54 protein-coding genes, 2 tRNA genes and 1 pseudogene (1 of these 57 only partly in view) are annotated in these 55,699 nt (G+C 65.0%); 25 read left to right on the forward strand and 32 right to left on the reverse strand.

The features are described 5' to 3' along the window. Positions 1-1,035 carry the 5' portion of an MFS transporter gene (locus HAP40_RS24835; protein WP_414645339.1) on the reverse strand. It extends 204 nt beyond the left edge of the window, so the window shows 1,035 of its 1,239 coding nt (coding positions 1-1,035); the start codon lies at positions 1,033-1,035; its stop codon lies beyond the left edge, outside the window. Between the two features lie 173 nt (positions 1,036-1,208). Between HAP40_RS24835 and HAP40_RS24840 the strand changes: the two genes are divergently transcribed. After that, entirely contained in the window at positions 1,209-2,459 is a 1,251-nt protein-coding gene (locus HAP40_RS24840; RefSeq protein WP_166815267.1) for a NupC/NupG family nucleoside CNT transporter, read from the forward strand. A gap of 138 nt (positions 2,460-2,597) precedes the next feature. Here HAP40_RS24840 and HAP40_RS24845 read toward each other — a convergent pair whose 3' ends face one another. Beyond that, positions 2,598-3,143: a cupin domain-containing protein gene (locus tag HAP40_RS24845; protein ID WP_166815266.1), complete on the reverse strand. Its 546-nt coding sequence runs from the start codon at positions 3,141-3,143 to the stop codon at positions 2,598-2,600. A gap of 218 nt (positions 3,144-3,361) precedes the next feature. Here HAP40_RS24845 and HAP40_RS24850 point away from each other — a divergent pair, with 218 nt between their 5' ends. Beyond that, the gene (locus tag HAP40_RS24850; protein ID WP_166815265.1) at positions 3,362-5,491 is read left to right on the forward strand and encodes a tetratricopeptide repeat protein; all 2,130 of its coding nucleotides are present in this window, start codon (positions 3,362-3,364) and stop codon (positions 5,489-5,491) included. Between the two features lie 7 nt (positions 5,492-5,498). On the opposite strand, the gene HAP40_RS24855 is transcribed toward HAP40_RS24850, so the two are convergent. Then, a complete protein-coding gene (locus tag HAP40_RS24855; protein WP_166815264.1) occupies positions 5,499-5,786 on the reverse strand; it encodes an usg protein in 288 nt (95 codons plus the stop codon). Positions 5,787-6,161: 375 nt separating this feature from the next. On the opposite strand from HAP40_RS24855, the gene HAP40_RS24860 reads away from it, so the two are divergent. The 3 genes from HAP40_RS24860 (at position 6,162) to HAP40_RS24870 (ending at position 10,238) form a co-directional block, all read left to right on the forward strand. Further along, positions 6,162-6,476, forward strand: coding sequence for a co-chaperone GroES (locus HAP40_RS24860; protein WP_014494241.1), 315 nt, complete (start codon positions 6,162-6,164; stop codon positions 6,474-6,476). A gap of 45 nt (positions 6,477-6,521) precedes the next feature. Beyond that, positions 6,522-8,162 (forward strand): chaperonin GroEL, encoded by a 1,641-nt coding sequence (gene groL / locus HAP40_RS24865; RefSeq protein WP_060736470.1) that lies wholly within the window; start codon positions 6,522-6,524, stop codon positions 8,160-8,162. Between the two features lie 315 nt (positions 8,163-8,477). Beyond that, on the forward strand, positions 8,478-10,238 hold the full coding sequence (locus tag HAP40_RS24870) for a B12-binding domain-containing radical SAM protein (RefSeq protein WP_166815263.1): 1,761 nt from the start codon (positions 8,478-8,480) through the stop codon (positions 10,236-10,238). Between the two features lie 15 nt (positions 10,239-10,253). On the opposite strand, the gene lepB is transcribed toward HAP40_RS24870, so the two are convergent. From lepB to HAP40_RS24895, 5 genes are all read right to left on the reverse strand, one after another. Continuing rightward, entirely contained in the window at positions 10,254-11,009 is a 756-nt protein-coding gene (gene lepB / locus HAP40_RS24875; protein ID WP_166815262.1) for a signal peptidase I, read from the reverse strand. A gap of 159 nt (positions 11,010-11,168) precedes the next feature. Beyond that, positions 11,169-12,302, reverse strand: coding sequence for a slipin family protein (locus tag HAP40_RS24880; protein ID WP_166819376.1), 1,134 nt, complete (start codon positions 12,300-12,302; stop codon positions 11,169-11,171). 365 nt (positions 12,303-12,667) lie between these two features. After that, positions 12,668-12,733: transfer RNA gene (locus HAP40_RS24885), tRNA-Gln, on the reverse strand. A gap of 4 nt (positions 12,734-12,737) precedes the next feature. Further along, positions 12,738-12,807, reverse strand: a tRNA-Phe gene (locus HAP40_RS24890). A gap of 175 nt (positions 12,808-12,982) precedes the next feature. Further along, positions 12,983-13,834 carry a LysR family transcriptional regulator gene (locus HAP40_RS24895; RefSeq protein WP_166815261.1) on the reverse strand — a complete coding sequence of 284 codons (852 nt, stop codon included), beginning with the start codon at positions 13,832-13,834 and terminating at the stop codon, positions 12,983-12,985. 126 nt (positions 13,835-13,960) lie between these two features. Between HAP40_RS24895 and HAP40_RS24900 the strand changes: the two genes are divergently transcribed. The 3 genes and pseudogenes from HAP40_RS24900 to HAP40_RS24910 all read left to right on the forward strand — a co-directional run bounded on the left by HAP40_RS24900 (position 13,961) and on the right by HAP40_RS24910 (position 16,942). Next, complete coding sequence (locus HAP40_RS24900) at positions 13,961-14,554, forward strand: cysteine hydrolase family protein (RefSeq protein ID WP_166815260.1); 594 nt, start codon at positions 13,961-13,963, stop codon at positions 14,552-14,554. A gap of 82 nt (positions 14,555-14,636) precedes the next feature. Continuing rightward, positions 14,637-16,014: pseudogene (locus tag HAP40_RS24905) on the forward strand (caspase family protein). Between the two features lie 103 nt (positions 16,015-16,117). Next, entirely contained in the window at positions 16,118-16,942 is an 825-nt protein-coding gene (locus tag HAP40_RS24910; RefSeq protein ID WP_166815259.1) for an SDR family NAD(P)-dependent oxidoreductase, read from the forward strand. Positions 16,943-17,009: 67 nt separating this feature from the next. On the opposite strand, the gene HAP40_RS24915 is transcribed toward HAP40_RS24910, so the two are convergent. Beyond that, on the reverse strand, positions 17,010-18,104 hold the full coding sequence (locus HAP40_RS24915) for a DUF2778 domain-containing protein (RefSeq protein ID WP_166815258.1): 1,095 nt from the start codon (positions 18,102-18,104) through the stop codon (positions 17,010-17,012). A gap of 668 nt (positions 18,105-18,772) precedes the next feature. Here HAP40_RS24915 and HAP40_RS24920 point away from each other — a divergent pair. Both HAP40_RS24920 and HAP40_RS24925 read left to right on the forward strand, forming a co-directional pair. Then, positions 18,773-19,297: a FecR domain-containing protein gene (locus HAP40_RS24920; protein WP_166815257.1), complete on the forward strand. Its 525-nt coding sequence runs from the start codon at positions 18,773-18,775 to the stop codon at positions 19,295-19,297. 100 nt (positions 19,298-19,397) lie between these two features. Continuing rightward, positions 19,398-21,290: a CHASE2 domain-containing protein gene (locus tag HAP40_RS24925; RefSeq protein WP_166815256.1), complete on the forward strand. Its 1,893-nt coding sequence runs from the start codon at positions 19,398-19,400 to the stop codon at positions 21,288-21,290. A gap of 77 nt (positions 21,291-21,367) precedes the next feature. Here HAP40_RS24925 and HAP40_RS24930 read toward each other — a convergent pair whose 3' ends face one another. From HAP40_RS24930 to HAP40_RS24945, 4 genes are all read right to left on the reverse strand, one after another. After that, positions 21,368-22,870 (reverse strand): glycosyltransferase family 39 protein, encoded by a 1,503-nt coding sequence (locus HAP40_RS24930; RefSeq protein ID WP_166815255.1) that lies wholly within the window; start codon positions 22,868-22,870, stop codon positions 21,368-21,370. Positions 22,871-22,876: 6 nt separating this feature from the next. Further along, positions 22,877-24,010: a glycosyltransferase family 2 protein gene (locus HAP40_RS24935; RefSeq protein ID WP_166815254.1), complete on the reverse strand. Its 1,134-nt coding sequence runs from the start codon at positions 24,008-24,010 to the stop codon at positions 22,877-22,879. A gap of 256 nt (positions 24,011-24,266) precedes the next feature. Next, positions 24,267-24,470 carry a hypothetical protein gene (locus HAP40_RS24940; RefSeq protein ID WP_166815253.1) on the reverse strand — a complete coding sequence of 68 codons (204 nt, stop codon included), beginning with the start codon at positions 24,468-24,470 and terminating at the stop codon, positions 24,267-24,269. 87 nt (positions 24,471-24,557) lie between these two features. Next, entirely contained in the window at positions 24,558-24,938 is a 381-nt protein-coding gene (locus HAP40_RS24945; protein ID WP_166815252.1) for a hypothetical protein, read from the reverse strand. Positions 24,939-25,038: 100 nt separating this feature from the next. Between HAP40_RS24945 and HAP40_RS24950 the strand changes: the two genes are divergently transcribed. Next, positions 25,039-25,875 (forward strand): DUF72 domain-containing protein, encoded by an 837-nt coding sequence (locus HAP40_RS24950; RefSeq protein ID WP_208024896.1) that lies wholly within the window; start codon positions 25,039-25,041, stop codon positions 25,873-25,875. Between the two features lie 9 nt (positions 25,876-25,884). Continuing rightward, positions 25,885-26,346, forward strand: a complete 462-nt coding sequence (locus HAP40_RS24955) for a DUF488 family protein (RefSeq protein WP_166815250.1) — start codon at positions 25,885-25,887, stop codon at positions 26,344-26,346. Positions 26,347-26,490: 144 nt separating this feature from the next. Here HAP40_RS24955 and HAP40_RS24960 read toward each other — a convergent pair whose 3' ends face one another. The 6 genes from HAP40_RS24960 to HAP40_RS24985 all read right to left on the reverse strand — a co-directional run bounded on the left by HAP40_RS24960 (position 26,491) and on the right by HAP40_RS24985 (position 32,543). Continuing rightward, positions 26,491-27,405, reverse strand: a complete 915-nt coding sequence (locus HAP40_RS24960; RefSeq protein WP_166815249.1) for a PhzF family phenazine biosynthesis protein — start codon at positions 27,403-27,405, stop codon at positions 26,491-26,493. A 152-nt stretch (positions 27,406-27,557) separates the two neighbouring features. Then, entirely contained in the window at positions 27,558-28,865 is a 1,308-nt protein-coding gene (locus tag HAP40_RS24965) for an adenylate/guanylate cyclase domain-containing protein (protein ID WP_166815248.1), read from the reverse strand. Between the two features lie 108 nt (positions 28,866-28,973). Continuing rightward, positions 28,974-30,137, reverse strand: a complete 1,164-nt coding sequence (locus tag HAP40_RS24970; protein WP_166815247.1) for an ABC transporter permease — start codon at positions 30,135-30,137, stop codon at positions 28,974-28,976. Continuing rightward, a complete protein-coding gene (locus HAP40_RS24975) occupies positions 30,134-31,066 on the reverse strand; it encodes an ABC transporter ATP-binding protein (protein WP_166815246.1) in 933 nt (310 codons plus the stop codon). The genes HAP40_RS24970 and HAP40_RS24975 overlap by 4 nt, the downstream gene beginning before the upstream one ends. Further along, positions 31,063-31,851, reverse strand: coding sequence for an HlyD family secretion protein (locus tag HAP40_RS24980; RefSeq protein WP_166815245.1), 789 nt, complete (start codon positions 31,849-31,851; stop codon positions 31,063-31,065). The genes HAP40_RS24975 and HAP40_RS24980 overlap by 4 nt, the downstream gene beginning before the upstream one ends. Further along, positions 31,848-32,543 (reverse strand): TetR/AcrR family transcriptional regulator, encoded by a 696-nt coding sequence (locus HAP40_RS24985; RefSeq protein ID WP_208024895.1) that lies wholly within the window; start codon positions 32,541-32,543, stop codon positions 31,848-31,850. Before HAP40_RS24985 ends, HAP40_RS24980 begins: the two co-directional genes overlap by 4 nt. A gap of 108 nt (positions 32,544-32,651) precedes the next feature. Here HAP40_RS24985 and HAP40_RS24990 point away from each other — a divergent pair, with 108 nt between their 5' ends. From HAP40_RS24990 to HAP40_RS25000, 3 genes are read left to right on the forward strand one after another with little or no spacing between them, the layout of a single operon-like run. Continuing rightward, entirely contained in the window at positions 32,652-32,987 is a 336-nt protein-coding gene (locus tag HAP40_RS24990; protein ID WP_166815244.1) for an ArsR/SmtB family transcription factor, read from the forward strand. Beyond that, on the forward strand, positions 32,984-33,448 hold the full coding sequence (locus HAP40_RS24995; RefSeq protein WP_166815243.1) for an SRPBCC family protein: 465 nt from the start codon (positions 32,984-32,986) through the stop codon (positions 33,446-33,448). The genes HAP40_RS24990 and HAP40_RS24995 overlap by 4 nt, the downstream gene beginning before the upstream one ends. An 11-nt stretch (positions 33,449-33,459) precedes the next feature. Further along, positions 33,460-33,873 (forward strand): GFA family protein, encoded by a 414-nt coding sequence (locus tag HAP40_RS25000; RefSeq protein WP_166815242.1) that lies wholly within the window; start codon positions 33,460-33,462, stop codon positions 33,871-33,873. A gap of 121 nt (positions 33,874-33,994) precedes the next feature. Here the strand turns inward: HAP40_RS25000 and HAP40_RS25005 are convergent, their stop codons facing one another. From HAP40_RS25005 to HAP40_RS25050, 10 genes are all read right to left on the reverse strand, one after another. After that, positions 33,995-34,405 (reverse strand): DUF2000 family protein, encoded by a 411-nt coding sequence (locus HAP40_RS25005; RefSeq protein WP_166815241.1) that lies wholly within the window; start codon positions 34,403-34,405, stop codon positions 33,995-33,997. Positions 34,406-34,471: 66 nt separating this feature from the next. Next, positions 34,472-34,861, reverse strand: coding sequence for a DUF4189 domain-containing protein (locus HAP40_RS25010; RefSeq protein ID WP_166815240.1), 390 nt, complete (start codon positions 34,859-34,861; stop codon positions 34,472-34,474). Between the two features lie 214 nt (positions 34,862-35,075). Continuing rightward, positions 35,076-36,680 (reverse strand): NTP transferase domain-containing protein, encoded by a 1,605-nt coding sequence (locus tag HAP40_RS25015; protein ID WP_166815239.1) that lies wholly within the window; start codon positions 36,678-36,680, stop codon positions 35,076-35,078. After that, a complete protein-coding gene (locus HAP40_RS25020) occupies positions 36,677-37,378 on the reverse strand; it encodes an XdhC family protein (RefSeq protein ID WP_166815238.1) in 702 nt (233 codons plus the stop codon). The genes HAP40_RS25015 and HAP40_RS25020 overlap by 4 nt, the downstream gene beginning before the upstream one ends. A gap of 2 nt (positions 37,379-37,380) precedes the next feature. Next, positions 37,381-37,704, reverse strand: coding sequence for an XdhC family protein (locus tag HAP40_RS25025; protein ID WP_008564652.1), 324 nt, complete (start codon positions 37,702-37,704; stop codon positions 37,381-37,383). 9 nt (positions 37,705-37,713) lie between these two features. After that, positions 37,714-38,916 (reverse strand): vWA domain-containing protein, encoded by a 1,203-nt coding sequence (locus HAP40_RS25030; RefSeq protein ID WP_166815237.1) that lies wholly within the window; start codon positions 38,914-38,916, stop codon positions 37,714-37,716. Positions 38,917-39,048: 132 nt separating this feature from the next. Then, complete coding sequence (locus tag HAP40_RS25035) at positions 39,049-39,972, reverse strand: AAA family ATPase (protein ID WP_166815236.1); 924 nt, start codon at positions 39,970-39,972, stop codon at positions 39,049-39,051. 62 nt (positions 39,973-40,034) lie between these two features. Continuing rightward, positions 40,035-40,841, reverse strand: a complete 807-nt coding sequence (locus tag HAP40_RS25040; RefSeq protein WP_166815235.1) for an FAD binding domain-containing protein — start codon at positions 40,839-40,841, stop codon at positions 40,035-40,037. A 33-nt stretch (positions 40,842-40,874) separates the two neighbouring features. Continuing rightward, positions 40,875-41,360, reverse strand: a complete 486-nt coding sequence (locus tag HAP40_RS25045; RefSeq protein ID WP_166815234.1) for a (2Fe-2S)-binding protein — start codon at positions 41,358-41,360, stop codon at positions 40,875-40,877. A gap of 135 nt (positions 41,361-41,495) precedes the next feature. Further along, positions 41,496-41,942 (reverse strand): CoxG family protein, encoded by a 447-nt coding sequence (locus tag HAP40_RS25050; RefSeq protein ID WP_008564659.1) that lies wholly within the window; start codon positions 41,940-41,942, stop codon positions 41,496-41,498. Positions 41,943-42,111: 169 nt separating this feature from the next. Between HAP40_RS25050 and HAP40_RS25055 the strand changes: the two genes are divergently transcribed. From HAP40_RS25055 to HAP40_RS25065, 3 genes are all read left to right on the forward strand, one after another. Beyond that, positions 42,112-43,467, forward strand: coding sequence for a 3-carboxy-cis,cis-muconate cycloisomerase (locus HAP40_RS25055; RefSeq protein WP_166815233.1), 1,356 nt, complete (start codon positions 42,112-42,114; stop codon positions 43,465-43,467). A 27-nt stretch (positions 43,468-43,494) separates the two neighbouring features. Continuing rightward, complete coding sequence (gene pcaD / locus HAP40_RS25060; RefSeq protein WP_166815232.1) at positions 43,495-44,277, forward strand: 3-oxoadipate enol-lactonase; 783 nt, start codon at positions 43,495-43,497, stop codon at positions 44,275-44,277. A gap of 108 nt (positions 44,278-44,385) precedes the next feature. Beyond that, a complete protein-coding gene (locus HAP40_RS25065; RefSeq protein WP_166815231.1) occupies positions 44,386-44,778 on the forward strand; it encodes a carboxymuconolactone decarboxylase family protein in 393 nt (130 codons plus the stop codon). Here HAP40_RS25065 and HAP40_RS25070 read toward each other — a convergent pair. Beyond that, entirely contained in the window at positions 44,740-45,264 is a 525-nt protein-coding gene (locus HAP40_RS25070) for a hypothetical protein (protein WP_166815230.1), read from the reverse strand. The two genes, HAP40_RS25065 and HAP40_RS25070, sit on opposite strands and share 39 nt — an antisense overlap. Before the next feature lie 198 nt (positions 45,265-45,462). Continuing rightward, positions 45,463-45,648, reverse strand: a complete 186-nt coding sequence (locus HAP40_RS25075) for a hypothetical protein (protein WP_081494932.1) — start codon at positions 45,646-45,648, stop codon at positions 45,463-45,465. Positions 45,649-45,925: 277 nt separating this feature from the next. On the opposite strand from HAP40_RS25075, the gene HAP40_RS25080 reads away from it, so the two are divergent. From HAP40_RS25080 to HAP40_RS25100, 5 genes are all read left to right on the forward strand, one after another. Continuing rightward, the gene (locus tag HAP40_RS25080; protein WP_166815229.1) at positions 45,926-46,843 is read left to right on the forward strand and encodes an ABC transporter permease subunit; all 918 of its coding nucleotides are present in this window, start codon (positions 45,926-45,928) and stop codon (positions 46,841-46,843) included. 12 nt (positions 46,844-46,855) lie between these two features. Then, positions 46,856-48,175 (forward strand): high-affinity branched-chain amino acid ABC transporter permease LivM, encoded by a 1,320-nt coding sequence (gene livM / locus HAP40_RS25085; protein ID WP_166815228.1) that lies wholly within the window; start codon positions 46,856-46,858, stop codon positions 48,173-48,175. Next, the gene (locus HAP40_RS25090; RefSeq protein ID WP_166815227.1) at positions 48,172-49,005 is read left to right on the forward strand and encodes an ABC transporter ATP-binding protein; all 834 of its coding nucleotides are present in this window, start codon (positions 48,172-48,174) and stop codon (positions 49,003-49,005) included. Before livM ends, HAP40_RS25090 begins: the two co-directional genes overlap by 4 nt. After that, positions 49,002-49,736: an ABC transporter ATP-binding protein gene (locus HAP40_RS25095; RefSeq protein WP_166815226.1), complete on the forward strand. Its 735-nt coding sequence runs from the start codon at positions 49,002-49,004 to the stop codon at positions 49,734-49,736. The genes HAP40_RS25090 and HAP40_RS25095 overlap by 4 nt, the downstream gene beginning before the upstream one ends. Positions 49,737-49,910: 174 nt before the next feature. Beyond that, the gene (locus tag HAP40_RS25100; protein ID WP_166815225.1) at positions 49,911-51,029 is read left to right on the forward strand and encodes a branched-chain amino acid ABC transporter substrate-binding protein; all 1,119 of its coding nucleotides are present in this window, start codon (positions 49,911-49,913) and stop codon (positions 51,027-51,029) included. A 76-nt stretch (positions 51,030-51,105) separates the two neighbouring features. Here HAP40_RS25100 and HAP40_RS25105 read toward each other — a convergent pair whose 3' ends face one another. Next, the gene (locus tag HAP40_RS25105; protein WP_166815224.1) at positions 51,106-51,492 is read right to left on the reverse strand and encodes a response regulator; all 387 of its coding nucleotides are present in this window, start codon (positions 51,490-51,492) and stop codon (positions 51,106-51,108) included. Between the two features lie 237 nt (positions 51,493-51,729). On the opposite strand from HAP40_RS25105, the gene HAP40_RS25110 reads away from it, so the two are divergent. Together HAP40_RS25110 and HAP40_RS25115 are read left to right on the forward strand one after the other, a co-directional pair. Next, positions 51,730-54,588, forward strand: coding sequence for a PAS domain S-box protein (locus tag HAP40_RS25110; protein ID WP_166815223.1), 2,859 nt, complete (start codon positions 51,730-51,732; stop codon positions 54,586-54,588). 57 nt (positions 54,589-54,645) lie between these two features. After that, positions 54,646-55,644 carry a P1 family peptidase gene (locus tag HAP40_RS25115; RefSeq protein WP_166815222.1) on the forward strand — a complete coding sequence of 333 codons (999 nt, stop codon included), beginning with the start codon at positions 54,646-54,648 and terminating at the stop codon, positions 55,642-55,644. Positions 55,645-55,699 lie beyond the last annotated feature (55 nt).

The following is a 55,699-nucleotide window of genomic DNA, read 5'->3' on the forward strand; positions in this document are numbered from 1 at the left end:
GGGCGTTGCCAGCTGCACCAGCGAGAAGCGGATCACGACGCTGATCGTGTCGGCCGCGCCGAGCACGGCGAGCGCGAGCACCGACAGCCACATCCAGGACGACAGCGCGAACACGATGGTGGCGAGGCCGAATACGATCACGGCCTGGAACATGCGCAGGCCCACATGACGCGAGATGGCGTGGCGCGCCAGCACCATGGTCATCAGAAGCGCGCCGACCGCGGGCGCGGCACGCAGCACGCCGAGCCCGACCGGGCCGGTCTGGAGGATGTCGCGGGCATAGATCGGCAGCAGCGCGGTAACGCCGCCGAACAGCACCGCGAACAGATCGAGCGAGATGGTGCCGAGGATCGCGGGGTTGCTGCGGATGAAGCGGACGCCGGCAAAGATATTGTCCGAGCTCGTCCCCTCCCTGGCAATGGCCTGCGGTCGCGGGCGAATGAAGCCGGTCAGGATCATTCCAAAGATCCAGAACAGCACCATCACCGCATAGGCGAGATGCGGCGCCACCGCGTAGGCAAGGCCGCCGAGGGCCGGTCCCGTGATCGTCGCGACCTGTGCCGCGCCGCTGGAGACCGCGGTGGCGCGCTGGAGCGAGCCCTGCGGCGCGATCAGCGGCAGCAGAGCCGCCGTGGTCGGGCTTTCGAAGGCACCCGCAATGCCGAGCACGAAGGTCGCGATGAAGATCTGCACCTCGCTGACTGCGCCGAGATAGGTAATCACGGCGAGATAGAGCGCGGTCGCGGCTTCCGCGAGCTGGCAGAGCTGGACGACGCGCTTGCGCTCAAAGCGGTCGGCGGCATGGCCGGCGACGAACACCAGGAGCGCGGTGGGGAGGAACTGCACGAGGCCGACCATGCCGAGGTCGAAGGCCGAGCCGGTGAGATCGTAGATCTGCCACCCGATCGCGACCGCCGCGATCTGGCTGGAAAAGCGCGACAGGCTGCGCGACAGCAGGAAGAACAGGAACGCCCGGTGTGAGAGGAGCACGCGGGCACTGACCGGCGGATGTCCGGACATTGGCTGCTCTGGCATCGCCTGTTGGATCGTCTTTTGGGTCACCCTCGGACCGTCCGCGCCCTGATCTCGACGTGCCCCCGCGTGGCTGAGGCGGCCCGGCTTGTCAACAGCGGAGCGCCTCCCACATCTCCCGGCATTGCCTTTGCCTCGCAGGCGCGGCCATAATCATTGGGGGTTTTGGGGACATCATGCTGCGCCTGCAATCGGCACTCGGCATTTTCGCATTGCTGCTGATCGCCTTCGCGCTCGCAGAGAACCGGCGCGCCGTTTCGCTGCGGCAGGCGGCGATCGGCCTCGTCGCCACCTTTGTGACCGCGATCGTCCTCCTCAAGCTGCCGATCGTCGCGCGCGCCTTCGGCGCCATCAACGAGGCGGTCGGCGCGATCTCGGCCGCCTCGCGCGCCGGCTCCTCGTTCGTGTTCGGCTATGTCGGTGGCGGCACCCTGCCCTTCGATCTGAAAGTGCCGGGCGCCGATTTCATCCTGGCGTTCCAGGCGCTACCGATCGTGCTGGTGATGAGCGTGCTGACGACGCTGCTGTTCTACTGGCGGGTGCTGCCGCCGGTCGTGCGCGGCATGGCCTGGCTGCTCGAGCGCACATTAGGGGTGGGCGGCGCCGTGGGGTTGTCGACCGCCGCCAACATCTTCCTCGGCATGGTCGAGGCGCCGCTGTTCGTGCGGCCGTACCTGGCGCAGATGACGCGCAGCGAATTGTTTCTGGTGATGACCGGCGGCATGGCCGGCATCGCCGGCACCGTGCTGGTGCTCTATGCGACGTTCCTTGCTCCCCTCATCCCGGATGCCGCCGCGCATTTCGTCATCGCCTCGGTGCTGGGCGCACCGGCTGCGATCCTCGTCAGCCTGATCATGGTCCCCGAAACCTCCGACAAGCGCACCAGCGGTGCGCTGGAAGACCCCGAAATGGAGGTCTCCGGCACGATGGATGCGATCGTGAAGGGCACCAGCGCGGGGATTGAGCTCCTGATCAACATCGTCGCGATGCTGCTGGTGCTGGTGGCGCTGGTCTATCTCGTCAACGCCATGCTCGGCCTCTTGCCGGATGTCGGCGGCGCCGCAATCTCGTTGCAGCGCCTGCTTGGTCTCGTGATGGCGCCGGTGTGCTGGCTGATGGGGCTGCCGTGGGATCAGGCCGTCACGGCCGGCAGCCTGATGGGCACCAAGACCGTGCTCAACGAATTGATCGCTTATGTCGACTTCTCGAAGCTGCCGCCCGAGGCGCTCGATCCGCGCTCGCGCCTGATCATGCTCTACGCGATGTGCGGCTTCGCCAATTTCGCCAGCCTCGGCATCATGATCGGCGGCCTGGGAGTGATGGCGCCGGAGCGGCGCGAGGAGATCAACGCGCTCGGCCTGAAGTCGATCGTGTCGGGAACGCTGACGACGTGTCTGATGGGCGCGGTGGTGGGGGTATTGACGTAGGCTCTTTCTGCTCGTCATTCTGGGGGGCGCCGCGAAGCGGCGAACTATGATGCGCAATCGCGCATCTGAGAATCCATCGGGCCGCGATATGTGAGGCGAAATGGATTCCGGGCTCGCGCTACGCGCCCCGGAATGACATCAGGCCTTCAACTCCACCGTCCTGAACTCCGCCGGCAGGATCACCTCGAGCAGCTCGACGTCATCCGAATAGTCCAGGATCATGTGCTTGATCTTCGGCGGCTGGGTCCAGGTACTGCCTTCCTTCATCAAGGTTTCGCCCTGCCCGTCCATGTAGGTCTTCACCCATCCCTTGAGCACATAGACCATCTGGAACTCGACGTCGTGGAAGTGCAGTTTCGACACTTCGGCCGGATTGCAGGGGCCCTGCAGGCGAATCACATGCGCTTGCGCGAGGCCGTGGCTCGCCTCGGCGATGCCGAGGTCGCGGTACTTTGCGTAAGTGCGCAGGCCGTCCGCTTTGAAGTCCTCTTCGCGATGATGACTGACCGCGATGCGCTGCTTCGGTCGAGCGAGTTTTTTCGGCGCGCTCTTGGCGGGCGCGGTGCGCGCCTTCGCCTTCACCGCCTTGCGTGCCGAGGATCGCGCCGCGGCCTTGGCACCGCTGCGCTTCTTCACCGCGGTCTTCGTTGCGGGTCTTGATGCCTTTGCCTTTTGCCTGGCCATTGTCTGCCTCCCTGATCTGAGCCGCGCCCACCGGATGGGTGCAACCCGAAGACAGACTATCCAGTCTTGGACGAGGCAGCAATTGCAGCGCTTTGGGATTGTCACGCGACGCCCCATCGGCTGTAGCTTGCCCCAGGCTGTCGTGGCGAGCGGCCGTCGTCTCGTATTGGTTCTCATGCTGAATTAATGTCGCCCCGAGATTCTGGGGGAATTGATCCATGGGCAACAGCGTAGGTCAGCGTGCATTTCAAAAGGCCCGGCTTGAGAAACGGCAAAAAGCCGAAGTCCTGCCAATGCTCGGGCACGCGCTCCAGCTGCACAAGATGGGGCTCCTCCCCGAGGCCCAGACGGCCTATCGGCAACTCCTGCAGCTCGCGCCCAACCAATTCATCGCGCTGCATATGCTCGGCACCTTGGAGTCCGATGCCAAAAACTACCAGCAAGCCGAAATCCTGCTGAGCCGGGCGGTTGCCGTGGATCCGCGATCTGCCGATGCTCATATGAGCCTGGGCGTCGCGCTCAACGGGCAGCGACGTCACGAGGAGGCCTGCGCGAGCTATCGCAAAGCCCTCGCCTTGCGGCCCAACCACGCAACAACCCTGTCCAATCTCGGTAACGCGAGTGTGGCCCTCGACCTTCACGAGGAGGCGCTCCACAGCTACGACAAGGCGCTCGCCCTCGACGCAAGGCTTGCCGAAGCCCACAACGGCCGGGGTTGGGCGCTCTGCCGTCGGCGCAATTATGACGAGGCTCTCGCAAGCTTGAACCGCGCGCTGTCGATCAAGCCCGACTATCCCGCGGCGCTGGCGAACCGCGCGGCCGCGTTGCGGGAACTTCAGCGATTTGACGAAGCCTTGGCAGACGGCAATCGGGCAATCGCGCTGGCCCCCGACGACGCGAATGGATGGCTCGCACGGGCCAGCGTCCTGCTCCAGATCCAGCAGATTGCCCAGGCATCACACGATTGCGAGCAGGCCCTCGTGATCGCTCCCGATTCCATTCAAGCTCACCTGGTGCTGGGCCTTTGCCTCGCCGGACTTGGCCGGGTCGACGAAGCCCTCGCCAGTTTCGACAGAGCCCTCGACATCCAGCCTGATCTCCAGAGCGCGATCTCCAACAAGATATTCACGCTCGATTTTGCGGGGGATGCCACCGTTGAGCGGCATCAGCAGGCGCGGCATATGTGGTGGGAGCGTGTCGGCGCGAAGATCGCATCAGGAGCGGCGGGAGCGCATGACAACAGCCGCGACCCGGATCGCCGTCTGGTGCTCGGCTATGTCTCGTCGGATTTCAACGCGCATTCGGCCGCGTTGATTTTCAAGCCGGTCCTTCAACACCGTGACCGGGCACAGTTCGAGATCGTGTGCTACGCCTGCTCGTCGAAAGTGGACGCTACGACCGGCGAATTTCGCGAGATCGCCGATCGCTGGCGCGACGCCTCGCAATGGACCGAGGATCGCCTCGCCGCCGAGATCCGCGCCGACGGCATCGACATCCTGATCGACCTGTCCGGCCATACCAGAGGGAACCGGCTCGGCGTGTTTGCGCGCAAGCCGGCACCGATCCAGGTCCATGGTTGGGGCCACGGTACCGGCACCGGACTGCCGACGATCGATTACCTGTTCTCGGACCCCGTCGCGATTCCGCCCGAGGTTCGGCATCTGTTTGCGGAGACCGTCGTCGACCTGCCGTGCTTTGTGACGCTGGCGCCGCTGCCGGCCGGGATTGCGCGGGCGCAGACGCCGGCGATTTCGAACGGCTTCGTTACATTCGGCGTCTTCAACCGCATCAGCAAGATTTCGGACGACGCAGCGCAAGTCTGGTCCAGCATTCTCGAGCGGGTGCCGGGTTCGCGACTGCTGATCAAGGATGTTGCGCTGGACGACCGATTGGTCCGCGAGAATTTGCTGGCGCGGTTCGAGGCTTGCGGATTGCCGGCCGAACGCGTCGATCTGCTCGGCGCCACCTTGCGAAGCGAACATCTGGCGACGTTCAATCGCGTCGATATCTGCCTCGACCCGTTCCCGCAGAATGGTGGCGTCAGCACATGGGAAGCCCTGCAGATGGGCGTGCCGGTGGTCGCGAAACTCGGCAACAGCCTGCCCAGCCGTGCTGCCGGCTCCATCCTCACGGCGCTTGGCCTCCCGGACTGGGTCACGGATAGCCCTGAGGCGTATATCGAAATTGCAACGCGCCGAGCCTCGCAGATCAGCGAGCTCGACAAGTTGCGGCTCGAATTGCCCGACAAGATTCGCACCGCAGCCGCCAGCAACCCCGTCTCATACGGGCGAGCGGTGGACGACGCCTATCGCGCGATGTGGAAACGCTATTGCAACGGCGGCGTCTGACTCCGCCTCAATGCAGTCGGAACACGCCGTCCACGGCGCGCAGCTCGGCCGGCTTGATCAGCTTGCAATGCGCCACGGTGACCGAATGGAGGGGGCCATCGAGCTTCTCCTGCCAGAATGCCAGGAAATCCTTCAGCGCCGGAAATTTCGGAAACATGTCGTAGTTCTGCCAGACGTAGGTCTGGAGCAGCGAGGGATGATCCGGCATGCGGTAGAGAATTTGTGCCGTCGTCAGCCCGTAACCCAGCATCTGTTTCCGGAAGTCATCGGAAACGCCCCCACTCCGCAGTGCCATGCCAACCTCCTTTGCAGGAGCGCATTCTGGGGGTGGCTTGATCCGGTACTCCTTACGAGCCACCCGGCAACGATGCGCTCACAGAGAAATGTGACGCAAACTGACAACTCATCTCAAGCCCAAAAGTTTAACAAGCTGTTGAAATTCAATGCGTTAGCAGCAGATGACAGACCGTGCTAATACGGGCGCGGCCCAAGTTAACGATGGAAAAGAGATTCTGGCAGTCCGCGCTTCCGGGTGCTGATTTTTCTGCTAGAAGCCCTTGCCCCCGCAAAATTCCTGTCCTATTTCAACCTCGCTCGTGCTAGCACTCGCGGGCTTCGATTGCTAACAATCCAAAAATCCTCAACTCGTGCAAATGTTTAGGAGGACTGCATGAAATTCCGTCCGCTTCACGACCGCGTCGTGGTCAAGCGCATCGACGCAGAAGAGAAGACCGCTGGCGGCATCATCATTCCCGACACTGCCAAGGAAAAGCCCTCCCAGGGTGAAGTCGTCGCCGTCGGCCCCGGTGGCCGCGACGAAGCCGGCAAGCTGATCCCGATCGACCTGAAGGTCGGCGACCGCGTGCTGTTCGGCAAGTGGTCCGGCACCGAGGTCAAGATCGACGGCGTCGATCTCCTGATCATGAAGGAAAGCGACATCATGGGCGTCCTCGACGTCCCCGCTTCCAAGAAGAAGGCGGCCTAAGAGCCCCCTCTCCCTCCAGTCAACATCATCCAAGGAAAATTCCAGATGGCAGCCAAAGAAGTCAAATTCTCGGTTGAAGCGCGCGACAAGATGCTGCGCGGCGTCGACGTTCTCGCCAACGCGGTGAAGGTCACGCTCGGTCCGAAGGGCCGCAACGTCGTGCTCGACAAGTCGTTCGGCGCTCCCCGCATCACCAAGGACGGCGTCACCGTCGCCAAGGAGATCGAGCTCGACGACAAGTTCGAGAACATGGGCGCCCAGATGGTGCGCGAAGTCGCTTCCAAATCCGCTGACGCGGCCGGCGACGGCACCACCACCGCCACCGTGCTGGCCCAGGCGATCGTGAAGGAAGGCGCCAAGTCGGTCGCCGCCGGCATGAACCCGATGGACCTCAAGCGCGGCATCGACCTCGCGGTCGAGGCTGTGGTTGCGGACCTCCAGAAGAACTCCAAGAAGGTCACCTCGAACGACGAGATCGCCCAGGTCGGCACCATCTCGGCCAACGGCGACCAGGAGATCGGCAAGTTCCTCTCCGATGCCATGAAGAAGGTCGGCAACGAGGGTGTCATCACCGTCGAGGAAGCCAAGTCGCTCGAGACCGAGCTCGACGTCGTCGAGGGCATGCAGTTCGACCGCGGCTACATCTCGCCCTACTTCGTCACCAACGCCGACAAGATGCGCGTTGAGATGGACGACGCCTACATCCTCATCAACGAGAAGAAGCTCTCCTCGCTGAACGAGCTGCTGCCGCTGCTCGAGGCCGTGGTGCAGACCGGCAAGCCGCTGGTCATCGTCGCCGAGGACGTCGAAGGTGAAGCCCTCGCCACCCTGGTCGTGAACCGTCTGCGCGGCGGCCTCAAGGTCGCGGCCGTCAAGGCGCCGGGCTTCGGCGATCGCCGCAAGGCCATGCTGCAGGACATCGCGATCCTGACCGGCGGCCAGGCGATCTCGGAAGACCTCGGCATCAAGCTCGAGAACGTCACGCTCAACATGCTCGGTCGCGCCAAGAAGGTGATGATCGACAAGGAGAACACCACGATCGTCAACGGCGCCGGCAAGAAGGCCGACATCGAGGCGCGCGTGGCCCAGATCAAGGCGCAGATCGAGGAGACCACCTCGGACTACGACCGTGAGAAGCTCCAGGAGCGTCTCGCCAAGCTCGCGGGCGGCGTCGCGGTGATCCGCGTCGGCGGCGCGACCGAGGTCGAGGTGAAGGAGCGCAAGGATCGCGTTGATGACGCGATGCATGCGACCCGCGCGGCCGTGGAAGAAGGCATCGTCCCGGGCGGCGGCGTGGCCCTGCTCCGTGCCTCCGAGCAGCTCAAGGGCCTGCGCACCAAGAACGACGACCAGAAGACCGGCGTCGAGATCGTGCGCAAGGCGCTGTCGGCGCCCGCTCGCCAGATCGCGATCAACGCCGGTGAAGACGGCTCGGTGATCGTCGGCAAGATCCTGGAGAACAAGGCCTACAATTACGGCTTCGACTCCCAGACCGGCGAATATGCCGACCTCGTCAAGAAGGGCATCATCGACCCGACCAAGGTGGTTCGCACCGCGATCCAGAACGCAGCCTCGGTTGCGGCTCTGCTGATCACCACGGAAGCCATGGTCGCCGAGCTGCCCAAGAAGGGCGGCGCCGGCCCCGCGATGCCTCCGGGCGGCGGCATGGGCGGCATGGACTTCTAAGGTCCAACCACCTCGAGAACTACGAAACCCCGGCAGCGATGCCGGGGTTTTTGTTTTCAGTATCCAACCACCGTTATCATGTGACGGGCTCTCTGCACGTCGACCACTCCTGCGTGCGATTGATATACTCCGCAACGGTACTTCGGTAGCACCACCCCCGGATGACGGGGCTGCCTCGCCGCACCACCGGACCGATCTGCCCATATCAGATATCGGGCGTTGCGCCGCCCCGTCTGCAGCCGAATGTGTCGGCCGCGACAAATCGGCAATCGAAACGAACTTGGCGATCGGTGGATTGCGCGATAGCGTTGACGCATGACATCGAACAAGACGTTCCGGCTTGTTCTCATCAAGCCGTCTCACTACGACAGTGATGGCTATGTGATCCGGTGGTGGCGGGGTGGCCTGCCGTCGAATTCGCTGGCGTGCCTTCACGGCATCGCGCTCAATTGCCGCGAGCGCCAGGTTCTCGGCACTGATGTCGACATCGACATCGAGGCGATCGACGAGACCAACCGGAAAGTCCGGATCGACGCGCTGGCGCGCTCCATCCAGTCAGCCGGCGCTGGCATGGTCATGCTGGTCGGCGTGCAGTCCAATCAGTTTCCGCGGGCGCTCGATATCGCACGGCAGTTTCGCGGTCGGGGCATCCAGGTCGCGGTCGGCGGCTTCCATGTTTCGGGGACGCTGGCGATGTTGCCGGACTGCGACCCCGACATGCGCGAGATCATGGCGCTCCGCGTCTCGGTGTTTGCCGGGGAAGCCGAGGGCCGTCTCGAGCTCGTGCTGAAGGATGCCCTCGCAGGACAGCTCCAGGCAAAGTACGACTTCCTCAACGACCTTCCGCATCTCGAAGGCCAGTCGCTGCCGATCATCCCGCAGGCGCAGATCGCGCGGGTGATGGGCCGCACAACCAGCTTCGATGCGGGCCGCGGCTGCCCGTTCCAGTGCTCGTTCTGCACCATCATCAATGTGCAGGGCCGCAAGTCGCGGCGCCGATCCCCCGACGACATCGAGACCCTGATCCGCGCCAATGTCGCGCAGGGCATTCACGCCTTCTTCATCACCGACGACAATTTTGCGCGCAACAAGGACTGGGAGTTGCTGCTCGACCGCATCATCGCGCTGCGCGAGACGGAAGGATGGCAGCTCAGTTTCACGATCCAGGTCGACACCCTCTGTCACAAGCTGCCGAACTTCGTCGAGAAATGCGCAAGAGCCGGCGTACGACGATGCTTTATCGGCCTGGAGAATATCAACCCCGACAGCTTGCTCGGCGCCAAGAAACGCCAGAACAAGATCACGGATTATCGCGAGATGATGCTCGCCTGGAAACAGGCCAAGATCGTCACCGTTGGCGGCTATATCCTGGGCTTCCCGAACGACACGCTGGCATCGATCGTCCGTGACATCCGGATCATCCAGGACGAACTGCCGATCGACATGCTGGAGTTCTTCTTCCTGACGCCGCTGCCCGGATCGGAAGATCACAAGACGCTCTACGCCAAGGGCGTCGCAATGGACCCGGATCTCAACAAATACGATCTGGACCATGTCACCGTTGCGCACGCGACGATGTCCCAGGCCGAATGGGAGGATGCCTACAGGATGGCCTGGACCACCTATTACAGCTGGGCGCATGTCGAAACGATCATGCGGCGGGCCGCCGCGTCCGGCAACAGCGTCAACCGGATCAAAACCTTCGTTCTCTATTTCAGAGGTTACCATCCGATCGAGCATGTACATCCGCTCGAAGGCGGCGTGCTCCGCCTGAAGAGCAGGCGTGAGCGCCGTCCGCATCTACCAACCGAGTCGGCCTGGCTGTTCTATCCGCGTTTCATCGCGGAAACCGCGACCAAAGCCGCCCAATGGGCGACGCTTGCGATCCGGCTCGAGCGCCTCGCACGCAAGGTCAAGCGCGACCCAAACCGGCTCACCTATACCGACAAGGCGTTGACACCCTGGGTCGATCCAACCGAGAACCTCGAATTGTTCAAGACGAGGTCAAGCCAGGCCTTTCTCGATCAGCGACGACACATCGAGGAAGCGCAGAAGCGGACCATACCTGCCTCGTGAAAAGACGTCGTCGGCCTACTCCACCTTTCCCAGACGCTCCATGTGCGGCTCGCCATCTTCGTCGAGCGACCAGAAGATCCGCGTCACCTTGCCGACGAGATTGTCCATCGGCACGAAGCCGAACGACGACATCATGCGGCTATCGGTGGAATTGTCGCGGTTGTCGCCGAGCACGAAGAAATGGCCCGGCGGCACCGTGACGACGTTGGTGTTGTCGAGAAAACCGTTGTCGGCGCAGTCGAAGGTCACATAGGACGTGCCGCTCGGCAGCGTCTCGCGCCAGCGCTTGACCTTGATGCTGCCATCCGCACCGCAGGCCGTGTAGGCAAGCCCGTATTCGAGCGCGACGCGCGTCACCGGACGGTCGTTGAGGATGAGCTGGCCCTGCCGCATCTGGATACGGTCGCCAGGCAGTCCGACCACGCGCTTGACGTAGTCGGCAGAGGTGTCTTTCGCGGTCCGGAACACGACGATGTCGCCATGCTCCGGCTCTGCGGCAAGGACGCGGCCGGAAATCCAGGACGGCGCGAAGGGAAACGAATAGCGCCCGTAGCCATAGGCACTCTTCGAAACGAACACGTAGTCGCCGACCATCAGCGTCGGCGACATCGAACCAGACGGAATGTTGAACGGCTGGTACAGGAAGAAGCGAAACAGGAACGGCGGCGACCACAGCACCGGGATCAGCAGGATCAGGATCACGATCGCCTTCCATTCCCGCGATTGCGCCGACGACCGCGCCGGCCGGATCGTGTCCTCAAGAGTGGTCATGCAGCTGCCCTGATCAAGTCCGTGTCGGCACGAGATTACGCAACTCTTGCGCGCGTGCAATCCCCGCTCCGTGATCTTGGTCGCACAGGCGCTGCCATCCGTTCATGGCGGACGATGCGACGGATATGTGAAGGGCCGCCCGTGGGCGGCCCTTCGGTTTCACGCACTCTCGGGCGCCTTCAGGCGCACGAGCCGGGTCAGGAGGGCGTCGAGACCCTCGCCGTTGCCGGCATGGAGGTCGATGCGGCCGACCTTCTCGACCAGCCGCTCCAGCGACTCCAGCTCCTTGAGCCGGAGCAGCAGAGGGTTCTCCTCCATCAGGCGGGCGGTGTTCAGGAGCGACCGTGTCGCCGCGGTCTCCTCCTGCCGGCGGATCAGGTTCGCCTTCGCGACCCGCTCCGCCTCCACCACCTTGTTCACCAGCTCCCGGATCTCGCCGGGCAGGATCACGTCCTTGACGCCGAGCTCGGTCACCTCGACACCGGACCCCGCGACGCGTGCCCGCACATAGTCGCGCAGCTCCGCATCCAGCGCCGCCTTCGCAGACAGCACCTCGTCCAGCGTCCGGCCCGCGACCGCTTCGCGGATCGCGAACTGCACCAGGCGGTACAGCCACGCATCCACGTCGGGCACGGTCGCAACCGTGCGCTCTGGATCGACAACCCGGCGGAACGCAGTCAGCGTCACCCGCAGCGCGATGCGATCCTTGGTCAGCATCTCCTGCGCAGTGATCTCGACCGCCTGGGGCCGCAGGTCGAGGCGCTTGACCTCGATCTTGCGGCCGACAGTCCAGAAGGCGTGCCGGCCAGGCGCAAGCCGCTCCACGATCCGGCCCTCGACATAGAGCAGGCCCGCCTCGTGGTTCTCGACCACAGCTTCCGTCACGACGGTCGAGCGGTTGCGCTCGATCATGGCCAGGTGCCGCGCATCGACCCTGGCATCGCGCGACACATCGATGCGCTCGACATCGATGCGGGTTGCGACCTTCCAGTAGACGCGCACCTGCCAGGGCGTCATCAGATGCACGGGCCGGCCATCGAGGCTGACGATGGCGATCTCGTCCGCCTTCGTCTCGACCGCCTCGAACAGCTCCGCGGCGAGATCGGGCCGCGCGGCCTTCAGCACCGCGTAGCGATCCGCAGAAAATTCGCTGCGGACCACGTCGAGCACCTCGGCCTTCAGCTCGTGCAGGGGATCGAACAGCCGGTGCTTGCCGGGCGCGAGCACGCGCACGAGCTGCCCGTTGCGCGTGAGCAGCGCACGCTCGCCATCCTTCACCGTCAAGTTGAGCATCAGCAAGTGCCAGCTCTTGTTCGAAGTCACGACACGCCTCCTTCGTTTGCGCCCGGCCGGATGCCGGACGACAGGTTTCGCTTGCAAAGGACGTGAGGACGCGGACGACGCTTCCCGGGAGATCGACGGGCCGGGGCTTGAGCTTGCACGACGACGGGCGCACGCGCGCGATCGCGCGACGCGTGTCGCGCGGTCATGCGGAGCCACCCGGCATCGGCGCAAGCGGTATCTACCCGCGGCGCAAAGCCGGTCTCACAGTGTCTAGGTTCGGACGGAAAGCCTTGCGGCAAAACGGCCGGACTGCGACTGAAGCGCGCGTCCGGTCCTCGTCAGAGGTATCAGCTTTTCAGGCTGAAACGGAGCGCTGGAGCGGGATTCGAACCCGCGTCACGATGAGTCAGTGTCATCTGCTCTACCAAACTGAGCTATCCTTTGTGCAAGAGACCGGCATCGAACCGATACCTTCGGGTGTTCAGCCCGACGCTCTCCATGAGCTACGTCCTGCGTTTCTCCTTCATTCGGCGGAACACGAAACCGGAGACCGGCCCGCGCCGGTCGGGATCTCAGAGAGCCCGAACCCATGGCCTAGCGAAGGACCGCGCTAATAGACGAAGCACGTTCGGGTTGCAAGAGGCTGCGCGAAGATTTTTCGTCGGGCGTCACGTACCGTGACGCGACGATCACAAGTCGACGTCGCGTCGGGCGCGCGACATTTGCTCGAAACAAGACCGCACCCAGTCGATCGTCACGCGAGTCGCGGAATCGCGCTTGAGATGGTTTTGCACGAGCAGCCAGACGTCGCGCCGTTTCGGCAGCAGCGTGGCGCGCAGGCGGCGGTCGCCGAGCAACTCGGTGCAGCTGTGCTCCGGCAGCACGCCCGCGGCCCGGTGCGACCGGATCAGCGTGCGGATGACGCGGACATTGTCGGTCACGCAGCGCGGCCGGATTTTCTTGGTCCGCAGAAACTGCATCTCCGGAATGGCGCCGAGCTCGTCCGGATAGGCGCACAGCATCGGCTCGCTTTCGGTCGCGACCGGCTCGAAATAATAGAGCTTGATGTCACCGAGCCTCGAAATGGAAAAGTCGCCCTTGTCGGGCTTGCGCAGCCGGATCGCGAGATCGGCTTCCCAGCGCGAGAACCTGACATTGTCGCTCGAGGTCAGGAATTGCAGCGTCAGGCCGGGATTGGCGCGCAGGAAGTCGCTCGCATGCGGTGCCAGCACCTCCTCCGCGAATGCATTGGTGGAGGCGATGCGCAAATCTCCCGCCGGGCCGGGCAGGCTCCGACCGACACGGCCGATCTCGGCGGCATGCGCAGCCATCGCCTGGACATGCGCGAGCACCGCTTCGCAGCTCCGGGTCGGCCTGCGGACGCCGTCGGCGGCCTCGAACAGGCGCAGGCCGAGCGCGCGCTCGATGCGCGACAGCCGGCGTCCGACCGTGGTCTCGTCGATGCGCAGCCGTGCGCTGGCGCCGGCATAGGTGCCCTCGTCCCTGACCGCGGCAATGATGCGAAGGTCGTCCCAGTTCATGGCGCAAGGTTACATTGGTCGGCAATGGCCTGCAATATCGCAGCCATCGGCTGCAATATCCCTGCATATCGGCAGGCAGCCGGGAGGCTATGCTCGGCCCAACCCGCTGTCCTGGAGAATTGAGCCATGACCTCCGCAAAGACCCTGCTGCAACTCGCCGGTGCTGACCTCACCCCGCCACGTCTTGGCGACGCCGCCTTGGTGCTGATCGACATCCAGAACGAATATCTGGCGGGCCCCCTCGCCCTGCCCGACGCCAAGCCTGCGATCGTGCGGGCGGCCGCGCTGTTGGCGCGGGCGCGCCAGCGCGGCGCTGCGATCATCCATATCGCCCATCGCGGCAAGCAAGGCGGCCTGTTCGATCGCTCCGCCGATCGCGGCGCCATCGTCGCCGAGCTCAGCCCACGTGCGAATGAGCTCGTGATCGAGAAGGAGCTGCCGAACGCCTTCGCCGGCACCGACCTGCAGGCGCAGCTCGCCGCGAGCGGACGCAAGGACATCGTGCTGGCCGGCTTCATGACGCATATGTGCGTCAGCTCCACCGCGCGTGCCGCGCTCGATCTCGGTTTTCGCACGACCATCGATGCAGACAGCTGCGCCACCCGTGACCTGCCCGACGGAAGCGGCGGCACGCTCGACGCCCGGACCATCCACGAGGTCGCGCTCGCCGAGCTGTCGGACCGCTTCGCGATCATCGCACGCGGCGACGCACTGGGGTGACCGCGGGGTTGATCTCCGGCGTTTCCTTGCAAGGGGGCATTGAAGTCGACCCGGCATGCGCTAATCTCAGGGGATATTTTCGATATTTCCCTGGACGGCATTCAGGCGAGCTTTTTCCGGATCGCGCCTGGCCGAGCTTTGCCTAGTCCACCTCGCCTGCTGGCTTTGTCCTGGTTCCGCATTGGCGGAAACGCGGATCGCGCTCGTCGTCGGCAATGGCGCCTATACCTCCACGGCGCAACTCCCCAACCCGTCGCACGATGCCGAGGACGTCGCCGCCTCGCTCAAGCGCAGCGGCTTCGAGGTGCTCCAGGGCATTGACCTGCGCCAGGCCGAGATGCAGGACCTCACCATCCGCTTCGCGCGCGCGGCCAGCAGAGCCGATGTCCATGTTCTATTACAGCGGCCATGCGATGCAGTACAACGGCGTGAACTATCTGATGCCCATCGACGCCATGCTGACTGATGAAGCGGACCTCAAGCGCTTCGTGCGGGTCGACGACATCGTGAACGATCTACAGCAGGCCAAGAACCTGCGCATCCTGGTGCTCGATTCCTGCCGTGACAATCCGCTCGCCGAAACACTCAAGCGCTCGGCCGGCGCGACCCGCGCCGCCTCGATCGGACGCGGGCTGTCGAAGATCGAGGCGCCGCGCGGCACGATCGTATCGTTCTCGACGCAATCAGGACAGGTCGCCCGCCGACGGCACCGGCCGCAACAGCCCCTACACGACGGCGTTCCTGAAGCACATCGAGCAGCCGCACGAGATCGGCGACGTCTTTCGCGACATCAGCAGCGACGTCTACGATTCGAGCGGCAAGACCCAGCTCCCGGAGCTGTCGCTGTCGATCATCGGCAAGTTCTATCTGAACGGACAGGTCGCGATCACGGTCGCCCCACCGCGCCCCAGCCCACGCCGCGGCCCGATCCGTGCGCAGCCGCGGAGGCACACTGGAAGGCCGCCGAGAGCATCGGCAATGCCAGCGCCTTTGAGGATCATCTGGCGCGATTTTCGAGTTGCAGCTTCGCCGGTCTCGCCAAGGCGCGGATCGAGGGCCTGAAGCAGAAGACGGTGCTCGCGCCGGCGTCAGACGCCGCCCGGGCCAGCGGGACCAAGGCCTTCGACGGCAACTGGGACGTGACGTTGAACTGCCCGACTTCGGGCAAGGCGCAGGGCTTCACCAGGGCCCTGGCAGCCACCGTGACGAACGGCGTGTTTCACGCCGAGGGGCAGAACCCAGGCGGGAGCAACCGGCTGGAGATCGACGGCCAGATTCCGGCGGACGGCAAGACGACGTTGAGTGCACGCGGCACGACGGGGGCGAGCGCCTACACCCTCAATAACCTTGCGCCCGGCTCGCCCTACGCCTTTACGATCGATGCGCAGTTCGAACGCAGCCGCGGCAGCGGCAAGCGCAACGAGGCGCGGGCCTGCAACCTGGTTTTCGTCAAGCGCTGATCGTGCGATGATCGCGACTGCGCCGCGTACACGCGTTACACCGCACGTGTGGCGATGGCGATTGGCCCCGCAATCGACTGACTTCTCACAACAGGAAAAGATCATGACATCGCATGACACGGCGAAGATTCTGGCCGGCAAGGTCGCACTGGTGACCGGCGCGGGGCGCGGGCTCGGCCGCGCTTTTGCTGAGAGGCTCGCTGCGCTCGGCGCCGACGTTGCCATCCACGGCATGCGCGAGAATGGCCCCGCGGAATATGGCGAGGGCACCACCCTCACCGCGGTGGCCGAAGCCATCGGACAGCAATTCGGCGTCCGCAGCCAGCGGGTGCTCGGCGATCTCACCAAGGGCGAGGACATCGCACGCGTGATTGCCGAGACGGAGGCTGCGCTCGGCTCGATCGACATTCTCGTCCACAATGCCGGCGGCGACATCGCGGCCGCCGGCGGCAAGCCGGATCCGAACGATGCGGTGAACATCAAGGAGGCCGACGTGCGCGCGGTGCTGGAGCGTAATCTGCTCTCGACCATCCTGACCTGCCAGGCGGTCGCCAAGGGCATGATGGAGCGGCGATCCGGCCGCATCGTCACGCTCGGCTCGGTCGCGGCGTTCAAGGGGCGAACCAACGGCTCGATTTATGCGGTGTCGAAGGCCGGCGTGACCCACTACACGCGATGCCTTGCCGACCAGCTCCGTCCCTACGACATCGCCGTCAACTGCATCGCGCCTGGCGATACCCGCACGGGCCGCTTCCTCGGCACGCGGGCCGTGGATCCGGACCGGATGGTCGAGAGCGGCACGCTCGACCGCATCGCGACGGTGGACGAGGTCGCGCGTGTCGTGGAGTTCTTTGCCGGCCCCATGGGCGCCTTCGTCTCCGGCCAGGTGCTGAGGATCGACGGCGGCGGACAATGTTGGCCGGGCTGACAACGGGCCCGTGAAAAAGAAAGGGCCGCTGCGAGCGGCCCTTTGCGTCATTCACAGAAGGATGAGATCACTCAACCCGCGCCAGCACCGCGAGCTTGCGGATGCCCTTGTTGCGATAGGCGTCGAGGAACGCGTAATAGTCCTTGAACGACACGCAGCCGTTCGAGTCGCCGTTCGGCCCGAGCATGTAGGTGTGCGCGAGCAGGCCGTCGCGGCCGTAGATCGCACTCTCGCCGCCGATCGGGGTCAGGCGCAGCGCCGGCACGCCGTGGAACAGCGCTTCGCGCGGCTTCAGCGTGTAGATGTGCGGCGGCGTCACGCCGCGCATGCGGGTGCGCTGCGAGCGCGGATCGTCGAGGTTGGAACCGAGGCCGGAATGCGCCTCGAGCTTGGTGCCATCGGGCAGATAGACCGTCTTGGCGGTGATGTCGTAGACCGCGGTATCGCGCTCATAGGGCGGCGCGCCGCCGAACATCGGGTTCTGCTCCTTGGGCGCGATGGCCGCGGTGATGCTGGCATCGGCCGAGGCGTAGGCCAGAAGCCCGCCGGACGGCTCACGCTTGCCCCAGAGTTTTTCGACCATCGACTGACGCGGGCCGGTGATCGCCATCACCGCCGCCTTGGCGCGATCGGCGAACGACTTCGGCTTCGCCTCGGGTGCCGGCACGATCTGGGCCGGATCGGCCGAGGCGAGCTGCATCTGGGCATCCGGAGCGCGCTTGGCCTTGTCCGCGGTCTTGTCGGTGGACTTGTCGGCAATCTTGGCCGGGGCCGACGGTTTCAGCGCTTCCGCGACCTTCGCGATCACACTCTGCTTCGGCGCGTCCTTGACCACGGCGACCTGGGTCGCGGGCGCGGCGCTGGCCGCATTCGATGGTACGCCTTGCGTCGCAGCCGCGGCAAAGCGCTCGTTGAACATCTCGCGCGAGATCGGCGCGGCAATCTGGATCCGATCGGGCAAGAGCGAGAAGGCTTCCTTGACCGCCTCGCCCGCCTCCCGCAGCGCGACCTTGGGCGCACGCTTGATCACGGGCTCGTCATAGCCAATGCTGCCGACGGTCGGATAGACGCTGGCGCCGAGGATGTTGGTGTAGATGGTCCAGCCGGCGCCCATCACGACGCAGCCGATCGCCGCGGCGCCGAGCCATTTACGGGTGGTCATTTTCCGGGAAGATTTCCGCGAATAGCTCTTCGAGAACTTCTTGGACTTCCGTGCCGCGTTACTCTGCGCAGCGATACTCGTACTCATTCGCCTTGCGTCCAGGACGGTGTCACCAAGTCCCCCTTCGAAGTGCCGCTGGTCACGATCCGGGAACAGCATCTCGCAGAGGGTCGGAGCGTCATTAAGGCGACTTTTAGTTAAATGCGGATTAAGTTCGGGCGGATGTGGGGCAGCTCGTTAACGCTGTCTCATTTTGGGAAAAAAGCCCGCAGAACTACGGACTTATTCGGATCTGTTAACCATAATTCTCGGCCGGATCGGCGCGTTCTGCCGGGGTGTCCGGCGGCATCTCCAAGGCCATCCAATCACGTCGTTTTCGTGGTCTTTATGCCCGGAGGATAACGGGGAAGCGTTGCGCGAGGCTGGTGGGCGCGCCCCTCTCCAACCGCTGCGCTGCTCTCATTGCCCGCGCTCATCCTGCATCACACATCCTGCGTGGCGCGCTCACGCGGCACGGCGCCGTGATTGAAAGTTGATCGCGCCGGTCTGGAAATCGGCGCGACGAGAAAGTAGTTCCTACCTCGGCACTTTTCAGCAGCCTCTGTGCATGATACGGTACCGTATCAACATCGCCTTGGACTGTGCCGCGCACGCAAACGGAGGCTGGCATGAGAGGCTTTTCGCGCGCCGCGTATTTCGCCGCAGCGTGGTCACTGTTGTTGATGGGGTTTGCAAGCGCACAGCCCGCTGCCAGTACGGGCTGCACGGATTCGCCGTCGGCCGCAGGCACGCAAATTTGGCGCTGCAACAACGGCGTCACGATCGTTGCCGAAAACGGCGCCCGATTTGAACTTAAGGACGCCAACCGCGACGGACATATAGACTCCGTGGAGTTGAGCAGCAAAGCGCTGCTGATCGAAGTGCCCAAGAAACGCGGTGGCAATCCCTTCAAGGTGCTGACCCCGCAGGCGATTGCCGCGGTGCGCGGCACGAAATGGGCGGTCGACGTCGCTGACGCCAAGACCTCCGTGTTCGTCGCCGATGGCCGTGTCGGCGTGAGCCGCAGGGCCCGTGGACGCGGCGTCGTGCTCGGACCGGGCCAAGGCGTTGATGTCGAGACAACCGGCCCGCTGACCGTCAAGACATGGGGCCAGCCGCGCGTTGACGCACTCATGGCGAGGCTCCGGCAATAAGTCTCGGACGTAAGGCTTGGACGACGAGACTTGGACGATAAGGCCGGGTAACGACGCTGGCCAATGAGATTTGGACAATAGAAGATTGCAAGACGACCGCATGCGTAGCCGACGCGTTCAGATCCTGATGGCATTCGTGCTCACCGCACTGTGGGGCGCGGGCATCTATACCGCGCACGCCAACGGCCACCTGCGCTTTCTCGACCGCCTCGAGGCGACGCTGACGGATTGGCGGACCCAAATCCGCGGCGTGCAGCGCCCGCCCGATTTCGTCACCATCGTCGCGATCGACGATACCGTGGTGAAGCGCGGGGGGACCTATCCGCTGCCGCGCGCCGATCTCGCCCGTGTCGTCGACACCATCGTGCAATTCAATCCGAAGGTCGTCGCGATCGACCTGCTGCTGGTCGACCGCAGCGCCGCGATCGGCGATGCCACGCTGGCGAACACGCTCGCCACGGGTCCGATGGTCCTCGCCGCCGCGGCAATCTTCCCGTCTGCCAGCGAGACCATTGAGCCGAGCAGCGATGGGCCCCTCGCCACCCTGCCCCAGGCCGAGCGCTTCCTGCTGCCGCTGCCGGCGTTCGCCGACCATGCCGAGGTCGGCGTCGTCAACGTCGCGACCGGCCAATCGGGATCGCCGCTCTCGGTGCCGATGCTGTTCCGCACCCGGGACAAGGTCGAGCTGTCATTTCCGCTTCGCGTCGCTGCGCGCGCGCTCGACAAGCCGCTGACGATCGCACCCGATCATCTCATGCTCGGCGATCGCGCGGTGCCGACCGACGCCGACTTCGCGCTGCCGATCACATACTATGGCCCACGCCGCACCATCCGCACCGTCAGCGCGCAGAGCATCTTCGACGGCACGCTCAGCCGCGCCGCCATCGAGAACCGGATCGTCGTGATCGGCGCTTCGGTCGCCGGCGGCGGCGACTTCTACCCGACGCCGTTCGATTCCCTGATGCCGGGGGTCGAGGTGGTTTCGACCGCAATCACCCATCTCGTCGCCGGCGACGGCATCTTGCGCGATCGCAGGGTCCGTATCGCCGACGCATTTGCCGCGATCCTCCTGCCGATGCTGCTGGTTGGCCTGCTCGCCTGGCGGCGCAGCGCGCTCGGCATCATGGCGGCGGCTGCGGTGATGATCGCCTGGGCCGGGCTCAACGTGCTCGCATTCACGCATGGCGTCTGGCTGAACGCTGCCACCACGCTTGCGGCCACCGTGCCGCCGGTCGCGGTCTTTGCCGGTGTGCAGCTGTGGGCAGGAGGCCGCCGCACGCAATATCTCGCCGCCAAGAGCAGGTCGCTGGCGCAATTCCAGGCGCCGGCGGTGCAGGAGTGGCTGGCGCGCGATCCGAACTTTTTGTCGAAACCGGTCCGCCAGGACGCAGCCGTGGTCTTCATCGATCTCTCCGGCTTCACGGCTCTGAGCGAACGGACCGATCCGGATGCGCTCCGGGAGATCGTGAAGGCGTTTCACGCGCTGATCGACAAGACCGCGGTCGATTGCGGCGGCATGATCACCGGCTTTCTCGGCGACGGCGCCATGATCCTGTTCGGCCTGCCGCGCGCCATGCCGGATGACGCCGCGCGCGCGCTGAATTGCGCGATCGGCCTGCATCGCGGCGTCGAGCGCTGGATCGCCTCGCTGCCGCCGGCGATCGGCAACCAGCTTGGTTTCAAGATCGGCGCCCATTGCGGCGAGATCGTCGCCTCCCGCCTCGGCGGGAGCCACCAGCACATCACGGCGACGGGCGACACGGTCAATGTCGCGAGCCGGCTGATGGAGGTCGCCGCGCAGAACCATGCGCGGCTCGCACTGAGCGATACGCTGCTGGATGCAGCCGACTTCCACGGCGCTCCCGACGGCATCCTGACAGGCCCCCTCCTCACCCAGGTCCGCGGCCGCTCCGGCGTCGTGACCGTGTGGTTCTGGCGGGACAGGGATGGGCCGGGCGGCCAGGCGGCTACCAAGGCTGAAATGATCGACTGATAGACACCGCGCCCCACCCAACACTCCGCTGTCGTCCCGGCGTTCGCCGGGGCGACGGCGAGGAAGTGGCGCGGCCGTTACCGCGCCTCCGGCGGCGGGGAACGGTCGAGCACGTCACCCTTGGCGCCTTCGAGCAGATCGATGCCGTAGGTCTCGACCACGAGCGGCCCGCGCTTGCGCTGCAATTGCGCAACCTGCGTCACCTTCGCGAAAAGCTCGTCGAGGGCAGGACGTCCTCCTGCACGCAGCTCGTCGACGTAGAGCAGCTTGTCGGCGAGCAGCTTGGGATCGGGCTCAGGCATGTTGACCCAGCGGATGCGCTGGGTCTGCTGCGCCACGCAGGTCCCGCGCGGCAAATAGAAGGCGAGCCATCCGGTGGTGCCGTAGTCCTGCGCGAGCACACAGGTCGCGCCGTTGCGCGCACGCACCGCTTCGATCTCGGCGGCAAGCTCACGCCAGCCGACGCCGACGCTGCGCACCGTGGCGTCGCGGCGATATCCGGACAGCCAGCCGGTATTGGCCTGCACGATCAGGGCTGCAAACATCACGATGCCCGTTGGCGCCGCCCAGCGCAGGCAGAAATCGGCCAGGCGCCGCTGGCGCGGCCGCCACGGCACGAGGTTGACTGCGGCCGCCGCAGCAATGACGAAGGGCGGATAGACAGGCGCGAACCAGTTGGCCTCGACGCGGGCATGCAGCGAATGCCAGACGAAATAGACGACGATGGTCCAGAACATCGTCTCGATCAGCACGCGCGAGGCCAGCGCGCCGGCCCGGTGCCAGGTCAAGGCGTGCAGACCCATCGCGCCGAGGATGAAGACGAGCGGGGTCGCGAACGCGATCTGGGTCGGAACCAGCTCCGCGATGAAGACGGGGCGGAAGTCCTCGATCCTGGCACGGCCGAGCTGCTTTGCGAACGAGACCCATTGATGATCCGCATTCCATAGGATCACCGGCGAGAACAGCGCCAGCGCAACGAGGCCACCGAGATAGGGCCAGGGCGAGAGGAACCAGCGCCGCAATTTCGGCACGGCCGCGAGCCAGATCAGGATCGCCAGCCCGAAGAACATCGCGGTGTATTTCGACAGCAGCGCCGCACCGACGGCTGCGCCGACCGCGAGCCACCAGGGCCCGCGTCCGGTCTCCAGCACCTTCGCAAGGAAGAACAGCACGAAGCTGGAGGCGACCAGAAGCGGCGCATCGGGCGTCACGATCAGCGTGCCGACCGAGGCCATCATCGTCACGTTGAGCAGGATGGCGCTGGTGGCGGCCACGCGCGCACCGCCGAACAGGATCGCGGCGGAGCGATAGACCGCGTAGCTCATCGGCAGCGCCAGCAGGATCGAGACGAGGCGAACGCCGAGCTCGGTGTCGCCGGCAATCATGGTGCCGGCGCGGATCACATAGGCCACCATCGGCGGGTGGTCGTAGTAACCGCCCGCCAGGTTCTTCGACCACATCCAGTAATAGGCTTCGTCGAAGGTGATCGGCGTGAACGCGGCCGCGACCAGCCGCAACGCGACCAGCGCAAGAATCGCCAGCGCGGTGTTGCGGACGATCCGCGCGTCAACTCCGGCCATATCGCGCTATTTCTTGCGCCAGACGAACAGTCCGGACATCGCGTAGTTCCACACCACGCCCATCAGCGCGCCAGCCATGCCCGCCAGCCACCAGATCGGCTCCTGGTCATAGACCGAGAAAGCGACGCCGACATTGGCGAGCAGACCGACGCTGCACACGATGTAGAAGGCGATCAGGCCGCGCAGCAGCGCAAAGCCCTTCAGCCGCTGGTCGCGATAGGTCAGGAAGTTGTTGAGGATGAAATTACTGGTCATGGCGACGATGGCGCCGGCCGCCTGCGCCTCCGCGAATGGCGCCTTGAACAGCTGAAGTCCAATGAACAGCGTGGTGAGATGCACCACGAGGCCGATGCCGCCGACCATCGCGAACAGGATGAAGCGCAGCGAGACGATGTCGTTGCTCAGCTTGGCGAGGACGAGGCCGAGGAAGTCGAGCGCGACCATGGAATCGAGCTTGCTCTCGCCATGCTGGCGGGCGCCGAACGTGTAGGGAATCTCGACCGCCCGCAAGGTTCCGTTCGCGGTCGCGACGACGTCGAGCAGGATCTTGAAGCCGTGCACGGACAGCTTCGGCGCCAGCTGTTCGAAACGGTCGCGGCGGAGCATGAAGAAGCCGCTCATGGGATCGGCGATCTCGACCCGCAGCATCTTTCTTGCAAACTCGGTTGCGAGCGCGCTGGCGCCGGCGCGCTGCTTGTTGAAGCCCTCGCTCTTGTAGCCCTCGATGTAGCGGCTGCCGACGACGAGGTCGGCCTGGTCGCTTGCGAGCAGCAACAGCATCTTCGGCAGCTGCGTCTCGTCGTGCTGGAGGTCGGCGTCGATCACGGCGACAAAGGGTGCGCTCGAGGCGAGAATGCCCTCGATGCAGGCGCCTGACAGGCCGCGACGGCCGATTCGGCGGACACAGCGCACGCGGCTGTCGCGCTGCGCCAGCGCGCGCACGACGTCCCAGGTGCCGTCCGGTGAATTGTCGTCGACGAACACGACTTCCCAGGCGACGTTGACGAGCGTCGCCTCCAGCCGCCGGTACAGCACCATGACGTTGTCGCGTTCGTTGAAGGTCGGGACGATGACCGACAGTTCCGGCCCCTCTTGAGCCTGTGGCAGGTTGTCGGCGCCCGGTCTGATCGCTTCATTCATAACGGCAGCGTATATCCGCCGCGTCCTGCGCTGCCAAGTTCTTGCGCTGCCAAGCCCAAGGGTTGTGTGGGGAACGGCCCAAAGGGGCCCCAAAATGCCAACGACCCCGGAACGGCGGGCCGCGCGTACATCCGGCGCAAGCCCAAGCTATTCCAAGGTCGTCCCAGCGCCGGAGCTTTCGCTCAACGTCGCCGTTGATAGCTAGATAGGAACGAGGAATCCGCTTCGCAAGGGGTCCAAACCCGCTTTTTGTGCCCTATTGGTTGGGCACTTCCCGGATCACCGGCCCTCGTGGCGCCGGAGCGGCCGGGGCTGCGGGAGCCGCCGCCGGGGCAGGCTCCACTTTCGCTGGCTTGGGCGGCTTGCCGTACTGTCCAATCGGCCCGAACATGACGGCGACCACAAGCACGATCGCCGCGACGACCGCGCCCAGAATGCCCCCCACCGACTCAGACGACATCGACCCATCCCTGTTCCAGATGCGCCCAGTGATACCATGGATGCGCGCGCGGCCGGAAGGGCTTGCCGACCGCACCGGTCAATCGACCTATTTCTGCGGCGGTCGGTGCTTGACGTAAGCCGTCACGATGTCCTTCTGCGCCGCCTCCACAGCCCTGTTCGCGGTGGCGAGATGGGCGCCGGAATCGATGTTTGGATATTGCGTGGTGAGGTAATCGAGCAACGCCACCCGGTAATATTGCCGTTCCGACGGACAGGCGCCCGCAACCGAGCGGCCGAAATCCTGCTCCGAGAGGCCCTTGTTGGACTCGCGCGAATATTCCCGCGCCAGGCAATGCCAATAATCGTCGCGGCCCTGCTGGGCGAGCTTCTGTGCGCCTTTCGCGTCGTCGTCATCTGCGAAGGCAAAACATGTCATGGCAGCAGATGTCATCACCACGAGCGCAGCTCCCACCAACAGCTTCCGCATCTTGTTCTCCTTTTTCGCGGGTCCGGCCGCGAGCTTAGACGGGACAGGCCAACTGGCCAATCACAACTGGTTTGACTAGGATGAGGTCCCTCCCCCGTCGATGCGAGATCCGCCCGTGGCCAAAGCAAAAACTGCGTCCAAAAAATCCGGCAACATCTTCATTGGCATCGGCGGCTGGACCTTCGAGCCCTGGCGCGGCGTGTTCTATCCGGAGAAGCTGACGCAGGCGAAGGAGCTGTCCTATGCCGCCTCGAAGCTGACCTCGATCGAGATCAACGGCACCTATTACGGCTCGCAGAAGCCGGAGAGCTTCCGCAAATGGGCGAGCGAAGTACCCGAGGGTTTCGTGTTCTCGGTGAAGGGCCCCCGCTTTGCCACCAACCGCCGCGTGCTCGCCGAGGCCGGCGATTCCATCAAGCGGTTCTATGATTCCGGCGTGCTGGAGCTCGGCGACCATCTCGGGCCCGTGCTCTGGCAGTTCGCGCCGACCAAAAAGTTCGACGGCGCCGATTTCGGCAAGTTTCTGGAGCTGCTGCCGCGCAAGCTCGACGGGCGCGCGCTGCGCCATGTCGTGGAAGTGCGCCATGACAGTTTCTGTGCGCCTGATTTCGTCGCCCTGATCCGCGAATTCGAGACGCCGGTCGTGTTCGCCGAGCACGGCAAATATCCGGCGATCGCCGACGTCGCCGGCGACTTCGTCTATGCGCGGCTCCAGAAGGGCAATGACGAGATCAAGACCTGCTACCCGCCGAAGCAGCTGGACGCGTGGGCCGAGCGATTTCAGGCCTGGGCTTCGGGCAGTGAACCCGACGACCTGCCGAAAGTTGACGACAGCAAGCCGAAGAAGGAGCCGCGCGACGTGTTCGCCTATGTCATCCACGAGGGCAAGGTGCGGGCGCCGCACGGCGCCATGGAGCTGATCGCGCGGGTGAGCTGAGGATCGTCCATGGCGAAGGCGAAGAAACTCTTCACCATCGGCTATGAGCAGACGCCGCCCAAGGCGGTGCTGGACGAGCTGGAACAGGCCGGCGTCAAGCTCGTGGTCGACGTGCGCGCGGTGACGTCCTCGCGCCGGCCGGGCTTCTCCAAGAAGCAATTGTCGGCGGGCCTCGACGAGCGCGGCATCGCCTATGTCCACCTCGCCGCGCTCGGCACGCCGAAGGAGGGCCGCCTGGCGGCGCGCAGCGGCCAATACGACGTGCTGGAGAAGATCTACTCAAAGCACCTGAAGACGCCGCAAGCGCGGGAAGAGATGGACGAGCTCTCGGCGCTGGTGAAGAGGGCCGGCCCCGTCTGCCTGCTGTGCTACGAGCGCGACCACACCCATTGCCACCGCCAGATGATCGCGGAGATCATCGAGGAGCGCGATGGCGTTGCGGTGAAGAATTTGGCGGGGCAGCAGGTGTAGCCACACCGTCATTCCGGGGCGCGCGTAACGCGAGCTACGGTGCGCAATTGCGCACCTGAGAATCCATCGGGCAACAGAGTGAGTAGATGAATGGATTCCGGGCTCGCGACTTCGTCGCGCCCCGGAATGGCCGGCCGATAGAACTCAACCCTCCCCCGCCAGCTCGAACGTCCCCTCCATCATCTGCACGCAATGGCCGCCGACATAGGCATCGAGAAGCGCACCGCCCTCCTTCTCGACCGTGGTCCGCAGGATGCTCGGCCGGCCCATGTCAAAACCCTGACCGAAGGTGAGCTTCACCTCGCCGTCGCGAAGCGGATCGAGCTCTGCGAGCAGAGCGGCCGCGGCGACCGTCGCGCTGCCGGTGGCGGGATCCTCCGCGAATCCACTTGTGCCGGGCATGAACATCCGCGCCATGAGATCGCAGCCCGCTTCCGCTGCGAGAATGTCACGCGTGTAGAAATAGACCGCGAAGGCGCCGTCTCGGGGCAGTATTTGCCCGAACGCAGCAGCATCGGGCTTCGCCCGCCGCAGGGCATCGCGCGAATGCAATTCCGCGACCACGAACGGCGTTCCGACGCCGACCACCTGCGGCGCGTGGCGGTCGGTCCTGACGTCGTCCGCGGTCAATGACAGACATGCGGCGACCTCGGCAGCGGACAGTTTTGCAAGACGCGCCAACGGCTGCGGTGCCGTCAGCTCGGCGCCAATGACCTTGCCATGCTCGCGCCAGATCTTGACCGGCACGATCCCCGCCTTTTCCTCGAACAATAAACGCGGCCAGGGCTCGTTGCTGCGCCGGGCCAGCACGAAGGCGGTGCCGACATTGGGATGGCCTGCGAAGGGGAGCTCCCTCACCGGTGTGAAGATGCGGACCTCCGCTTCGTGGCCGGGATTGTGCGGCGGCAACACAAAGGTTGTCTCGGAATAGTTGAACTCGGTCGCGATCGCCTGCATCTGCGCGGTCGTGAGTCCGCCGGCATCGAGCACCACGGCGAGGGGGTTGCCGCCGAAGGCGCGGTCGGTGAACACGTCGACGGTGACGTAGCGGCGCTGCATTGTCTCTTCCTCATGCAAGCGCGGCCGCGACCGGCCGCATCACCGGCAGTCTACAAGCCGGCAACATCGCTCGTCATGTCCCAAAATTCGGAGCAATCGGAGCAATCGATTTCGAAGCGAAGGAGCGACACACGCGCGATGTGCGACGCGCGTTAGCCCAACTGAAACACCGCGACCGGCCGCTCGTAACCGCGCACCTCGACCTCGCCGAGCGCAACGGCGTCGGCGCCGTCGGCGCCCAGCGCCTCGCGAACGGTTGCGGAGATCAGGAGCTGCGAGCCGAACTCCTTGTTCAGCGCTTCCAGCCGCGAGGCGAAGTTCACGGTATCGCCGATGACAGTGTATTCCTTGCGCCGGGGCGAGCCGATATTGCCGGCGACGACCTCGCCGAAATGGATGCCGATGCCGATGCGCAGCGGCCAGCTGGTCTGCGCGTTGATGCGGTCCATCGCAGTCAGCATCTCGCGGCCGGCGGCGACTGCGCGATGCGCGGCGTCGGCAGCCTCCAGCGGTGCGCCGAACAGCGCGAGAAAGCCATCACCGAGAAACTTGTTCACGATGCCGCCGTGGCGGTCGAGAATGTCGACCAGCACGGCGAAGGCGCCGTCGAGCCGGTCGACCACCTCCTGCGGCGTGCGCGACTGCGCACCGGCGGTGAAGCCGCGGAAATCGACGAACATCACGGCGACGCGGCGGACGTCGCCCCCGGTGCTGGGCCCCGCCGCCATCAGCCGCTCCACCACCTGCGGCGAGACGTGCTGGCCGAACAGATTGGTCACTCGGTCGCGCGCGGTGGCCGCCGCAATGCTCGCGGCAAATTGCCGCCGCAGCTGCGCGCCGACGGCGCCGGCGAGCACGCCGCAGATCAGGATGATGATGCTGCGCACGGCGTGGAAATAAATAAGGGGTTCGTCGCCCTCGCCAGCCGAGTTGTAATACAGCGCGACTCCCAGAAGTCCGGCGGCGGCCACGAAACCCGTGAATGCGGAGAGCCAGAAATCGAGCCGCAGCGTCGAGAGGATGACGAAGATGAAGTACATCAGCGGCACGGCGAAGCCGAGCGCCTGGGGCGCGCCCATGGACCGGATTTGCATGACAAGAATCACGGTGGGCAGTGACGTCTCGATCAGCGTGCCGATATAGCGCCGGATCACCGGCAGGTCGCGATCGAGGCGGAGGTTCTTCCTGATCTGGGTGTGAATCCAGACTTCGAACAGGATGAAGCAGGCCAGAAGGCCGTAGACCTCGATGATCCCCTCCGTCCCGCGCCAGACCCGGTTCACCACAGCGGGGTCGATCAGGTAGATAGCCGTGAGGAACAACGTCATGCAGCAGCCCGTCATGATCAGCGCTCGCACCCGCAACAGCTCGGTGCGCAGCACCTCCCGCGTCAGCTCGCGCTCGAAATCGTCCGATAGCACGGCGTGATGCCGCGTCTTCCTGCTTGCAAACCTGACCATTCCGCCCCCTTGTCATTCCGGGTCGCGACAAGTCGCGAACCCGGAATCTCGAGATTCCGGGCTCGATGCTAGCGCATCGCCCCGGAATGACATCGAGGATAGTGTGCCTCAATCCAGCGTGCGGCGGAAGCGCGTCACGGCGATGGTCATGGCGAGCAGCATCAGGGCCGCCAGCGCCAGCGTGTCGAAATGAAGGTTCTGCATCGTCGCGCCCTTGAGCATGATGGCGCGGACGATGCGCAAATAATGGGTCAGCGGCAGGGCTTCGCCGAGATATTGTGCCCAGGCCGGCATGCCCGCGAACGGAAACATGAAGCCGGAGAGCAGGATGCTCGGCAAGAAGAACATCATCGACATCTGCATCGCCTGGAGCTGGTTCTGCACCAGGGTCGAGATGGTGTAGCCGATCGACAGATTGGTGGTGATGAACAGCGTCGAGAGCAGCGCAAGCAGGAACAGGTTACCGAGCAGAGGCACGCCGAACAGGCCGACACCGATGCCGATGATGAGGAAAGCCTGGAGGAAACCGACCAGGACGTAGGGCACGATCTTGCCGAACATCACCTCGATCGGCTTGATCGGCATCGACAGCAGGCTCTCCATGGTGCCGCGCTCGACCTCGCGCGTCACCGACAGCGCCGTGAAGATCAGCATGGTCATGGTGAGGATGGTGCCGACCAGCCCCGGCACGATGTTGAGGCTGGAGTCCGCGGCCGGGTTGTAGCGGGCATGCGCGCGGATCTCGAGCGGCATCTCCGGAGGATCGCCGATGTAGAGATCATGCTTGAGCGCGGTCTGCACCACCATGCCGAGCGAACCGATCGCCGAGCTCGCCGCAACCGGATCGGTGGCGTCGGCCGCGACCAGCAGCGCCGGCTTGTCACCGCGCCGCACCGCGCGTTCGAAGCCGCGCGGGATCTCGACGCCGAACAGCACCTTGCCCGATTTCAGGAGATTGTCGAAATCGTCGACGTCGTGCACTTCGTAGAGGAAGCGGAAATAGGCGGTGTTCTCCAGCGCCTTCAGGATCGAGCGGGCGAGATCGGAATCCTCCTGAAGCAGCACCGCGCTCGGCAGATTGCGCGGCGTGGTGTTGATGGCATAGCCGAACAGCATGAGCTGCATCACCGGCAGCATCACGATCATCGCGAACGAGACGCGATCGCGCCTCAGCTGGATGAACTCCTTGATCAGCATCGCATAGGAGCGCTTCCAGAAGCCGAAGCGTTCCCGGATCTCATGCCTTGGGACTGGCTGATCGGCGGCGCTCATTGGAAATTGTCCTTGGAACGGCTCATCAACTCGATGAACACGTCTTCCAGCGACGGCGACGATTTGTGCCAGTGCAGGCCGCTCTTGTCTTGCCAGGGCGCAATGCTGGCTTCGAGCGCAGCGACGTCACGGCCGGAGACGTGCAGCGAGGTGCCGAACGGCGCGACCATATCCACGCCGGGCTTGCCGGTGAGCGCGGCCGTGAGCTCGTTCAGCTCGTCGCCCGTCACCGTGTAGGTCGTCAGCGCGGATCCCGCGATCACCTCCTCCACCGTGCCATGCGTCAGCAGATGGCCGTACGCGATGTAGGCGATCTCGTGGCAGCGCTCGGCCTCGTCCATGTAGTGGGTCGAGACCAGCACGGTGAGACCATCGGCTGCGAGCGCGTGGATCTCGTTCCAGAAGTCACGCCGCGCCTTTGGATCGACGCCGGCAGTGGGCTCGTCCAGCAGCAGCAGTTTCGGACTGGGCAGCGTGCAGGCACCCAGCGCCAGCCGCTGCTTCCAGCCGCCGGAGAGTTCGCCCGCAAGCTGCTCCTCGCGCCCCGAAAGCCCGAGCCGCTTGATCATGTCGCGCGCAGCACCGCGCGGGTCCGTGAGGCCATAGAGCCGGGCGACGAATTCGAGGTTCTCGCGCACCGAGAGATCTTGATACAGGCTGAAGCGCTGGGTCATGTAGCCGACCAGGCGCTTGATCTTGTCGGCATCGCGCCGGATGTCGTAGCCGAGACAGGTGCCCTCGCCGCTGTCGGGCGTGAGCAGGCCGCAAAGGATGCGGATGGTCGTGGTCTTGCCCGAGCCATTGGGGCCGAGGAAGCCGTAGATCGAGCCGCGCTTCACCTGCATCGACAGATCGTGCACGACCTCGCGGCCTCCGAACGACTTGGTCAGGCCCTTGACGTCGATCGCGATGCCGTTGCCGCCGCTCATCGCTTGTCCGCCACCGGAGTCTTTGGATTGAGATAGACGTCGATCGGCTGTCCGACGCGCAGGGCGTCGGGGCGCGAGGGCCGCGCCTGGATCAGATAGACCAGCTTGTTGCGTTCCTCGAGGCTGTAGATCACGGGCGGCGTGTATTCGGCCGCGGTTGCGATGAAATAGATCTTTGCGGTGAGATCGGCCGCGCAATTGTCGCAACCAACCCGCACGGTGTCGCCGATCGCAAGCTTCGGCAGCTCGGTCTCCGGCACGAAGAAGCGCAGCTTCATGTTGCCGGGCGGCATGATCGAGAGCACCGGCCGCTGCGCCGCCACCATCTCGCCCTCGCGGAAATAGATCTGCTGGATGGTGCCGGCAACGGGCGCAAAACCCTTGCGCCGCGCCAGCCGGGTCTGCGACGTCACCACCCGCGCCTCCGCGACCCGCAGGTCGGAGACGGCGGAATCGAGCGACGCCTGTGTTCCGGAGCCGGTCTTTCTCAGCGACTCCGCGCGATCATGGGTCTGCTGCGCGTTCGCCAGCGTCGCCTTGGTCTGATTGAGATCGGCAAGCTGGAGGTCGTCGTCGACGGAATAGAGCTGATCGCCGACCTTCACTTCGTCGCCTTCGCGAATGTTGAGCTTCGTCACCCGGCCTGCTTCGTCCGGGCTGACATAGATCATGTCGGCCTCGACCCAGCCCTGGAAGCCGGGATCGCGCTTCTCCTTGCAGCCGGCCAGCCCGGTCGCGAGCACGATCGTCAATGCAACACCGAAAATTGCTTGTGACGACCTCATGTCGTCCTCCGTTCGCCAAAAATCAAATCGAGATGAACGCGCAGCATCTCCTGCGCGTCGAGCGGCGCGTGCCGCGCAAACAGGCTCTGCCAGATCACCGCGATCATCGCGGGCGCGACCAGGATCTGCGGAAAGCGCGCAAGGTTCTTCTCGCGGATCTCGCCGCGGGCGATGCCGAGCTCGATCAGGGCGCGCATGCCCGCGATCCCGCGCGAGACGACTTCGCGGTAGTAGAAATCGGCAACGGACGGAAAGCGCGGCCCCTCCGCCACGATCAGGCGCACGAGATCGCCGCGCCTGGTGCCGATGACCTCTTTCAGGAAGTTGCCGGCAAAGGTCTCGATGAGCTCGCGCACCGTGCCGGTCGGCGGCGGCAGCGCATTCAGCCGCGCCACGACGGGGACGATGACGATGCGCACCAGCTCCTCGAACATCGATTCCTTGTCCTTGAAGTGCAGGTAGATCGTGCCCTTGGCGACGCCGGCGCGCTTGGCGATGTCGTCGAGCCGCGTTGCGGCAAAGCCGCGTGCGATGAACTCCTCCATTGCCGCTTCCACGATCGCTGCCCGCCGCTCCGCGGCACGCGTGGCGCGGTTCGAGGCAGGCACGCCGCCTGCGCCATGGGGCGCATTGCCTTCCGCGCTGGCGCGATCTGCTGACGACGTGGGGGCTTTGGTCGGCTTCTTGGTCATGATCAATTAATGACTGACTAGTCAGTCATTGTCAAGTCAAGTGATTGGCGCGGATAAATGAAACAAATTAGCATTGACTAATGCATTAGTGTATACTAATTAAACCTCATGATCGAAACTGCTCCAAATCCCGTCACCACCGTGATGCGCGCCCTCGCCGACCCGACCCGCCGCGCGGTGTTCGAGCGTGTCTTCGAGAGCAAGGAGATCAGCGTCGCCGAGCTCACCCGCGGCAGCGGCGTGACCCAGGGCGCGATCTCGCAGCACCTAAAATCCCTCAAGCAGGCCGGCCTCGTCGCCGAGCGTGCCGAGGGCCGCAACGTCTACTACCGCGCCGCGCCGCAAGGGCTCGAGCCCCTGGTCACCTGGATGGACCATTACGGCGTGTTCTGGCGCGAGCGCTTCCAGAACCTGCGTGACCTCTTGAAGGAGATCGATACATGAGTGCAGCCGAGTTGAACGCCGAGACAAAGGACATCGTCATCGACGAGGTCTTCCCTCATGCGGTCGAGGTCATCTGGAATGCGTTGACCAGCGCCCAGCTGATTGCGCGCTGGCTGATGCCGCCGACCGGTTTCGAAGCCGTCGAAGGCAACACATTCACGTTCAAGACCAACCCGGCGGGCGCGTGGGACGGCACGATCCATTGCCGCGTTCTGGAGGTCGTCACGAACCGGCGCTTTTCCTATGCCTGGAAGGGCGGCGACGAGGGCAATACCGCCTACGGCTCGGCGCTCGACACCGTCGTCACCTGGTCCCTCACGCCGGTCGAGGCAGGCACGCGGGTGCGGGTGGTGCATTCGGGCTTCGTGACGCCGAAGAACGACACCGCTTATCGCGACATGAGCGACGGCTGGGTCAAGGTGCTGCAGCGGCTCGATGCGATCTCGGGCGAAGGCACGTAAGGAGCATCGTCATGGACAAGCCCTATACCGGCGGCTGCGCCTGCGGCGCGATCCGCTATTCGATTGCCGGCGAGCCGCTGTTCAGCAATCACTGCCAGTGCCGCGACTGCCAGCGGGAGAGCGGTACCGGCCACGGCTCGTACGCGACGTTCGCGCGTGCCGGCGTCACGCTGACCGGCGATGCCAAGCATTGGGACATGGTCGCCGACAGCGGCAACGTGAAGACGCGCGGCTTCTGCGCGCAATGCGGCGTGCCTGTCTATCTGACCTTTGCCGCCATGCCCGACATCTTCACGATCCGCGCCGCGAGCCTCGACGAGCCCGCGCGATACAAGCCGCAGGTCGTGACGTATACCGCGCGCGGTCATGACTGGGATCGGCTCGATCCCGATCTGCAGACGTTCGAAGGCATGCCCCCGGGGTAGCCGCGCACTCCGTCATTGCGAGGAGCGAAGCGGCGAAGCAATCCAGAAAACCTCCGCGGCAAGATTCTGGATTGCTTCGCTTCGCCCGCAATGACGATGCGGAAGCTGTCGGGCGCGGCCACTAATTATGGAACTTCAGCCCGTCCACGATCTTGTCGATCACCTTGCGCTCGGCGCGGATCGCGATGCCGACGAGATTGAGTTCGGTGCGCGCCACGCCCCTCACCGCCTCGCGGTTGGCGGCATCATGCGTGGTCTTGAACATATCCTCGGTGTAGACCGCCGGTTTGACGTTGCGGGTGAGCGCGCGATCGAGCGCGCGCGACAAGGCCGGACCATCGGCGCCGTAGATCAGGATCGGCTGGCCGATCAACGGATGATATGTCGTACCCGAGGCGTCCTCATAGGGCTCGCCGATACAGTCGGGAAACGCAGCGGCGATGCCGCTGGTGAGAAAAGACGCGACGTTGAGCTTCTGCCAGGCCTGAAGATCGGTGCGGATCACGACCGCGATCTTGGTGTCGAACTGCATGCAATTCCTCGAATGTCATTCCTGATGGAGATGCTACGCATCGCCCCGGAATGACAGCAAGCGGAATCAGCCCTTGGCGTCGCAAGCCCAGGCGCGGATCACGCATTCCTTGCCGCCGTATTTGTAGCATTCGCGCGTGGCGGCATTGAGCGAGGCCGAGATCTTCGGCTTGACGGCATACCCATAGGCGCCGCAGGGATTGGCGAGATCGACCGACATCGCGGCGCAGGCGCGCTTCATCGTCACGGTCGTACAATCACCCTTGCATTGCTTCTGCGCCGCGGCGCGAGCCTCGTGTTCGGCGCCGTAATCAAAGGCTTGGCCATAGGCTCCGCACTTTCCGACCGCGATGGCGCCGGCGGCGTGGGCGTCGGTGATGTAACGAGCGCCGGAAACACAAACCGACAGCGCAAAGAAAAACATCGCGCAACGGCGCGCGACGACGTTCGAAGCCATGGAAAAGCCCCTCCCCCCAAGGCAGGTGGGCTCACTCTATGCCGCGGTCGTTTCCAGATGGTGAACGGGTGGTTGAAATCGAGCCGAATGGGAGGTGCCGTAGGGTGGGCAAAGGCGCGAAGCGCCGTGCCCACCATCCATCTCCGCGACTATCGAAAAATGGTGAACACGCTTCGCTTTGCCCACCCTACGGCACCGTCATTGGACGGCACCTTCAGCCGCGGCGGGCCGCTTCCAGCGCCTGCGGCGTATCGATGTCGAGGAAGGCGCTCTCGCCATCGACGGGCACTTCGGCCACCGCTTCAGTGTGCTTGGCGATGAGATGACGCGCACCGACGTCGCCGTCGAGCGTCATCAATTCCTTGAAGAAGCGGCGCGACCACAGCACGGGATTGCCGCGGCGGCCCTCGCTGACGGGCACGACGATGAGATTGCCGCGGTCGGGTGCGAAACCGTCGATGAGGCGGTCGATCAGGCCGGCGTCGATCAACGGCATGTCACCGAGACACACCACGGCACCGTCGCAGGACTCGGGCGCGGCGGCGATGCCGGTCTTGACCGAGCTCGCTATGCCGCCGGCGAAATCCGGATTGCGGACGAACTTCACCTTCAGGCCCTGCAGCGCCTGCTCGACCAGCTCGGCCTGATGTCCGGTGACGACGATCACCTCCGATGCCTTGGAGGCGAGCGCCTGTTCGGTCGCGATCCGCACCAGCTTTTTGCCGTCGAACTCGGCGAGCAGCTTGTTCGGACCGCCCATGCGGGTGGAGCGGCCGGCCGCCAGCACGATGGCGGCGACCTGGCGGTTGCCCTCGGTCTCCGGCTTGGCGCGCGGCTGCGGGCGCGTGACGATCTCCATCAACAGGCCGCCAACGCCCATGCCCATCAGCTCGGACCGCGTCACCTCGATGCCGGCGAGCAGCCGCATCAAGACCCAGTCAAACCCGTTCTCGACCGGCGAGCGCGCACAGCCCGGCGCGCCCAGCACCGGCACATTGCCGGCGCGGGCGATCAGAAGCAGATTGCCGGGATCGACCGGCATGCCGAAATGCTCGATCTCGCCGCCAATGAGGGTGACGGCCGCCGGAATGACGTCGCGGCGGTCCGCGATCGCGGAGGCGCCGAAGACGATCACGAGCTCCGCACCGAGTGTGAGCAATTCCTTGATCGCGGCCGATAGCGCCTGCTCCTCATGCGGGACGCGCCGCTCGGCAATGATGCTGGCGCCGGCGGGCGCGAGCCGCTCGGCGGTGACACGCAGCGTCTTGTCGATCACCTTGGACGACAGGCCCGGCAGCAGCGTCGAGACCACGCCGACACGCTGGATCACGTAAGGCGCGACCTTAAGCACGTCCTTGCCGGCCGCCTTCACCGCCGCGTCGCGCAGACTCCCCTCGACGCCGAACGGGATGATCTTGACGGTACCGACCATCTCGCCCTCGACCACCGGCTTGTAGGCCGAGAGCGTGGCAAAGGTGATGGCCTCGTCGATATTGTTGATGCGGTCGACCGCGGCGCGGTCGATCACCAGCACGCCAGCGCGCGCGGCGAACAGATTGGCGCGGCCGGTGAAGGCGCGCTCGACATGGATGCCCTCGCCACCGATGGCAAGCGCGATGCCCGCGGCCGCAACGTCCTCGGAGACATCGCCCTCCTCCATGCGCACCACGACGATGTCCTTGATGCCGGCCCGCTCCAGCGCCTCGACCTCGGCGGGGCCGATCGTCGTGCCCTTCTTCAGCACCAGCGGTCCCTGGCGCAGGGTGTGGACGGTCACCCCGCCGATTGCGTCCTTGGGGCTCGCCGGACCGAACTTCATGCCGCTTCTTCTTTTTCCTTTGGAGGTAGCCGAAGCACGGCCGTGATCTCGGCCATGATCGATACCGCGATCTCGGATGGCGAGACCGCGCCGATCGCGAGCCCGATCGGCGCGTGGATGCGCGCGATGTCGCTTTCCTTGGCGCCCTGTGCACGTAGCCGGTCGCCGCGCTTGGCGTGAGTCTTTCGCGAGCCGAGCGCGCCGATATAGAAACAATTGCGTTCGAAGGCGTGCAGCAACGCGGGATCGTCGATCTTCGGATCGTGCGTCACCGCGACGAAGGCGGTGTAGGCATCGACATTGAGCGGCGGCAGCGCCGTGTCGGGCCATTCCGCAACGAGTGGAATGTCGGGGAAGCGCTCGGGGCTCGCAAAGGCCGTGCGGGGATCGACGACCGTGACGTCGTAGCCGAGCGAGCGCGCCAGCGGCGCCAGGGCCTGGCTAATATGGACCGCGCCGATGATGACGAGTTTTGCGGTCGGCGCGTAGACGTTGAGGAACAGCTTCTTGCCGCCGGCCTCGACATTGGCGCTCTTGCCCATGCGGAGCTGCTTGTCCAGCTCGGCGCGCAGGGGATCCTTGGCAAAGTCCGCGGCCTTCACCAGGCGCTGCTCGCCGCTCTCGGTATCCGTCACCAGGATCACCGGCCGGCGCGCGGCGCGCTCGGCGTTGAGTTCGTGCAGGATCGCAAGCTTCACGGCTAACCGACCTTCTCGACGAAGACGCGGATGGTGCCGCCGCAGGAGAGCCCGACGTTCCAGGCAGTCTCGTCGGCCACGCCGAACTCCAGCATCTTGGGCTTGCCGCTCTCGATCACGTCCATCGCCTCGGTGACCACGGCGCCCTCGACGCAGCCGCCGGAGACGGACCCCAGGAACGTGCCCTCGTCGTTGATGACGAGGCTCGAGCCCGCCGGGCGCGGCGCCGAGCCCCAGGTCTCCACAACCGTTGCCAGCGCGACGCCACGGCCGGCCTTCTGCCAGTCTTCCGCCGCCTTCAGAATATCCTCGTCGCGATCGAGCATGGGGGCCTCTCAAGCTGCGGAGCGGATCAGGCTGCGGTGATGCGGCGGCAGCGGCCGGGAGAGCGTGGTGATCAGCTCCTGGATCGAACTCAAATTATGCACCGGGCGGAATTCGTCAACGTGCGGAAGCATCATTTTGATGCCCTGCGCCTTGGCCTCGAAGCCGCCGAACCGCAGTAGCGGATTCAGCCAGATCAGCCGCCGGCAGGACCGGTGCAGCCGGTCCATCTCGAAGGCCAGCTTGGAATCGGCCTCCCGCTCCAGCCCGTCGGAGATCAGGAGCACGATGGCGCCCTGGCTCAGCACGCGCCGTGCCCACAATTTGTTGAAGTTGTGCAGCGAGGCCGAAATCCGGGTGCCGCCGGCCCAATCCTCGACCGCGGCCGAGCAGCTCGCCAGCGCCTCGTCCGGATCGCGCTGGCGCAGCGCGCGGGTGACGTTGGTCAGGCGGGTGCCGAACAGGAACACCGAGACGCGCTTGCGCGCATCGGTGATGGCATGCAGGAAATGCAGGAACAGGCGGGTGTACTCGCTCATCGAGCCCGAGATATCGAGCAGCGCGACGATCGGCGCAGGCTTCTCGATGCGTCCGAGGCGATGGATGTCGATGATGTCACCACCTGTCCGCAAGGAGGCGCGCAGCGTCCGGCGCAGATCAAGCCGGAGGCCGTGGGGATCGGGCCGGCGCCGGCGCGTCAAGAGCTCGGCCTGCGGCAGGTGCATTTTCTCGACGGCGCGCAAGGCTTCCGCGATCTCTGCCGCGCTCATCTGCGCAAAATCCTTCTTCTGAAGGATTTCCTTGTCGGAGACCGACAGGCGCAGATCCTGTTCCTGGTGCTGCGGCGTCTCCGTCATCCGCGGCTGCGACATCGCCTCCTGCACGCGGCGGGAGCCGGCCTGCGGCTTCTTCCTGGCCTGCTCCGGCAGCGGCACCGAATCCAGCATGTGCTTCCACTCCTCCGAGGCGCGGAAGAACAGGTTGAAGGCCTGCTTGAAGATCAGCGCATGCTCGTGGCGCTTGACGAAGATCGCCTCCAGCGTGGTGAAGACGTCGGCGCGGCTGCCGATGTCGATCACCTGCAGCGCGCTCATGGCATCGATGACGGCGCCTGGGCCCACTGGCATTCCCGCCGCCCGCAGCGCGCGGGCGAAGCCGACGATGTTGTCGGCGAACTGCTCGGTTTGCTCGGGGGCAAGGTGGTTGATGGCCATAGTCTCGTATCCATCCCCTCGTCATTCCGGGGCGCGCCCTCTTGGGCGCGAGCCCGGAATCCATTCATCCACCGTCGCCGCTGCACAATGGATTCCGGGTTCGCGCTACGCGCGCCCCGGAATGACGGAAAATCAATTCTCGCTCGTCGCGTCCTTCAGCACCTTTTGCAAGGTGTCGCCCTGCATCCGGGTAATGTCGTCCTGGTATTTGAGCAGCGCACCCAGCGTGTCGCCGACCACCTGCGGGGTCAGCGAGCGGGCGTCGAGCTCCGACAGTGCAGTGGCCCAATCGATGGTCTCGGCGACACCGGGCGACTTGTAGAAGTCCTGGTTGCGCAGCGCCTGGACGAAGCGCACGACCTGCTGCGACAGCTTCGCGGAGATGCCGGGCACGCGTGACTTGACGATCGCGAGCTCGCGCTCGGCGGCGGGATAGTCGACCCAGTGATAGAGACAGCGCCGCTTCAGCGCGTCGTGAATCTCGCGGGTGCGGTTGGAGGTGATGATAACGATCGGCGGGCTCGGCGCCTTCACCGTGCCGAATTCCGGAATGGTCACCTGAAAGTCGCTGAGGATTTCGAGGAGGTATGCCTCGAACGCCTCGTCGGCGCGGTCGAGCTCATCGATCAAGAGCACTGGCGGACCGGCGACGTCGGGCTCCAGCGCCTGCAGCAGCGGCCGCTTGATCATGTAGCGATCGGCGAAGATGTCGCTCGAGAGCTGGTCGCGATCGGTGTCGCCGGCGGCTTCCGCCATCCGGATCGCGATCATCTGCGCGGCGCTGTTCCACTCATAGACCGCGGAGGAGACATCGAGGCCTTCGTAGCACTGCAGGCGGATCAGTTTCCGCCCCAGCGCCGCCGAGAGCACCTTGGCGATCTCTGTCTTGCCGACGCCGGCTTCGCCTTCCAGAAACAGCGGACGGCCCATGCGCAGCGACAGGTACGTCACCGTCGCCAGCGATCGCTCGGCGAGATAGCCGCGCGATGTCAGGAGTTCGAGCATCGCATCGACCGACGCCGGCAAAGCACCGGAAGAATTGGCCGCTGAGGTCATGAAAAAGCCAGTCTCGCTACGCCCTCACCGGGGACAGGTCTGAGCCGGGGAATGAGGTCAGCTCATTCCTTGGCATTGGCGGCATCGACGGCGCGGCGCGTCAGCACGCCGATGAGATGCGCGCGGTACTCGGCGCTGCCGTGGATGTCGCTGTTGAGGCCTTCCGCCGGCACCGCGATGCCGTCAAGCGCCTTCGCCGAGAAGCGCTTCTTCAAGGCCTCCTCGAACGCGGTCACGCGGAACACGCCGTCGGAGCCAGCGCCGGTGACGGCGACACGCACGTCCGACGGACGCCGCGCCACGAAGACGCCGACCAGCGCATAGCGCGAGGCCTGGTTGCGGAACTTGATGTAGGCTGCCTTCTTCGGCAGCGGGAACATGACCTTGGTGATGATCTCGTCAGCTTCGAGTGCCGTCGAGAACAGACCCTGGAAATACTCTTCGGCCTTGAGGCGGCGCTTGTTGGTGACGATGGTTGCGCCCAACGCGAGCACCGCGGCCGGATAGTCCGCGGTCGGATCGTTGTTGGCGAGCGAGCCGCCGATCGTGCCTTTGTGACGGACGGCGGGATCGCCGATCTGGCTGGCGAGATCTGCCAATGCCGGAATCGCTTCCCCGACGATGGCGGAGCTCGCGACCTCGGCGTGCCTGGCGGTGGCGCCGATCACCAGCGAACGGCCCTTCATCTCGATCGCGTCAAGCCCCTCGATATGGGAGAGGTCGACCAGATGCGGCGGGCTGGCGAGGCGCTGTTTCATGACGGGGATCAGCGTGTGACCGCCGGCGATCACCTTGGCGTCCTCGTTCTTCACCAGGAGGTTGGCCGCCTGGCGAACGGTGCCGGGCCGATGATATTTGAATTCGTACATGGGTGTGTCCTGATCGCGGAATGCGCGCGCGGTTTACGCCAGATCGGATTTCGCCATCGCCTTCGCGCCGGCGGAGATCGAGGCGACGATGTTCTGGTAGCCGGTGCAGCGGCAGAGATTGCCTTCCAGCTCCTCGCGGATGGTGTGGTCGTCGAGCTCATTGCCCTTGCGATGCACGATATCGATCGCGGTCATGATCATGCCGGGCGTGCAGAAGCCGCACTGCAGGCCATGATGCTCGCGGAAGGCCTCCTGCATCGGATGCAGCGGCGCGCCGTCGGCGGCGAGTCCCTCGATCGTCCTGACCTCGTGGCCGTCGGCCATCACGGCCAGTGTGGTGCAGGACTTCACCGCCTTGCCGTCGAGATGCACGACGCAGGCGCCGCACTGCGAGGTGTCGCAGCCGACATGCGTGCCGGTCAGCCGCAGATTCTCGCGCAGAAACTGCACCAGGAGGGTGCGGGGATCGACGTTGGCCGTGACTGGATTGCCGTTCACGATGAGGGAGATTTTTGCCATAAGCACTCTCTATCAGCGCCCCGACGGGTCCCATCGAAGCGGTTCTTATAATTGTTCCAACCCATCATATGGGCCAATACGCCCGGGGGCAACATCGCCCCGGGCGCAAGGCGCCATGCCGAAAGGCGATAGCCGTCAGCCCTGTACCGCCTTGGCGAAGTTCGCAAAAAATTCGTCGGCCAGCTTCTTGGCGGCGCCGTTGATGAGGCGCTGGCCGAGCTGCGCCAACTTGCCGCCGATCTGCGCCTCGACGTCGTAGGAGAGCAGCGTGCCGCCATCCTTCTCGGCGAGCCTCACGGCCGCGCCGCCCTTGGCAAAGCCGGCCACTCCGCCCTCGCCTTCACCGGAGATCTTGTAGCCATTGGGCGGGTCGAGATCCGACAGCGTGACCTTGCCTTTGAAGCGCGCGGACACCGGGCCGACCTTCATTTTCGCCGTTGCGCGAAAGCCGCCGTCGTCCGTCTTCTCCAGCTCCTCGCAGCCGGGAATGCAGGCCTTCAAAACCTCGGGATCGTTGAGCTTGTCCCATACGGCCTCGCGCGGCGCCGCAAGCTGGACTTCGCCGTTCATCGTCATGGCCATGGGTGCCTCCCGGATCGCACAACTATAATTCTGCTCAAGTAACGCACGGAGGCCGTAAAGGAAAGGGCGGGGCCCGGTCACGTGCAATGCATATTCGCAACTGCAAAAGGCTTGCGTCAATGGTTTGGGATTGGCACAGGCGGGCCATGGTGGTTAGGTCCCGCACAACATGAGCACATCCCTCTCCCCCCTGCTCGCGCCGATGCTGTCGAGCGCAGCCATGCGCGCGGCCTGCGACGATCGGTCGACCCTTCAGAACATGCTCGATTTCGAGGCAGCGCTGGCCCGGGCCGAGGCCGCCACAGGCGTGATTCCCGCCTCCGCAGTGGGAGCGATTGCGTCCGCCTGCGAGGCTGATGCTTTTGACATGGCCGCCCTGGCCGAGGCCGCAACGCGGTCAGGCAATCTCGCGATTCCCCTGGTCAAGGCGCTGACCGCCAATGTCGGCAAGGCCGATGCGGAGGCCGCGCGTTACGTGCATTGGGGCGCGACCAGCCAGGACGTCATCGACACTGCGACCATGCTCATGCTGCGCGCCGGCATCGGGGTGCTGGATGCCGACCTCAGCCGTGCCATCAAGGGCTTCGCCGCATTGGCGCGGGCCCATCGTGCCACCGCGATGGTGGCGCGGACCTGGCTCCAGCACGCGCTGCCGATGCCGTTCGGCCTCAAGGCCGCCGAATATGCCGCAAGCCTTGCCCGCGCCCGCTGTCGCCTCAGGCGGCTGTCCCGTGAAGGCCTCGCGCTGCAATTCGGCGGCGCCGCCGGCACGCTAGCCGCACTCGGCGACAAGGGACTCGCGGTCGCCGAACGGCTGGCGCAGGAGCTGAACCTGCCGTTGCCGGAAGCGCCCTGGCACACCCATCGCGACCGCATCGCGGAGGCCGCGTCAAGCTTGGCGATCCTCGCCGGCAGCTGCGGCAAGATCGCGCGCGACGTCTCGCTGATGATGCAGACCGACGTTGCCGAAGCGTTCGAGCCTGCCGGCGAAGGCAGGGGTGGCTCCTCGACGATGCCGCATAAGCGCAACCCGGTCGCCGCCGCCAGCGCGCTGGGCGCTGCGACCATGGCCCCTCAACTCGCTGCCACGATTTTTGCCGCGCAGGTCCACGATCACGAGCGCAGTGCCGGCCCCTGGCACGCGGAATGGCCTACGCTGCCGCAATTGATGCTGGTCACCTCTGGGGCGTTGGCCGCAATCGTCGACATCGCCGAGGGCCTCGACGTCGACGCCGCGCGCATGCGCAGCAATCTCGATGCGACGCAGGGGCTGATCATGGCGGAAGCCGTTACCTTTGCGCTCGCCGAGAAGATCGGCAAGAGCGATGCGCATCATCTCGTCGAGGCCGCCAGCAAGCGCGCCGTCGCCGAGAAGAAGCATCTGCGCGAGGTGCTGTCAGCCGATTCGCTCGTCACCGCGCATCTGCCGCCGGAAAAAATTGCGGCATTGTTCGAGCCGATGGCCTATCAAGGGGCTTCCCAGGCCCTGATCGACCGGCTGCTCGACAGCCTCGACCGCGAATAAGAACCGCAAATACGACGGAGACGCCGCATGCCCATGATCGATGCCGACGGATGCCTGCTCAACGTCTCCGTCGAGGGCCGCGACGGCGGGCCCACCCTGATGCTCTCCAACTCGCTCGGCTGCACGCTTCAGATGTGGGAGCCGCAGATGAAGGCGCTGACGCAGGTATTCCGCGTCATCCGCTACGACCGCCGCGGCCACGGCAAATCGAACGTTCCGCCCGGCCCCTATACGATGGAGCGCTTCGGCCGCGACGTGCTCGCAATCCTCGACGATCTCAACATCGAGAAGGTGCATTGGTGCGGCCTGTCGATGGGCGGCATGGTCGGGCAATGGCTGGGCGCAAACGCGCCGGAACGCTTCGGCAAGCTCATCCTAGCCAACACGTCCTGCTACTATGCCGAGCCGACCAAATGGCTCGAGCGCATCGACGCCGTGAAGAAGGGCGGCATCGCGGCGGTTGCCGACGCCGTGATCGCGGGCTGGCTGACGCAGGATTTTCGCGAGCGCGCGCCTGAAATCACCGCGAAGATGAAGTCGATGCTGCTCGCCTCCCCTGTCGAGGGTTATCTTGCCTGCTGCGAGGCGCTGTCGACGCTGGATCAGCGCGCACTGCTTCCCAAGATCAAGAGCCCGACGCTGGTGATCGCCGGCCGTCACGACATGGCAACGCCGATCTCGGCGGGCGAGCTGATCCGCGCGAACGTTCCGGGCGCCAGCATGACCATCATCGACGCCGCCCACATTTCCAATGTCGAGCAGCCGCACGCATTCACGGATGCCGTGGTGGGATTCTTGACGCAGCGCTAGCTACAGCTGTCATTGCGAGCGCCGCGAAGCAATCCAGAAATCCCTCCGTGGCGACAGTCTGGATTGCTTCGTCGCTCCGCTCCTCGCAATGACGAAGGAGGAAAGAACATGGACGACCAGAAGCGCCGCGAGGCCGGCATGAATGTGCGCCGAAAGGTGCTGGGCAATGCCTGGGTCGACAAGTCGATCGCGAACCGCAACGCGTTCAACACCGACTTCCAGGACATGATCACCCGTTACGCCTGGGGCGAGATCTGGACGCGGCCGCATTTCGACGAGCGCACGCGGCGGGTGCTGGTGATCGGCACGATGGTCGCGCTCGGACAATGGGACGAATTCCGCCTGCATGTGCGCGCGGCGCTCGCCGAGGGCGGCTTCACGCCCGACGACATCAAGGAGATCCTGCTGCAGCAGGCGATCTATTGCGGCGTTCCGGCGGTGAACCACGCCGTCAAGGAAGCCTCAGCGATTGTGCAGGAGCTCGGCCTGCTCAAGACCTAGGGGGCCGACGCTCTCGACGGTCTTCGGCGCCGCCTCCGGCTTCTCGATGACGAGCACGATCGCCGCGCCGAGCAGCAGCAGGAGCTCGGTGGCGTGCAGCCGGAGCGCGGCCATCTCGCCGACCTTGGACGCCATCACCATGCTGGCAAACGAGATCAGGCTGCCGATCGCCAGCGCAATGCCGAGCGCCTCGTCGCTGCCGCCATTCTTCCGCGTGCGGGGGATGCAGAGCAGCACGAAATAGATTGCAAAGAACGCCACCACCGTCAGCCGTCCCAGCGCCAGCAGCCAGGCGGCGCGCACCGTGTCCATCCCCGCCATCTGGAGATGGTCGCTCAGGAACAACGCGACGGCAACGCTCGGCCGCTCGTAGAGGCCGTGCACCGGTGCCACGATGATATTAAAGGCGACAAGGGACCATGCCGGAATGAAATAGGCCGCCAGCAGCGCGCCGTTGACCGAGCCGATCCGCCAATTCCTGAACATGCCGCTTCCCGCTGGTTACCGAGGCCTTCGACGGAAGGCAGCGGCTTTGCCGGAGCTAACTCGCATCAGACTGTGGCGGCAATTTAAACCCTTTGTTTACCTTAACTGGGCCGCTGAACCAAAGATAAGGGCCCCGCCTTTCGGCGGGGCCCTCTTCACCCTTGTGACTCCCTTGTGACTCCTGGGCTCCCAAACTCACTATTCCTGACCGCGCTGGCCGCCCTGCTGCTGGCCGGGGCGCTCGCCCTGGCGCATCGGGTCGTTCTGCTGCTGCTGCCCGGGTTTCTGGCCGCCGCCCTGCTGCTGTCCGGGCTGTTGGCCTGGGCGCTGCTGGCCGGGGTTCTGACTCTGCTGGCCCGGATTCTGGTTCTGCTGCTTCGTCATTCGGGGAAACTCCCTTGTTGGACGTCAGAGCGGATACAACGGGCGGGCCCGACTTTCGTTGCCCGCGGAACCAGGTTCCTCGCACCTGCGGAACCGCCTCAATGACATTCGTAACTGAAATGACCATTGTACAAGCCCATCTGCCGCGGCTTCGCCAGTTGCAGCCGCCAGTTCCCTCCTGTTACAAAACCGGAAGAATGCTCAAGGGCTGCCGGAGCCCAAGAACTCTTTCTCAAGAGCTCCCTTTGAGCCGCGTCAGGTTTGGTAACGGCAGCCCATGGATTATTTCGCCCAGCAGCTCATCAACGGTCTCGTCCTGGGCTCGATCTACGGCCTGATCGCGATCGGCTACACGATGGTCTACGGCATCGTCGGCATGATCAACTTCGCCCATGGCGACATCTTCATGATCGGCGGCTTTATCGCCCTCATCACCTTCCTGATCCTGATCTCGCTCGGCCTGACCGCAATTCCTGTGATCCTACTCGTCGTGCTGCTGGTCTCGATGGCGATCACCGCGCTCTATGGCTGGACCATCGAGCGCATCGCCTACCGGCCGCTGCGCCATTCCTTCCGCCTCGCCCCGATGCTGTCGGCGATCGGCATGTCCTTCGTGCTGACCAATTATTCGCAGGTGGCGCAGGGCGCCCGCGTCAAGCCGATTCCGCCCTTCATCACCGGCGGCTACACGCTGCATGAGAGCGCGGACGGCTTCGTGATCCAGCTCTCCAACATCCAGATCATGGTGGTCGTCACCACCATCGTGCTGCTGGCGCTCTTCACTTGGCTCGTGTCGAGCACCCGCCTCGGGCGTGACATGCGCGCTTGCGAGCAGGACCAGACCATGGCGGCGCTGCTCGGCGTCAACGTCGACCGCACCATCTCCATGACCTTCGTGATCGGCGCCGCGCTCGCCGCCGTGGCGGGCCTGATGTACCTGCTCTATTACGGTCTGGTCGATTTCTTCATGGGCTTCGTCGCCGGCATCAAGGCATTCACCGCGGCCGTGCTCGGCGGCATCGGCTCGCTGCCGGGCGCCATGCTCGGCGGGCTTGCGATCGGCCTGATCGAGACGTTCTGGTCGGCCTATTTTTCCGTCGAGTACAAGGACGTCGCCGCGTTCTCGATCCTGATCGTCGTGCTGATCTTCATGCCGACCGGCCTGCTCGGTCGCCCCGAAGTCGAAAAAGTCTGACGGACCGGCCGCGTGACAGCTTCCTCGACCAAGACGGCCAAATCCGCAACGGGCGTCCCCTCCCTCCTGAAGACGGCCGTCATCAACGCGCTGGTCGCGCTGGTGCTGTTCTCGCTGATGGTCGGCGTCCGCACCGAGGCGGGTTCCTCCGGCCAGCTCACCTATTGGACGCGCTTCGGCGAGCTCGCCTCCCTCGTCGCCATCGTGTTCGGCGGCTCAATCGTGATCGAGCTGCTCAGGCAATGGATCGGCTCGACCGGCACCGAGAGGCTGGTGCCGCCGGCGGTGCAGAGCGGAGTGTCGTTTATCGGCCGCTACCTCGCGCCGGCGCTCCTGATCTTCACGCTGCTGGTGCCTGTGATCTTCTATAACCAGCGCTACATCCTCGACCTCGCGATCCTCGTGCTCACCTATGTCATGCTGGGCTGGGGGTTAAATGTCGTGGTCGGCCTCGCCGGCCTGCTCGATCTCGGCTACGTCGCCTTCTATGCGGTGGGTGCCTATTCCTACGCGCTGCTCGCCACGAATTTCGGCTGGTCCTTCTGGATCTGCCTGCCGCTTGCCGGCATCCTCGCCGCGTTCTGGGGCGTGCTGCTCGGCTTCCCCGTGCTGCGGCTGCGCGGCGACTACCTCGCGATCGTGACGCTGGCCTTCGGCGAGATCATCCGCCTCGTCATCATCAACTGGCAGGAGCTCACCGGCGGGCCCAACGGCGTCACCGGCATTCCGCGCCCCTCCTTCTTCGGCATCCCGCTCGACAACAGCGATGAGGGACTCGCCGCCAGGCTCGGCATCGAGTATTCGGCGACCCACCGCATCATCTTCCTGTTCTACCTGATCCTGGCACTGGCGCTCCTCACCAACTGGGTGACGATCCGCCTGCGCCGCCTGCCGATCGGCCGGGCCTGGGAAGCCTTGCGCGAGGACGAGGTCGCCTGTCGCGCGCTCGGCATCAACACCACAACCACCAAGCTCACGGCGTTCGCGACAGGCGCGATGTTCGGCGGCTTCGCCGGCGCGTTCTTCGCCACGCGTCAGGGCTTCATCAGCCCGGAATCCTTCACCTTCCAGGAATCGGCGCTGGTCCTCGCCATCGTGGTGCTCGGCGGCATGGGCTCGCAGCTCGGCGTCGCGCTCGCAGCTCTCGCCCTGATCGGCGGCTTCGAGCTGTTCCGTGGTCTCGAGAACTACCGCATGCTGGTGTTCGGCATGGCGATGGTGCTGATCATGATCTGGCGGCCGCGCGGCCTGATCGGCCATCGCGCGCCGACCGTGTATCTGACCAAGGCGAAGGCGATCTCATCCGACCTCGTCAAGGAAGGGCACGGATGAGCGGCGACACGATTCTCAGCGTCGACCGGCTCACCATGCGCTTCGGCGGCATCGTCGCCGTGCAGGATCTGTCGTTCGCGGCCGCGCGGAAGAAGATCACCGCGCTGATCGGGCCGAATGGCGCCGGCAAGACCACGGTCTTCAACTGCATCACCGGGTTTTACAAGCCGAGCGGCGGCAGCATCCGCCTGACCCACGACGACGGCGGGGTGATCGCGCTGGAGCGGCTCAACGATTTCCGCATCGCCAAGCAGGCCAAGGTCGCGCGCACATTCCAGAACATCCGCCTGTTTCCCGGCATGACCGCGCTCGAAAACCTGATGGTGGCGCAACATAACGCGCTGATGCGCGCCTCCGGCTTCACCTTTCTCGGCCTCATTGGCGCGCCCGCCTACCGCGAGGCCGAAAAGCGCGCGATCGACCTCGCCACCGACTGGCTCAAGCGGGTCAATTTGCTCGACCGCGCCGACGACGCCGCCGGCAATTTCGCCTATGGCGATCAGCGCCGTCTGGAAATCGCGCGCGCCATGTGCACGGAGCCGGCGCTTCTGTGCCTGGACGAACCTGCCGCCGGTCTCAATGCGCGCGAAAGCGCGGCCTTGAGCGAGCTGCTGCTGTCGATCCGCGACGAGCTCGGCACCTCGATCCTGCTGATCGAGCACGACATGTCGGTGGTCATGGAAATCTCCGACCAGATCGTGGTCATGGATCACGGCGTCAAGATCGCCGAAGGCACGCCGCGCGAGATCCGCGACGATCCCAAGGTGATTGCAGCCTATCTCGGCGCCGACGAGGACGAGGCCGTGGCCGTGATGGAGAGCGGGTCGTGACGTCCCCTCTGCTCGTGATCCGCGGTCTTCGCGCCGCCTACGGCAAGATCGAGGCGCTGAAGGGCGTCGACGTCGAGATCAATGCCGGCGAGATCGTTGCCCTGATCGGCGCCAATGGCGCCGGCAAATCGACGCTGATGATGACGATCTTCGGCAAGCCGCGTGCCCGCGCCGGCCAGATCCTGTACGAAGGCCGCGACATTACCGACGTTCCCACCCACGAGATCGCGCATTTGCGCATCGCGCAGTCGCCGGAAGGCCGCCGGATCTTCCCGCGCATGAGCGTGGCGGAAAACCTCCAGATGGGGGCGGACGCCACCGCATGCACGGACGCCGAACGCGAGGCGACGCTGCAACGCGTGTTCACGCTGTTTCCTCGACTGAAGGAACGCTACGCCCAGCGCGGCGGAACCCTGTCCGGCGGCGAGCAGCAGATGCTGGCCATCGGCCGCGCGCTGATGAGCCGTCCCCGGCTGCTCCTGCTCGACGAGCCTTCGCTCGGCCTCGCGCCGCTGATCGCGCGCCAGATTTTCGATGCGATCCGCACCCTGAACCGGCAGGACGGCCTGACCGTTCTGATCGTCGAGCAGAATGCCAACCACGCGCTCAAGCTCGCCCATCGCGGTTATGTCATGGTCAATGGCCTGATCACGCTGGCCGGGACCGGAGCCGAGTTGTTGCAGCGCCCCGAGATTCGCGCCGCCTATCTGGAAGGCGGCCGGCACGGCTGACGCGCCCTCCCAAGACAACCGGGGGCGAATCACGTGCGGCCGAATGCAGCGAGATATCTCCGCCAATGCCCGTATTTTGCCGGTGACTTCTCGGCAATTTCATTCGAGAATGGCGCCGGTTTGGACCGGGCAATGCCCGGCAACTTCCACAGGCGACCACCCGCGAGGTATCTCATGAAATCACTGAAGCTCATCGGTCTGGCATTCGGCGCATCGCTCGCGCTGTCGAGCGCGGCATTGGCGCAGGATGTCACCGTCGCAGTCGCAGGCCCGATGACCGGCGGCGAGTCCGCCTTCGGCCGCCAGATGAAGAACGGCGCCGAGATGGCCGTGACCGACATCAACGCCGCCGGCGGCGTCAACGGCAAGAAGCTGGCGCTGTCCGTCGAGGACGATGCCTGCGATCCGAAGCAGGCGCGTTCGATCGCCGAGAAGATCGCCGGCGCAAAAATCCCGTTCGTGGCCGGGCACTATTGCTCGTCGTCGTCGATCCCCGCCTCCGAAGCCTATGCCGACGGCAACGTGCTCCAGATCACGCCGGCATCGACCAACCCGACCTTCACCGAGCGCAAGCTCTGGAACGTGGCGCGCGTCTGCGGCCGTGACGACCAGCAGGGCCTGATCGCCGCGCAATACATCGCCAAGAACTACAAGGGCAAGAACATCGCGATCCTCAACGACAAGACCACCTACGGCAAGGGTCTTGCCGACGAGACCAAGAAGGCGCTCAACAAGGCCGGCGTCACCGAGAAGATGTACGAGTCCTACAACAAGGGCGACAAGGACTTCAACGCGATCGTCTCGCGCCTGAAGCGCGACAACATCGACCTCGTCTATGTCGGCGGCTATCATCAGGAGAGCGGCCTTATCCTGCGTCAGATGCGCGACCAGGGCCTCAAGACCGTGCTGATGGCCGGCGACGCGCTTGCCGACAAGGAGTACGCCTCCATCACCGGTCCGGCCGGCGAAGGCACGCTGTTCACCTTCGGTCCCGATCCGCGCAACAAGCCGACGGCGAAGAAGATCGTCGAGGCCTTCAAGGCCAAGGGCATCGATCCCGAGGGCTACACGCTCTACACCTACGCGGCGATGCAGGTCTGGTCGCAGGCGGCGAAGAAGGCCGGCACCACCGACGCCAAAAAGGTCATGGAGGCGATGAAGGCCGGCAAATGGGACACCGTGATCGGCCCGATCGAGTACGACGCCAAGGGCGACATCAAGCAGATCGACTACGTCGTCTACAAATGGGATGCCAAGGGCGGCTACGCCGAGATCAGCGGCAACGGCACCTAGCCGCTGGCCTTGACCTCAAGCCCATCGATCACCACGACGCCCCGGCTTGCCCCGGGGCGTTTTGTCTTGGGTAAGGTCAGACGGTTTCTGTGAGCTCGCCACCCGTCGCAGCCTGGGCCTTTTGCAGGGCCTGCAGGAGATCGTTCGGCCGAAACGGCTTTTGCAGGCAGACCACGTTGGCGAGGTGCGGCGATTGTTCCATGAAATCGAGCGCCGTCATTCCGGATACCGCGATGACGGGAAGTGCCGGCGCCCGCTCGCGCAGGCTCGCGATGACCTCGACGCCGCTGGTGTCGCCGAGGAAGATGTCGACGATCGCCACGTCAAAGGGGCTTTCCGCAAACGCTTTCAGCCCGGCCGCACCGCTCTCGGCCTCCACGGCCTCGAAACGATTGACCCGAAGCACCATCGCGATCATCGCGCGGACCTCCTTCTGGTCGTCGATGATGAGAACGCGAGGCATTGGGAACCACCCCCCGATATCGAGATCAAATCGCCCGATTTGACCCTGGAACCCGCCGTGGCGGAGGAGCATTATGGCACCGTCGGGTAAAGCGCATCTTACCCGACCCCCGCACTGTATTCCCTGCGGTATTAAGTAAGCTGTAACCTTCGGTTGAGTCGTAACCGGTTCCGTTCACGATGCGCGCCCAGAACCAGCTACCATGAACATGCTTCCGACCGAATGAGACGAGCGGAGATGCTCAAGACCCTGTCCAAGACCCTGTCCAAGACCGTGCCGAAGATCCCGCCCAAGACCGACCTGCAAGAGGTGGACGTGCCTGCGACCATCGACCGAAGCACATTTCTTTCGACCCTGCCGGCCACCTCAACCGACCGGGCTGCGGCACTGACGATCGTTGGTATCTCCTCGATCCTGTTCGCGATGGTCGCGCCCTTCGCCGGTATCCCGCTACTGCCCGTCCCCGCCTTTGTCGCGAGTTATCAGTCGGCGCTCGCTGTGAGCGACATCGTCACGGCGGTGCTGTTGCTCTCGCAATTTGCGGTGTTGCGGACCCGCGCGTTGCTGTGGCTCGCGACCGGCTATCTCTTCACGGCCGCGGCCGCCCTGCTCCATGCCCTCACCTTCCCCGGGCTCTTCACGCCGACCGGTCTGTTCGGTGCGGGCCGCCAGACCACGGTCTGGCTTTACATGATCTGGCACGCCGGTTTCCCGCTCTTCGTGCTGGGCTATGCCTGGCTGAAGGAGAAGGATGGAGGCGCCCGGGTCCGGATGGCCAACAGCAGCGCGATCTATGCGAGCGTGTTCGGCGTGATCGCGGCGATTGCGGTCTTCGGCTGGATGGTCACTGCAGGGCACGATCTGCTTCCGGTCCTGCTGCGCGACGGCCACTACACGCCGACAATGATCGGCGTCGTGTCCTTTGTCTGGTCGCTGAGCTTTGCCGCGCTCGTCTCGCTCTGGTTCCGCAGGCCGCATTCCGTGATCGACATCTGGCTCATGGTGGTCATGTGCGCCTGGCTGTTCGACATCGCGCTGTCGGCGATCATCAACGTCGCGCGCTTCGACCTCGGCTTCTATGCCGGCCGGCTCTACGGCCTCGCGGCGGCGACTTTCGTGCTCGCGGTGCTTCTCATCGAGAATGTCCGCCTTCAGGCACATACGGTAGGTCTCGTCGGCCGGCTGCGCCAGCAATCGGCTTCGGAACGCGACTATTTCGGCAAGCGGCTCGCCCTGTATGGCGCGGTGGTCGAGTCCTCCAACGACGCCATCATCACGAAGACGCTCGACGGGATCATCACCAGCTGGAACAAGGCCGCCGAACAGCTGTTCGGCTATTCCGCTGCAGAGGCCGTCGGCCAGCCGATCGACATCATTGTGCCGCCGGATCGCAAGGGCGAGATCAGGAGCAGTCTCAACCGGATCGCCAGCAACGAGTCGATCGCCCAGCACGAAACGATCCGCATCCGAAAGGACGGACATCCGCTCGACGTCGTCCTGAATATTTCCCCCCTCCGCACGGATCAAGGCGAGGTCATCGGCGCTTCCAAGATCGCCCATGACATCACCGAAGAGAAGCAGGCGCGCGAGAAGCTGCGCCGCGAGACCGAAGAACGCCAGCGCATCTTCGAGACATCGCAGGACCTGATCCTGGTCACCGATGGCTACGGCAATTTCATTCAAGTCAGCCCGAGCGTGAAGAATATCCTCGGCTACGGCCCCGAGGACATGGTCGGGCACAGCGCAACCGAATTCATTCATCCCGACGATCTCGAGAACACGCGAAGCGAGATGCGCGCGGCGCGGCGCGGCGCGGTCAAGCGCAGCTTCGAGGCGCGCTACTACCATTATGACGGTCACGAGGTCTCGCTGAACTGGATGGGCACCTGGTCCGAGCCGGTGAAGCGCCATTTCTTCATCGGCCGCGACCTCACCGACAAGCAGGCCGCCGAGGCCCAGCTCCGGCAAGTGCAGAAAATGGACTCCATCGGGCAATTGACCGGCGGCGTCGCCCACGACTTCAACAACGTGCTGACCGTGATCACGGGCACGATCGGCATTCTCAGCGACGCGGTCGCCGACCGGCCCGAGCTCGCCGCCATCACCAAGCTGATCGACGATGCGGCCGAGCGCGGCGCCCAGCTGACCAAGCATCTGCTCGCCTTCGCGCGCAAGCAGCCGCTCCAGCCGCGCGAGATCGACGTCAACGCGCTGGTGCTCGAAGCCGGCAAGCTGCTGCACCCGACCTTGGGCGAGCAGATCACGATCATGCCGCAGCTCACCGAGGACGCCTGGCCGGCGCTGGTGGACCCGGGCCAGCTCTCCACCGCGATCCTCAATCTCGCATTGAACGCGCGCGATGCCATGCCCGACGGCGGCACCTTGGTGCTGGAGACCCGCAACATCTTCCTCGACGACGGCTATGCCAGCATGAACCCCGACGTGGTCGCCGGCAATTACGTGATGATCGCCGTCAGCGATACGGGCAGCGGAATTCCGCCGGACCTGATCGATCGGGTCTTCGACCCGTTCTTCACCACCAAGGAGGTCGGCAAGGGCACCGGCCTCGGGCTGAGCATGGTGTTCGGCTTCGTCAAGCAGTCGGGCGGCCACATCAAGATCTACAGCGAGGAAGGCCACGGCACGAGCGTGAAGATCTATCTGCCGCGCTCGACCGGCGTGCAGGAGACCGAGTTCGAGGTGCTCCAGAACGTACCCATCACGGGCGGCAGCGAGAAGGTCCTGATCGTCGAGGACGACGCGCTGGTGCGGCAATATGTTGTGACGCAGGTCAAGAGCCTCGGCTATACCGCGCTCGAGGCCGCCAACGGCGCAGAGGCCCTCACCATCATCGACAGCGACAAGACCATCGACCTGCTCTTCACCGACATCATCATGCCGGGCAACATGAACGGCCGCCAGCTCGCCGATGAAGCCGCCCGGCGCCGTCCCGACCTCAAGACGTTGTTCACCTCGGGCTACACCGAGAATGCCATCGTTCATCATGGCCGGCTCGATTCCGGCGTGCTGCTGCTGGCCAAGCCCTACCGCAAGTCCGAGCTCGCCAAGATGCTCAGGACGGCGCTCGCCGGTTGAGCCTGCGACATCTCTGCGCTATCGCAGAGGTGAACCCTTTCAGCGCGCGAGGCCGGCTTGAAAAATCTCCTCACCGACGTTCCCGGCGTCCGCGTCGGCCATGCCGAAGACGCGAAAGTCGCCTCGGGCGCGACCGCGATCATCTTCGATTCTCCTGCGGTCGCCGCGATCGACGTCCGCGGCGGCGGACCCGGCACGCGCGAAGACGCACTGCTCGATCTCGCCAACACCGTCGAGCGCGTCGACGCGATCGCGCTGTCGGGCGGGTCTGCCTTCGGCCTCGATACCGGCGGGGGCGTGCAGGCCTGGCTCGCCGAGCGGGGCCGCGGCCACCGGGTTCGCGAAGCGCTGATCCCGATCGTTCCGGGCGCCATCCTGTTCGACCTACTCAACGGCGGCGACAAGGCCTGGGGACGCTTTTCGCCCTATCGCGACCTCGGCTACGCCGCGGCAGCCGCCGCAGGCACGGACTTCGCGCTGGGCAGCGTCGGCGCCGGTCTGGGGGCCACCACCGCGACGTTCAAGGGCGGGCTCGGCTCGGCTTCGGCGGTGACACCAAGCGGCGTCAAGGTCGCTGCGATCGTCGCCGTCAACGCGGTGGGAAGCGTGACCGTCGGCGACGGACCCTGGTTCTGGGCGGCGCCGTTCGAGGTGAACGGCGAATTCGGCGGACGCGGCCTGCCGGACAAGTTCACCGACGACATGCTCCGCATGCGCATCAAGGGCGGGCCCGCGGCGAATGCGCGCGAGAACACCACCATCGGCGCCGTCGTCACCGACGCGGTGCTGACCAAGCCCCAGGCCAAGCGGCTGGCGATGATCGCGCATACCGGCTTTGCCCGCGCGATCTATCCCGTGCATGCGCCGACCGACGGCGACGTGCTGTTCGCCGCCGCGACCTGCGAGAAGCCGATCGAGCCGCTGGTCGGCCTGACCGAACTCGGCACGGTCGCAGCCAACGTGGTCGCACGCGCGATCGCCCGCGGGGTTTACGGCGCGAGCGTCCTGCCATTCCCCGGCGCGCTGCCCGCGTGGAGGGACCGGTTTCGCGATTAGTTTGGCACGTCAGGTGTCATTGCCCGGCGACGACCGGGCGATCCAGTATTCCAGA

The organism is Bradyrhizobium sp. 1(2017) (genome assembly GCF_011602485.2).
Lineage (GTDB): Bacteria > Pseudomonadota > Alphaproteobacteria > Rhizobiales > Xanthobacteraceae > Bradyrhizobium.

Bases quoted from the DNA above. Each gene is read 5' to 3' on its own strand.
- HAP40_RS24840 (WP_166815267.1), top strand. From the start codon at position 1,209: ATGCTGCGCCTGCAATCGGCACTCGGCATTTTCGCATTGCTGCTGATC.
- HAP40_RS24845 (WP_166815266.1), bottom strand. From the start codon at position 3,143: ATGGCCAGGCAAAAGGCAAAGGCATCAAGACCCGCAACGAAGACCGCG.
- HAP40_RS24850 (WP_166815265.1), top strand. From the start codon at position 3,362: ATGGGCAACAGCGTAGGTCAGCGTGCATTTCAAAAGGCCCGGCTTGAG.
- HAP40_RS24855 (WP_166815264.1), bottom strand. From the start codon at position 5,786: ATGGCACTGCGGAGTGGGGGCGTTTCCGATGACTTCCGGAAACAGATG.
- HAP40_RS24860 (WP_014494241.1), top strand. From the start codon at position 6,162: ATGAAATTCCGTCCGCTTCACGACCGCGTCGTGGTCAAGCGCATCGAC.
- groL (WP_060736470.1), top strand. From the start codon at position 6,522: ATGGCAGCCAAAGAAGTCAAATTCTCGGTTGAAGCGCGCGACAAGATG.
- HAP40_RS24870 (WP_166815263.1), top strand. From the start codon at position 8,478: ATGACATCGAACAAGACGTTCCGGCTTGTTCTCATCAAGCCGTCTCAC.
- lepB (WP_166815262.1), bottom strand. From the start codon at position 11,009: ATGACCACTCTTGAGGACACGATCCGGCCGGCGCGGTCGTCGGCGCAA.
- HAP40_RS24880 (WP_166819376.1), bottom strand. From the start codon at position 12,302: ATGCTCAACTTGACGGTGAAGGATGGCGAGCGTGCGCTGCTCACGCGC.
- HAP40_RS24895 (WP_166815261.1), bottom strand. From the start codon at position 13,834: ATGAACTGGGACGACCTTCGCATCATTGCCGCGGTCAGGGACGAGGGC.
- HAP40_RS24900 (WP_166815260.1), top strand. From the start codon at position 13,961: ATGACCTCCGCAAAGACCCTGCTGCAACTCGCCGGTGCTGACCTCACC.
- HAP40_RS24910 (WP_166815259.1), top strand. From the start codon at position 16,118: ATGACATCGCATGACACGGCGAAGATTCTGGCCGGCAAGGTCGCACTG.
- HAP40_RS24915 (WP_166815258.1), bottom strand. From the start codon at position 18,104: ATGACCACCCGTAAATGGCTCGGCGCCGCGGCGATCGGCTGCGTCGTG.
- HAP40_RS24920 (WP_166815257.1), top strand. From the start codon at position 18,773: ATGAGAGGCTTTTCGCGCGCCGCGTATTTCGCCGCAGCGTGGTCACTG.
- HAP40_RS24925 (WP_166815256.1), top strand. From the start codon at position 19,398: ATGCGTAGCCGACGCGTTCAGATCCTGATGGCATTCGTGCTCACCGCA.
- HAP40_RS24930 (WP_166815255.1), bottom strand. From the start codon at position 22,870: ATGGCCGGAGTTGACGCGCGGATCGTCCGCAACACCGCGCTGGCGATT.
- HAP40_RS24935 (WP_166815254.1), bottom strand. From the start codon at position 24,010: ATGAATGAAGCGATCAGACCGGGCGCCGACAACCTGCCACAGGCTCAA.
- HAP40_RS24940 (WP_166815253.1), bottom strand. From the start codon at position 24,470: ATGTCGTCTGAGTCGGTGGGGGGCATTCTGGGCGCGGTCGTCGCGGCG.
- HAP40_RS24945 (WP_166815252.1), bottom strand. From the start codon at position 24,938: ATGCGGAAGCTGTTGGTGGGAGCTGCGCTCGTGGTGATGACATCTGCT.
- HAP40_RS24950 (WP_208024896.1), top strand. From the start codon at position 25,039: ATGCGAGATCCGCCCGTGGCCAAAGCAAAAACTGCGTCCAAAAAATCC.
- HAP40_RS24955 (WP_166815250.1), top strand. From the start codon at position 25,885: ATGGCGAAGGCGAAGAAACTCTTCACCATCGGCTATGAGCAGACGCCG.
- HAP40_RS24960 (WP_166815249.1), bottom strand. From the start codon at position 27,405: ATGCAGCGCCGCTACGTCACCGTCGACGTGTTCACCGACCGCGCCTTC.
- HAP40_RS24965 (WP_166815248.1), bottom strand. From the start codon at position 28,865: ATGGTCAGGTTTGCAAGCAGGAAGACGCGGCATCACGCCGTGCTATCG.
- HAP40_RS24970 (WP_166815247.1), bottom strand. From the start codon at position 30,137: ATGAGCGCCGCCGATCAGCCAGTCCCAAGGCATGAGATCCGGGAACGC.
- HAP40_RS24975 (WP_166815246.1), bottom strand. From the start codon at position 31,066: ATGAGCGGCGGCAACGGCATCGCGATCGACGTCAAGGGCCTGACCAAG.
- HAP40_RS24980 (WP_166815245.1), bottom strand. From the start codon at position 31,851: ATGAGGTCGTCACAAGCAATTTTCGGTGTTGCATTGACGATCGTGCTC.
- HAP40_RS24985 (WP_208024895.1), bottom strand. From the start codon at position 32,543: ATGACCAAGAAGCCGACCAAAGCCCCCACGTCGTCAGCAGATCGCGCC.
- HAP40_RS24990 (WP_166815244.1), top strand. From the start codon at position 32,652: ATGATCGAAACTGCTCCAAATCCCGTCACCACCGTGATGCGCGCCCTC.
- HAP40_RS24995 (WP_166815243.1), top strand. From the start codon at position 32,984: ATGAGTGCAGCCGAGTTGAACGCCGAGACAAAGGACATCGTCATCGAC.
- HAP40_RS25000 (WP_166815242.1), top strand. From the start codon at position 33,460: ATGGACAAGCCCTATACCGGCGGCTGCGCCTGCGGCGCGATCCGCTAT.
- HAP40_RS25005 (WP_166815241.1), bottom strand. From the start codon at position 34,405: ATGCAGTTCGACACCAAGATCGCGGTCGTGATCCGCACCGATCTTCAG.
- HAP40_RS25010 (WP_166815240.1), bottom strand. From the start codon at position 34,861: ATGGCTTCGAACGTCGTCGCGCGCCGTTGCGCGATGTTTTTCTTTGCG.
- HAP40_RS25015 (WP_166815239.1), bottom strand. From the start codon at position 36,680: ATGAAGTTCGGTCCGGCGAGCCCCAAGGACGCAATCGGCGGGGTGACC.
- HAP40_RS25025 (WP_008564652.1), bottom strand. From the start codon at position 37,704: ATGCTCGATCGCGACGAGGATATTCTGAAGGCGGCGGAAGACTGGCAG.
- HAP40_RS25030 (WP_166815237.1), bottom strand. From the start codon at position 38,916: ATGGCCATCAACCACCTTGCCCCCGAGCAAACCGAGCAGTTCGCCGAC.
- HAP40_RS25035 (WP_166815236.1), bottom strand. From the start codon at position 39,972: ATGACCTCAGCGGCCAATTCTTCCGGTGCTTTGCCGGCGTCGGTCGAT.
- HAP40_RS25040 (WP_166815235.1), bottom strand. From the start codon at position 40,841: ATGTACGAATTCAAATATCATCGGCCCGGCACCGTTCGCCAGGCGGCC.
- HAP40_RS25045 (WP_166815234.1), bottom strand. From the start codon at position 41,360: ATGGCAAAAATCTCCCTCATCGTGAACGGCAATCCAGTCACGGCCAAC.
- HAP40_RS25050 (WP_008564659.1), bottom strand. From the start codon at position 41,942: ATGGCCATGACGATGAACGGCGAAGTCCAGCTTGCGGCGCCGCGCGAG.
- HAP40_RS25055 (WP_166815233.1), top strand. From the start codon at position 42,112: ATGAGCACATCCCTCTCCCCCCTGCTCGCGCCGATGCTGTCGAGCGCA.
- pcaD (WP_166815232.1), top strand. From the start codon at position 43,495: ATGCCCATGATCGATGCCGACGGATGCCTGCTCAACGTCTCCGTCGAG.
- HAP40_RS25065 (WP_166815231.1), top strand. From the start codon at position 44,386: ATGGACGACCAGAAGCGCCGCGAGGCCGGCATGAATGTGCGCCGAAAG.
- HAP40_RS25070 (WP_166815230.1), bottom strand. From the start codon at position 45,264: ATGTTCAGGAATTGGCGGATCGGCTCGGTCAACGGCGCGCTGCTGGCG.
- HAP40_RS25075 (WP_081494932.1), bottom strand. From the start codon at position 45,648: ATGACGAAGCAGCAGAACCAGAATCCGGGCCAGCAGAGTCAGAACCCC.
- HAP40_RS25080 (WP_166815229.1), top strand. From the start codon at position 45,926: ATGGATTATTTCGCCCAGCAGCTCATCAACGGTCTCGTCCTGGGCTCG.
- HAP40_RS25090 (WP_166815227.1), top strand. From the start codon at position 48,172: ATGAGCGGCGACACGATTCTCAGCGTCGACCGGCTCACCATGCGCTTC.
- HAP40_RS25100 (WP_166815225.1), top strand. From the start codon at position 49,911: ATGAAATCACTGAAGCTCATCGGTCTGGCATTCGGCGCATCGCTCGCG.
- HAP40_RS25105 (WP_166815224.1), bottom strand. From the start codon at position 51,492: ATGCCTCGCGTTCTCATCATCGACGACCAGAAGGAGGTCCGCGCGATG.
- HAP40_RS25110 (WP_166815223.1), top strand. From the start codon at position 51,730: ATGCTCAAGACCCTGTCCAAGACCCTGTCCAAGACCGTGCCGAAGATC.